The 54,140-nt window shown below is 64.4% G+C and carries 59 protein-coding genes and 1 riboswitch (1 of these 60 running past the window's edge); of the genes, 30 read left to right on the plus strand and 29 right to left on the minus strand.

Annotated elements, in window-relative coordinates; translation table 11 throughout:
- On the minus strand, positions 1-3,018 hold the beginning of the coding sequence (locus IVB31_RS22805; RefSeq protein WP_247327844.1) for a HAMP domain-containing protein. 3,273 nt of this gene lie to the left of the window's left edge; 3,018 of the gene's 6,291 nt are visible here — the first part of the coding sequence; it begins with the start codon at positions 3,016-3,018; the stop codon falls past the left edge of the window.
- Positions 3,019-3,318: 300 nt separating this feature from the next.
- Here IVB31_RS22805 and IVB31_RS22810 point away from each other — a divergent pair, with 300 nt between their 5' ends.
- Positions 3,319-3,615: a hypothetical protein gene (locus IVB31_RS22810; protein ID WP_247327845.1), complete on the plus strand. Its 297-nt coding sequence runs from the start codon at positions 3,319-3,321 to the stop codon at positions 3,613-3,615.
- Between the two features lie 3 nt (positions 3,616-3,618).
- Here the strand turns inward: IVB31_RS22810 and IVB31_RS22815 are convergent, their stop codons facing one another.
- Positions 3,619-4,131, minus strand: a complete 513-nt coding sequence (locus IVB31_RS22815; RefSeq protein WP_247327846.1) for a DUF4142 domain-containing protein — start codon at positions 4,129-4,131, stop codon at positions 3,619-3,621.
- A gap of 95 nt (positions 4,132-4,226) precedes the next feature.
- Between IVB31_RS22815 and IVB31_RS22820 the strand changes: the two genes are divergently transcribed.
- The 3 genes from IVB31_RS22820 (at position 4,227) to IVB31_RS22830 (ending at position 4,963) form a co-directional block, all read left to right on the plus strand.
- Positions 4,227-4,421: a hypothetical protein gene (locus IVB31_RS22820; protein WP_247328138.1), complete on the plus strand. Its 195-nt coding sequence runs from the start codon at positions 4,227-4,229 to the stop codon at positions 4,419-4,421.
- A 115-nt stretch (positions 4,422-4,536) separates the two neighbouring features.
- A complete protein-coding gene (locus IVB31_RS22825; RefSeq protein WP_247327847.1) occupies positions 4,537-4,674 on the plus strand; it encodes a hypothetical protein in 138 nt (45 codons plus the stop codon).
- 70 nt (positions 4,675-4,744) lie between these two features.
- Positions 4,745-4,963, plus strand: coding sequence for a hypothetical protein (locus IVB31_RS22830; protein ID WP_247327848.1), 219 nt, complete (start codon positions 4,745-4,747; stop codon positions 4,961-4,963).
- A 141-nt stretch (positions 4,964-5,104) separates the two neighbouring features.
- On the opposite strand, the gene IVB31_RS22835 is transcribed toward IVB31_RS22830, so the two are convergent.
- Positions 5,105-5,353, minus strand: a complete 249-nt coding sequence (locus IVB31_RS22835) for a hypothetical protein (RefSeq protein ID WP_247328142.1) — start codon at positions 5,351-5,353, stop codon at positions 5,105-5,107.
- Positions 5,354-5,522: 169 nt separating this feature from the next.
- Between IVB31_RS22835 and IVB31_RS22840 the strand changes: the two genes are divergently transcribed.
- Positions 5,523-5,690: a hypothetical protein gene (locus IVB31_RS22840; protein ID WP_247327849.1), complete on the plus strand. Its 168-nt coding sequence runs from the start codon at positions 5,523-5,525 to the stop codon at positions 5,688-5,690.
- Here the strand turns inward: IVB31_RS22840 and IVB31_RS22845 are convergent.
- From IVB31_RS22845 to IVB31_RS22875, 7 genes are all read right to left on the minus strand, one after another.
- On the minus strand, positions 5,687-6,175 hold the full coding sequence (locus tag IVB31_RS22845; protein WP_247327850.1) for a hypothetical protein: 489 nt from the start codon (positions 6,173-6,175) through the stop codon (positions 5,687-5,689). The two genes, IVB31_RS22840 and IVB31_RS22845, sit on opposite strands and share 4 nt — an antisense overlap.
- The gene (locus IVB31_RS22850; RefSeq protein ID WP_247327851.1) at positions 6,175-6,522 is read right to left on the minus strand and encodes a DUF3147 family protein; all 348 of its coding nucleotides are present in this window, start codon (positions 6,520-6,522) and stop codon (positions 6,175-6,177) included. The genes IVB31_RS22845 and IVB31_RS22850 overlap by 1 nt, the downstream gene beginning before the upstream one ends.
- Entirely contained in the window at positions 6,519-7,103 is a 585-nt protein-coding gene (locus tag IVB31_RS22855; RefSeq protein ID WP_247327854.1) for a phosphatase PAP2 family protein, read from the minus strand. The genes IVB31_RS22850 and IVB31_RS22855 overlap by 4 nt, the downstream gene beginning before the upstream one ends.
- A 106-nt stretch (positions 7,104-7,209) precedes the next feature.
- Positions 7,210-8,100, minus strand: coding sequence for an SDR family oxidoreductase (locus IVB31_RS22860; RefSeq protein ID WP_247327855.1), 891 nt, complete (start codon positions 8,098-8,100; stop codon positions 7,210-7,212).
- Positions 8,101-8,304: 204 nt separating this feature from the next.
- On the minus strand, positions 8,305-8,859 hold the full coding sequence (locus IVB31_RS22865; RefSeq protein ID WP_247327856.1) for a DUF4142 domain-containing protein: 555 nt from the start codon (positions 8,857-8,859) through the stop codon (positions 8,305-8,307).
- A gap of 87 nt (positions 8,860-8,946) precedes the next feature.
- Complete coding sequence (locus tag IVB31_RS22870) at positions 8,947-9,174, minus strand: hypothetical protein (RefSeq protein ID WP_247327857.1); 228 nt, start codon at positions 9,172-9,174, stop codon at positions 8,947-8,949.
- Between the two features lie 8 nt (positions 9,175-9,182).
- Positions 9,183-10,970, minus strand: coding sequence for a thiamine pyrophosphate-requiring protein (locus tag IVB31_RS22875; RefSeq protein ID WP_247327858.1), 1,788 nt, complete (start codon positions 10,968-10,970; stop codon positions 9,183-9,185).
- A gap of 155 nt (positions 10,971-11,125) precedes the next feature.
- Between IVB31_RS22875 and IVB31_RS22880 the strand changes: the two genes are divergently transcribed.
- From IVB31_RS22880 to IVB31_RS22915, 8 genes are all read left to right on the plus strand, one after another.
- Positions 11,126-11,500, plus strand: coding sequence for a PRC-barrel domain-containing protein (locus tag IVB31_RS22880; RefSeq protein WP_247327859.1), 375 nt, complete (start codon positions 11,126-11,128; stop codon positions 11,498-11,500).
- A 23-nt stretch (positions 11,501-11,523) separates the two neighbouring features.
- On the plus strand, positions 11,524-11,682 hold the full coding sequence (locus tag IVB31_RS22885) for a hypothetical protein (RefSeq protein ID WP_247327860.1): 159 nt from the start codon (positions 11,524-11,526) through the stop codon (positions 11,680-11,682).
- Between the two features lie 198 nt (positions 11,683-11,880).
- Positions 11,881-13,035, plus strand: a complete 1,155-nt coding sequence (locus IVB31_RS22890; protein WP_247327861.1) for an HlyD family secretion protein — start codon at positions 11,881-11,883, stop codon at positions 13,033-13,035.
- On the plus strand, positions 13,032-14,648 hold the full coding sequence (locus tag IVB31_RS22895; RefSeq protein WP_247327862.1) for a DHA2 family efflux MFS transporter permease subunit: 1,617 nt from the start codon (positions 13,032-13,034) through the stop codon (positions 14,646-14,648). The genes IVB31_RS22890 and IVB31_RS22895 overlap by 4 nt, the downstream gene beginning before the upstream one ends.
- 93 nt (positions 14,649-14,741) lie before the next feature.
- On the plus strand, positions 14,742-15,743 hold the full coding sequence (locus tag IVB31_RS22900; RefSeq protein WP_247327866.1) for a nitronate monooxygenase family protein: 1,002 nt from the start codon (positions 14,742-14,744) through the stop codon (positions 15,741-15,743).
- A 106-nt stretch (positions 15,744-15,849) separates the two neighbouring features.
- Positions 15,850-16,269 carry a hypothetical protein gene (locus IVB31_RS22905; RefSeq protein WP_247327869.1) on the plus strand — a complete coding sequence of 140 codons (420 nt, stop codon included), beginning with the start codon at positions 15,850-15,852 and terminating at the stop codon, positions 16,267-16,269.
- A 118-nt stretch (positions 16,270-16,387) separates the two neighbouring features.
- Complete coding sequence (locus IVB31_RS22910; protein ID WP_247327873.1) at positions 16,388-17,953, plus strand: alkaline phosphatase D family protein; 1,566 nt, start codon at positions 16,388-16,390, stop codon at positions 17,951-17,953.
- Positions 17,954-18,097: 144 nt separating this feature from the next.
- A complete protein-coding gene (locus IVB31_RS22915) occupies positions 18,098-18,916 on the plus strand; it encodes an aldo/keto reductase (protein ID WP_247327878.1) in 819 nt (272 codons plus the stop codon).
- A 69-nt stretch (positions 18,917-18,985) separates the two neighbouring features.
- Here the strand turns inward: IVB31_RS22915 and IVB31_RS22920 are convergent, their stop codons facing one another.
- Together IVB31_RS22920 and IVB31_RS22925 are read right to left on the minus strand one after the other, a co-directional pair.
- Positions 18,986-19,207, minus strand: a complete 222-nt coding sequence (locus IVB31_RS22920) for a hypothetical protein (protein ID WP_247327880.1) — start codon at positions 19,205-19,207, stop codon at positions 18,986-18,988.
- A 95-nt stretch (positions 19,208-19,302) separates the two neighbouring features.
- The gene (locus IVB31_RS22925) at positions 19,303-19,755 is read right to left on the minus strand and encodes a hypothetical protein (RefSeq protein WP_247327882.1); all 453 of its coding nucleotides are present in this window, start codon (positions 19,753-19,755) and stop codon (positions 19,303-19,305) included.
- 157 nt (positions 19,756-19,912) lie between these two features.
- Here IVB31_RS22925 and IVB31_RS22930 point away from each other — a divergent pair, with 157 nt between their 5' ends.
- Positions 19,913-20,185 carry a helix-turn-helix domain-containing protein gene (locus IVB31_RS22930; RefSeq protein ID WP_247327884.1) on the plus strand — a complete coding sequence of 91 codons (273 nt, stop codon included), beginning with the start codon at positions 19,913-19,915 and terminating at the stop codon, positions 20,183-20,185.
- Here IVB31_RS22930 and IVB31_RS22935 read toward each other — a convergent pair.
- Together IVB31_RS22935 and IVB31_RS22940 are read right to left on the minus strand one after the other, a co-directional pair.
- Positions 20,182-21,426 (minus strand): PLP-dependent aminotransferase family protein, encoded by a 1,245-nt coding sequence (locus IVB31_RS22935; protein WP_247327886.1) that lies wholly within the window; start codon positions 21,424-21,426, stop codon positions 20,182-20,184. The genes IVB31_RS22930 and IVB31_RS22935 overlap by 4 nt on opposite strands.
- A 215-nt stretch (positions 21,427-21,641) precedes the next feature.
- Entirely contained in the window at positions 21,642-22,169 is a 528-nt protein-coding gene (locus IVB31_RS22940) for a DUF3124 domain-containing protein (RefSeq protein WP_247327888.1), read from the minus strand.
- A gap of 67 nt (positions 22,170-22,236) precedes the next feature.
- Between IVB31_RS22940 and IVB31_RS22945 the strand changes: the two genes are divergently transcribed.
- From IVB31_RS22945 to IVB31_RS22960, 4 genes are all read left to right on the plus strand, one after another.
- Entirely contained in the window at positions 22,237-23,964 is a 1,728-nt protein-coding gene (locus IVB31_RS22945) for a cation:proton antiporter (protein WP_247327890.1), read from the plus strand.
- A 176-nt stretch (positions 23,965-24,140) separates the two neighbouring features.
- Positions 24,141-25,217: a 3,4-dihydroxy-2-butanone-4-phosphate synthase gene (ribB, locus tag IVB31_RS22950; protein ID WP_247327892.1), complete on the plus strand. Its 1,077-nt coding sequence runs from the start codon at positions 24,141-24,143 to the stop codon at positions 25,215-25,217.
- A 137-nt stretch (positions 25,218-25,354) separates the two neighbouring features.
- Positions 25,355-26,569, plus strand: a complete 1,215-nt coding sequence (locus IVB31_RS22955) for an acyl-CoA dehydrogenase (RefSeq protein WP_247327894.1) — start codon at positions 25,355-25,357, stop codon at positions 26,567-26,569.
- A 184-nt stretch (positions 26,570-26,753) separates the two neighbouring features.
- Positions 26,754-27,677 (plus strand): MBL fold metallo-hydrolase, encoded by a 924-nt coding sequence (locus IVB31_RS22960; RefSeq protein ID WP_247327898.1) that lies wholly within the window; start codon positions 26,754-26,756, stop codon positions 27,675-27,677.
- A gap of 7 nt (positions 27,678-27,684) precedes the next feature.
- On the opposite strand, the gene IVB31_RS22965 is transcribed toward IVB31_RS22960, so the two are convergent.
- Positions 27,685-28,539 carry a DUF1499 domain-containing protein gene (locus tag IVB31_RS22965; RefSeq protein WP_247327901.1) on the minus strand — a complete coding sequence of 285 codons (855 nt, stop codon included), beginning with the start codon at positions 28,537-28,539 and terminating at the stop codon, positions 27,685-27,687.
- A 171-nt stretch (positions 28,540-28,710) separates the two neighbouring features.
- Positions 28,711-30,339 (minus strand): fatty-acid--CoA ligase, encoded by a 1,629-nt coding sequence (locus IVB31_RS22970; RefSeq protein ID WP_247327905.1) that lies wholly within the window; start codon positions 30,337-30,339, stop codon positions 28,711-28,713.
- Positions 30,340-30,404: 65 nt separating this feature from the next.
- Here IVB31_RS22970 and IVB31_RS22975 point away from each other — a divergent pair, with 65 nt between their 5' ends.
- Positions 30,405-31,511 (plus strand): extensin family protein, encoded by a 1,107-nt coding sequence (locus IVB31_RS22975; protein ID WP_247327907.1) that lies wholly within the window; start codon positions 30,405-30,407, stop codon positions 31,509-31,511.
- A gap of 36 nt (positions 31,512-31,547) precedes the next feature.
- Here the strand turns inward: IVB31_RS22975 and IVB31_RS22980 are convergent, their stop codons facing one another.
- Positions 31,548-32,234 carry a L,D-transpeptidase gene (locus IVB31_RS22980; RefSeq protein ID WP_247327909.1) on the minus strand — a complete coding sequence of 229 codons (687 nt, stop codon included), beginning with the start codon at positions 32,232-32,234 and terminating at the stop codon, positions 31,548-31,550.
- A 316-nt stretch (positions 32,235-32,550) separates the two neighbouring features.
- Here IVB31_RS22980 and IVB31_RS22985 point away from each other — a divergent pair, with 316 nt between their 5' ends.
- Together IVB31_RS22985 and IVB31_RS22990 are read left to right on the plus strand one after the other, a co-directional pair.
- Positions 32,551-33,528, plus strand: a complete 978-nt coding sequence (locus tag IVB31_RS22985) for a magnesium transporter CorA family protein (RefSeq protein WP_247327911.1) — start codon at positions 32,551-32,553, stop codon at positions 33,526-33,528.
- A gap of 264 nt (positions 33,529-33,792) precedes the next feature.
- A complete protein-coding gene (locus tag IVB31_RS22990) occupies positions 33,793-34,011 on the plus strand; it encodes a hypothetical protein (RefSeq protein WP_247327913.1) in 219 nt (72 codons plus the stop codon).
- Positions 34,012-34,265: 254 nt separating this feature from the next.
- Here the strand turns inward: IVB31_RS22990 and IVB31_RS22995 are convergent, their stop codons facing one another.
- Together IVB31_RS22995 and pdxH are read right to left on the minus strand one after the other, a co-directional pair.
- Positions 34,266-35,018: an SDR family oxidoreductase gene (locus IVB31_RS22995; RefSeq protein WP_247327915.1), complete on the minus strand. Its 753-nt coding sequence runs from the start codon at positions 35,016-35,018 to the stop codon at positions 34,266-34,268.
- Positions 35,019-35,113: 95 nt separating this feature from the next.
- Complete coding sequence (gene pdxH / locus IVB31_RS23000) at positions 35,114-35,755, minus strand: pyridoxamine 5'-phosphate oxidase (protein ID WP_247327917.1); 642 nt, start codon at positions 35,753-35,755, stop codon at positions 35,114-35,116.
- A 113-nt stretch (positions 35,756-35,868) separates the two neighbouring features.
- Here pdxH and IVB31_RS23005 point away from each other — a divergent pair, with 113 nt between their 5' ends.
- Positions 35,869-36,270 (plus strand): RT0821/Lpp0805 family surface protein, encoded by a 402-nt coding sequence (locus IVB31_RS23005; RefSeq protein WP_346730890.1) that lies wholly within the window; start codon positions 35,869-35,871, stop codon positions 36,268-36,270.
- 167 nt (positions 36,271-36,437) lie between these two features.
- Positions 36,438-37,403 carry a DnaJ C-terminal domain-containing protein gene (locus IVB31_RS23010; protein ID WP_247327924.1) on the plus strand — a complete coding sequence of 322 codons (966 nt, stop codon included), beginning with the start codon at positions 36,438-36,440 and terminating at the stop codon, positions 37,401-37,403.
- A 406-nt stretch (positions 37,404-37,809) separates the two neighbouring features.
- Here the strand turns inward: IVB31_RS23010 and IVB31_RS23015 are convergent, their stop codons facing one another.
- Entirely contained in the window at positions 37,810-38,583 is a 774-nt protein-coding gene (locus tag IVB31_RS23015) for an anti-sigma factor (protein ID WP_247327927.1), read from the minus strand.
- 106 nt (positions 38,584-38,689) lie between these two features.
- Entirely contained in the window at positions 38,690-39,178 is a 489-nt protein-coding gene (locus tag IVB31_RS23020; protein ID WP_007594679.1) for a sigma-70 family RNA polymerase sigma factor, read from the minus strand.
- 173 nt (positions 39,179-39,351) lie between these two features.
- Here IVB31_RS23020 and fabI point away from each other — a divergent pair, with 173 nt between their 5' ends.
- The 4 genes from fabI to IVB31_RS23040 all read left to right on the plus strand — a co-directional run bounded on the left by fabI (position 39,352) and on the right by IVB31_RS23040 (position 43,221).
- On the plus strand, positions 39,352-40,179 hold the full coding sequence (gene fabI, locus IVB31_RS23025; RefSeq protein WP_247327930.1) for an enoyl-ACP reductase FabI: 828 nt from the start codon (positions 39,352-39,354) through the stop codon (positions 40,177-40,179).
- A 13-nt stretch (positions 40,180-40,192) separates the two neighbouring features.
- Positions 40,193-40,792, plus strand: a complete 600-nt coding sequence (locus tag IVB31_RS23030) for a histidine phosphatase family protein (protein WP_247327934.1) — start codon at positions 40,193-40,195, stop codon at positions 40,790-40,792.
- 81 nt (positions 40,793-40,873) lie between these two features.
- Positions 40,874-41,962, plus strand: a complete 1,089-nt coding sequence (gene aroC / locus IVB31_RS23035; protein ID WP_247328016.1) for a chorismate synthase — start codon at positions 40,874-40,876, stop codon at positions 41,960-41,962.
- Between the two features lie 68 nt (positions 41,963-42,030).
- A complete protein-coding gene (locus tag IVB31_RS23040; RefSeq protein WP_247328019.1) occupies positions 42,031-43,221 on the plus strand; it encodes an adenylate/guanylate cyclase domain-containing protein in 1,191 nt (396 codons plus the stop codon).
- A 21-nt stretch (positions 43,222-43,242) separates the two neighbouring features.
- On the opposite strand, the gene IVB31_RS23045 is transcribed toward IVB31_RS23040, so the two are convergent.
- The 4 genes from IVB31_RS23045 to IVB31_RS23060 all read right to left on the minus strand — a co-directional run bounded on the left by IVB31_RS23045 (position 43,243) and on the right by IVB31_RS23060 (position 46,151).
- A complete protein-coding gene (locus IVB31_RS23045; RefSeq protein WP_247328037.1) occupies positions 43,243-44,004 on the minus strand; it encodes a hypothetical protein in 762 nt (253 codons plus the stop codon).
- An 80-nt stretch (positions 44,005-44,084) separates the two neighbouring features.
- The gene (clpS, locus tag IVB31_RS23050; RefSeq protein WP_247328039.1) at positions 44,085-44,390 is read right to left on the minus strand and encodes an ATP-dependent Clp protease adapter ClpS; all 306 of its coding nucleotides are present in this window, start codon (positions 44,388-44,390) and stop codon (positions 44,085-44,087) included.
- Between the two features lie 140 nt (positions 44,391-44,530).
- The gene (crcB, locus tag IVB31_RS23055) at positions 44,531-44,914 is read right to left on the minus strand and encodes a fluoride efflux transporter CrcB (RefSeq protein WP_247328041.1); all 384 of its coding nucleotides are present in this window, start codon (positions 44,912-44,914) and stop codon (positions 44,531-44,533) included.
- Positions 44,915-44,942: 28 nt separating this feature from the next.
- A complete protein-coding gene (locus tag IVB31_RS23060; protein WP_247328043.1) occupies positions 44,943-46,151 on the minus strand; it encodes an MFS transporter in 1,209 nt (402 codons plus the stop codon).
- Positions 46,152-46,241: 90 nt separating this feature from the next.
- Positions 46,242-46,332: riboswitch (Fluoride riboswitch) on the minus strand.
- 188 nt (positions 46,333-46,520) lie between these two features.
- Between IVB31_RS23060 and IVB31_RS23065 the strand changes: the two genes are divergently transcribed.
- The 3 genes from IVB31_RS23065 to IVB31_RS23075 all read left to right on the plus strand — a co-directional run bounded on the left by IVB31_RS23065 (position 46,521) and on the right by IVB31_RS23075 (position 48,997).
- The gene (locus IVB31_RS23065) at positions 46,521-47,390 is read left to right on the plus strand and encodes a DUF1194 domain-containing protein (RefSeq protein ID WP_247328045.1); all 870 of its coding nucleotides are present in this window, start codon (positions 46,521-46,523) and stop codon (positions 47,388-47,390) included.
- 177 nt (positions 47,391-47,567) lie between these two features.
- Positions 47,568-48,200 (plus strand): hypothetical protein, encoded by a 633-nt coding sequence (locus tag IVB31_RS23070; RefSeq protein WP_247328047.1) that lies wholly within the window; start codon positions 47,568-47,570, stop codon positions 48,198-48,200.
- Positions 48,201-48,394: 194 nt separating this feature from the next.
- On the plus strand, positions 48,395-48,997 hold the full coding sequence (locus IVB31_RS23075; protein WP_247328049.1) for a hypothetical protein: 603 nt from the start codon (positions 48,395-48,397) through the stop codon (positions 48,995-48,997).
- On the opposite strand, the gene IVB31_RS23080 is transcribed toward IVB31_RS23075, so the two are convergent.
- From IVB31_RS23080 to dxs, 4 genes are all read right to left on the minus strand, one after another.
- Positions 48,998-50,245 (minus strand): methyltransferase, encoded by a 1,248-nt coding sequence (locus IVB31_RS23080; RefSeq protein ID WP_247328052.1) that lies wholly within the window; start codon positions 50,243-50,245, stop codon positions 48,998-49,000. It abuts the gene before it with no gap.
- Positions 50,238-50,972 (minus strand): TlyA family RNA methyltransferase, encoded by a 735-nt coding sequence (locus tag IVB31_RS23085; RefSeq protein ID WP_247328055.1) that lies wholly within the window; start codon positions 50,970-50,972, stop codon positions 50,238-50,240. Before IVB31_RS23085 ends, IVB31_RS23080 begins: the two co-directional genes overlap by 8 nt.
- Before the next feature lie 26 nt (positions 50,973-50,998).
- Positions 50,999-51,553 (minus strand): nucleoside 2-deoxyribosyltransferase, encoded by a 555-nt coding sequence (locus IVB31_RS23090; RefSeq protein ID WP_247328058.1) that lies wholly within the window; start codon positions 51,551-51,553, stop codon positions 50,999-51,001.
- Positions 51,554-51,736: 183 nt separating this feature from the next.
- Positions 51,737-53,665, minus strand: a complete 1,929-nt coding sequence (gene dxs, locus IVB31_RS23095; RefSeq protein WP_247328062.1) for a 1-deoxy-D-xylulose-5-phosphate synthase — start codon at positions 53,663-53,665, stop codon at positions 51,737-51,739.
- Between the last annotated feature and the right edge of the window lie 475 nt (positions 53,666-54,140).

Below are 54,140 nucleotides of genomic sequence, written 5' to 3' on the forward strand. Positions count from 1 at the left end.
GACGCGCGTCACTTCGCCGGCGAAAGCGTTGAGCTGGTCCACCATGGTGTTGATGGTGTTTTTCAGCTCGAGGATCTCGCCCTTCACGTCCACGGTGATCTTGCGCGAGAGGTCGCCCCGCGCCACGGCGGTGGTGACCTCGGCGATGTTGCGGACCTGCGTGGTGAGGTTCGCGGCGAGCAGGTTGACGTTGTCGGTGAGGTCCTTCCAGGTGCCGCCGACGCCGGGGACCACGGCCTGGCCGCCGAGCCGGCCTTCAGTGCCGACCTCACGCGCGACGCGCGTCACTTCGGCGGCGAAGGAGCGGAGCTGCTCGACCATGGTGTTCAAGGTATCCTTGAGCAGCAGGATCTCGCCGCGCACGTCCACCGTGATCTTCTTCGACAGGTCGCCGCCGGCGATCGCGGTCGCGACCTCGGCGATATTGCGGACCTGGGCTGTCAGGTTGGAGGCCATGAAGTTGACGTTGTCGGTGAGGTCCTTCCAGGTGCCGGCGACGCCGGGCACCTCGGCCTGACCGCCGAGCTTGCCTTCGGTGCCGACCTCGCGCGCCACGCGCGTGACCTCGCCGGCAAAGGCGTTGAGCTGGTCCACCATGGTGTTGATGGTGTTCTTCAGCTCGAGGATCTCGCCCTTCACGTCCACGGTGATCTTGCGGGACAAGTCGCCGCGCGCCACCGCCGTGGTCACCTCGGCGATGTTGCGGACCTGTGCGGTGAGGTTACCCGCCATCGAGTTGACGCTGTCGGTGAGGTCCTTCCAGGTGCCGGCGACGCCGGGCACGTTGGCCTGACCGCCGAGGCGGCCTTCGGTGCCGACCTCGCGCGCCACGCGCGTCACCTCGCCCGCGAAGCGGTTGAGCTGGTCGACCATCGTGTTCAAGGTGTCCTTGAGCTGTAGAATCTCGCCGCGCACGTCCACCGTGATCTTGCGCGAGAGATCGCCGCCGGCGATGGCGGTCGCGACCTCGGCGATGTTACGGACCTGGGCGGTGAGGTTGCCCGCCATCGAGTTGACGTTGTCGGTGAGATCCTTCCAGGTGCCGGCGACGCCCGGCACCTGCGCCTGACCACCGAGCTTGCCTTCGGTGCCGACCTCGCGCGCCACGCGGGTGACTTCGCCGGCGAAGGCGTTGAGCTGGTCCACCATGGTGTTGAGCGTTTCCTTCAACTGAAGGATTTCGCCTGAGACGTTGACGGTGATCTTCTTCGACAAATCGCCCTTGGCCACCGCGGTTGCGACTTCGGCGATGTTGCGGACCTGGCCGGTCAGGTTCGAGGCCATCGAGTTGACGCTGTCCGTCAAGTCCTTCCACGTACCCGCGACGCCGCGGACCTGGGCCTGGCCGCCGAGCTTGCCTTCGGTGCCGACCTCGCGGGCAACGCGCGTGACTTCACCGGCGAAGGCGTTGAGCTGGTCCACCATGGTGTTGATGGTGTCCTTGAGCTCCAGGATTTCGCCGCGCACGTCCACGGTGATCTTTTTCGACAAGTCGCCGCCGGCAACCGCCGTCGTCACCTCGGCGATATTGCGGACCTGCGCGGTCAGGTTCGAGGCCATCGAATTGACGCTCTCGGTGAGATCCTTCCAGGTGCCGGCGACGCCGAGCACGTTGGCCTGGCCGCCGAGCCGGCCTTCGGTGCCGACTTCGCGCGCCACACGCGTCACTTCGCCGGCGAAGGCGTTGAGCTGGTCCACGCAGGTGTTCAGCGTTTCCTTCAGCTGAAGGATTTCGCCCGAGACGTTCACCGTGATCTTCTTCGACAGGTCGCCGCCGGCGATGGCGGTCGCGACGTCGGCGATATTGCGGACCTGGGCCGTCAGGTTCGACGCCATGAAGTTGACGTTGTCGGTGAGGTCCTTCCAGGTGCCGGCGACACCAGGCACCTGGGCCTGGCCGCCGAGCTTGCCCTCGGTGCCGACCTCGCGCGCCACGCGCGTCACTTCGGAGGCGAAGGAGTTGAGCTGGTCCACCATGGTGTTGATGGTGTCCTTGAGCTCCAGGATCTCGCCGCGCACGTCCACGGTGATTTTGCGCGACAAGTCGCCGCGCGCAACGGCGGTGGTGACGTTGGCGATGTTGCGCACCTGTGCGGTCAGGTTGCCGCACATCGCGTTCACGCTATCGGTGAGGTCCTTCCAGGTGCCGGCGACGCCGGGCACGATGGCTTGGCCGCCGAGCTTGCCGTCGGTGCCGACCTCGCGTGCCACGCGCGTCACTTCCGAGGCGAAGGAGCGAAGCTGGTCTACCATCGTGTTGATGGCTTCCTTCAGCTGGAGGATCTCGCCGCGGACGTCCACCGTGATCTTCTTGGACAAGTCGCCGTTGGCCACAGCGATCGTCACCTCGGCGATGTTGCGAACCTGGTTAGTCAGGTTGTTCGCCATCGAGTTGACGCTCTCGGTCAGATCCTTCCAGACGCCGGTCATTTCCGGAACCTGGGCCTGGCCGCCGAGCTTGCCTTCGGTGCCGACCTCACGCGCGACGCGCGTCACCTCGGAGGTGAACACGCCGAGCTGCTTGATCATGGTGTTGACGATGGTCGCCGACTGCAGGAATTCGCCGCGCAGGGGGCGACCATCGACGTCGAGCTTGACGGTCTGGATCAGGTCGCCTTGCGCCACGGCTGCGACCGCGCGCGTCACTTCGCGTGTTGGCCACAACAAATCGTCGATCAGTGTGTTGACCGAGCCTTCCATGTCGGCCCAGGAGCCGGAGGCGAGGCCGAACTTCACGCGCTGCCGCGTCTTGCCCTCGCGGCCCACCACCTGGCCGACCAGCTCCAGCTGCTGCGCCATGCGCTGGTTGGCGGCGATGATTTCGTTAAAAGTGTCGGCAATCTTGCCGTCGGTGCCGAGATAGTCGCCGCTCATGCGTACGGAGAAATCGCCGCTGCGCATGGCTTGGAGGGCGAGCAGCAATTCCGCGCGGGAATCCGGCTCCGACATGCCGTTGGTTTTTGGCTTTGGGCCGCGACGACCGGAGCGTGATGCAGTTCCGGGATCGAGGTCGCTCATACTTATTCCCCCGCAGGCGCCGGCCGAATCCCAGGCTAGACGCGATTCATCAAAATAGAGCGTCAGCCCAATTCGAAATCAAGCGCCAACGTCTTGGCGCCAGGAAATGGAACCTGCCTTGCTCAGCCCAATCAAGCTAATCGCGATAAAGCGCAACGGTTCCATCGGGTTCCAAAAAGTATTTTGATCGCAAGTCCGTCTTCATAGCCTGGCTCAGGGGGAGCCTTTTTCGGGACCTTTGGCGGCGGAACGGAGCGGCGGCGCTGCGGTTAGCCCGCAATAAATGTAGGGAGAACGCATATGAAAGCAGGATTTGCTGTCATCGCGACCGTGATGTTGTTTGCCGGAGCGGCGTTCGCGCAAGGCGGTGCGCCCAGCGGTCGCGGCGCCGTGACCGGTGATCCCGCCGCAAGCTCGGCCACCCCACACGCGGATACGCCGACCACGGGGACGGCGACCCGCTCGAACCCCAGCGGCAGCGGCACCTCGAGTTCGGGCGGCAAGGATGATAATGGCGATGCCGGTCGGGACAGGATGCCAGATAGCGACCGCACCGTACGGCCGGAAACCCAGCAGCAACATCCGAACGACAAATAAGGGCTACTTGTCCGCCATGCTGCGCTCGGCGTCCTTGACATGCGAGCGCAATATCGGGAGCTGCTCGCGCGCGAACGCTGCAAGCGCGCCATTGTCGGGTGCCTTGAGGTAGCGTTCGAGCAGGTCGATCACCGATTCATACTCGGGAATCTGCGCGGCATAGAAGCTCTTGACGAATGTCGGTCCGTCCGAGGTTTCGGGCTCGACGAGGCTCGCGCTCGCCGGGGTCGTCTTGACGACGCGCGGTTCGATGCCGGTCGCTTCCTGGATCGGCTTCAGGCCCTTGTCGCGCTGGGCTGCTTCTTCGGCGCGCAGGGCGGCGAGGTTCTTGACCTCGGCATTGCCCTTCAGGTCGGTGCTCTCCAGCAGGCCCTGCTGGAATCGGCTGAACGTGTAGAGGTCGCTGATGACCTCGGTTGCGGTCGGCGCGCGGCTGGCCGGCCTGTGTTCGCCGGTGCTGTCGGCGAGGGCTGTCGTGCTGATGAAGGCGAGGACTATCGCGACAAGAATCCGCATGGATATCCAATGACGGATGGCGGGCGAAGTTCCGCGAATGTTACGATCCCGTAACGACGGTTGCATAGGCAAGGTTCCGTCCCCAATTCATGTTCATGAAGCAGTCTGATATTTTCAGGGATAACGCCGACAACTGCCTACAACTCGCTGAGCGGGCCGAAGGACAGCCGGCTCACAACCGTTTTTCGCGCATGGCGGACGCGTGGACGGCGCTCGCGAAGGAGCAGGACTGGCTCGACGGCGAGGTCCCGCCCGTTGCAGTCCGCACCCGTCAAAGGCAGGATGCGTAAGCTCTCGTTTTCCTGAATCTGTGTGTGAGACCGCTCACGGAATGCAGGCGACCAATCGAGGATTATTCGGGACCAGTCGATCGCGTTGATTTTTAATTCAGAAGGAGATTTTGCGATGGCTTCACGTCCACGTCTGGCTCTTCTTTCGTTGATTCTCGCCTTTGGCGTCTCGGTGGCGTTCGCGACGGTGACGACGGTGCGGCAGGTGCATCATGAAAATGCATCGGCTGCGATCCACGCGGCGCACACTTAGCATCTCGCCGGAACATTCGGCGCCGCAGGGCGTAAGCGCTTCGACACATCAGCAGAAGCGAGAGCACATCATGGCCAATTCCGACCACGGCATCGTCAAAGATCAGCGTGGCGAGGAGCAGCCCCGCGACAAGCAGCGTGCGCAGTCCGCGCACGAGACGGATCCGCACAAGACGGATCCGAAAGGCTCGCCCTCGCGCGAGGCGACGCGCGATCCGAAGCTGAGCGACGACAGCAAGACGCCAGGCTCCGGCGTGATGCCGGACGGTTCAAGCGACGCTACGGGCTAGTTTTCGAGAGGAACGAATCCCGGCGCGAAGCGTCGACAGGTTGCTTCCGGTTGTCATGCCCCCGGTGCGCCGGAAGCAATCTCCAAGGACGGCCCTGGCACCCACCGTGCCAGGGTCGTTTGCTTGTGGACGGCCTGACGGTCAGTCCTCAGGACTGCCTTCAGAATTGACCTGCGTGTGGCCGTCCGGGCCGCGTCCGAACACGCCGAAGCGACTTGATTTGACGTTGGCTCCTGCATCGACAGTGGCTGCCGCCAGTCCGAGCTTGAGGAGTTCTCGCACCGCCGCGGCTCGCGTCGGCATGCGATGTTTGAACCGGAAATCGTCCACCGCGGCCAGTTCTTCCGGTGACAGCATGACCTGGAGCCGCTCGGCGCGAAGGTCGTTCATGGTTTCACCCAATATGAGTAAGTTGAGTTGTCTACTCAACTAACTAACTCGGTTGGGGTTCCGCCAACTGTGGCGGCGGCGCCAAGTGAGCTAAAATATATAGCTAGATCAATGGGTTAATAAGATGTAGAAGAATCGCGGGGGTGCAGCCGGTCGACTGGAGAGACTCATGACAGAGCAGAACAGATTGCCCTGCACGCTTTTCGAAGAGGCGATGCCCCACAAGTCGCTGCGTCCCAGCCACCGGAAGGTCATGGAGCAGGTCGAGCGCTGGGCCAACAGCACAGGCCTTCAACCGCCCAAATCCCAGCCTCCGGTGCCTGAGAAAGCAGGCTAGGGCTTCGCGAAGGGAGAGGCCTTTGCCGATGGCGTAGAGGCGGATCGGTGTGGTTTGCGGGAGACGATGCGAAGCTTGCGCCTGAGCCACCACGCAAATACGGAGACGGCGGCCCATGCCAGGATGGCCGCGACGAATGCGCCGATCGCGGTTGTCCAAACCAGGGCGCAAAACACGGCAGCGAACGCTGCGAGACCGATACTTCCAAGGCCGGCGCCCGCAGCATCGAGCGCCGCCGCCTGCTGTCCGCGCCGCCGCCCGCTCAGACCGGCCTTCTCCTTGGCGTGACGCTGGTGGCTTTCGACAAGCGTCGCGCTCGCACAGAAGATGGCTGGAAGCGCGAGAAACAGCCCGCCGACAGAGGGGCCGAAACGCGAGCCGAGGACTCCCGCGAGCACTGTCGCGAAGCCGCCGAGTCCGAAGCGAACGGCGTATTCGTACCAGCGCGTCTGCTTCAACGCCGATGAAGACAGTTTGACCAGCATCAGGCCGCACCTCCGAAGCCCGCGAGCAGACCGAAGGCGACCACGAGCCAAACGCCAAAGGCGAGGATCGTGGCGGGGAGCGCACCGAGACGAAGCCTCATCAGCAACTGACAGACGGCGAAGCTGTAACAGGCGAGGGCGACCGCGCCATAGATCATCGTTCGGCTTTCGGCCGCGGCATAATGCGGGCCGTGTTGGACGACGGCGATGCCAAGGGTGGCCAGCGCAACCGACGGCGCCGCGCCCAGAAGCCCGGCAAAGCTCTTCGGCCGAAGCATGTCGCTGAAAATGGCGAACACGGAGACGATCAGGCCGCCGGCGACGAAGCGCAGCAGATACTCGGTCATGGCGGCCCCCGCCGGTTTTCGCTCCCGCCCCGCGATCCGCTGAGCGTCCATGGCCGCAACAGCCTCTCCACGGCCGCGCCAAGCGCGAAGCCCGCGACCACGTCGCTCGCCCAATGCGCGAGCACCGCAATCCGTGTCAGCGACAGCGCGACGGCAACCGTGCGCACCAACCGACGCGGCGTCTTCGGCAGCAAGCCCGCCGCGGATGCAAGTGCGCCCATATGAACCGCGTGGCCGGAAGGGAAAGCGTCACGCGCCCGCCCTGAGATCGGAACTCCATGCCGGTGCCCGCGCAGGGTCAGCCGGTCTGGCCTGATCTGATTGAACACGGATTTCAGGAGATGAGGCAAAACGGCAGTCGCTATCGAAACAGCGAGAACGTGGTTTGCAACGGGCCGCTGTTGCGGATGCCGAAGATGAGCATAGAGCCACCCCGCTGCGGCCAGCCCGAGCAGCACGTGCTCGTCGGCAGCCCAAGTCACCACCTGTGCTGTGTGCTCCAGTCCTGAGTTGGTGTTCTCCGCGATCTCGCTTGCGAGCGCTGTATCGATAGGGGTGGGTTTTACTGTTACGAAAGCCATCAAACTGCCATCAGCGAGATATTCTCCATGACAGTTTTATAAATTTTATATGACAGTGATGGTTCCTGCGCTTCCGTCTCTACCGGCCCGCCCCGACGCTGCAGCGCTACGGCTGTCCCGAACCTCCGGCGGCGCCATAGACTTGGCCGGTCGCATAGCTCGCGTCGGTCGCGGCAAGCTGCACATAGATCGAAGCCAGCTCGACGGGCTGGCCGGGGCGGCCGAGCGGTGTCATGCCGCCGAACTTCTCGAGCTTCTCCATCGTGGCGCCGCCGGAGACCTGGAGTGGCGTCCAGATCGGTCCCGGAGCGACGCCGTTGACACGAATGCCCTTCGAGGCGAGCTGCTTCGCCAGCGATTTCACATAGTTCATCGTCGCCGCCTTGGTCTGCGCATAATCGTAGAGGTCGGCTGAGGGATCGTAAGCCTGCTCGGACGTGGTGCCGATGATGCAGGAGCCGGGCTTGAGATACGGCAGCGCAGCCTTGATGATCCAGAACGGCGCGTAGATGTTGGTTTTCATCGTTGCGTCGAAGTCTTCCGATGAGACGTCGAGAATGGAGGCACGTGTCTGTTGCCGGGCCGCGTTGTTGACGATGATGTCGAGGCCGCCGAGGCCCTGCGCGGCCTGTTCGACCAGCTTCCCGCAGAAGGCTTCCTCCCTGAGGTCGCCCGAGATCGCAAGTCCGGTACGCCCTTCCTTCTGGATCAGCGCGATGACCTCCTGCGCATCCGGCTCTTCCTCCGCCAGATAGTTGATGGCGACGTCGGCACCTTCGCGCGCGTAGGCAATCGCGGCGGCGCGGCCCATGCCGGAATCGCCGCCCGTGATCAGCGCCTTGCGACCGGCGAGGCGGCCGGAGCCCTTGTAGCTGGTCTCGCCGTGGTCCGGACGGGGCTCCATCTTGCCGGCGAGGCCAGGCCAAGGCTGCGACTGCTTCTTGAATGGCGGCTTCGGATAGCGGCTGACGGGATCGACCAGTTTCTGCTCGGCCATGGACGTGTTTCCTTTCGCTGTCGAAGAAGCCAGCGAAGCAGCCGCGAGCGTTGCGCTTGCCGCTTGGACGACGTGCCGGCGGGATACTGAAGACTTGTCTTGATGCGTCATGAGAGCCTCCGCGATTTTGCGATCTCAATGCGCGGAGAGAAGCATCGTTGCAAAACGAGGACGCCGGCGTGGCCGGCGTCCTCGGAAGACGTTTTACTTGGCGGACTGACCGACGCTCGGCGCCTTGCCGAGCTCCTTGGCCATGTCGAGGTGATGCTTGAGCGCCGGCAGCGTCTTGCCGGCCCAGTCCTTTAGCTCGGAATTATCGCCTCCCTTGGCATAGCGTTCGAACAGGGACACGGCGTCCTCGTGAGCGCTGACCTGATAGGAATTGTAGTCCGAGCTGAAGTCCTTGCCGTTCGCGCCCTTGAGCTTGTCGAGCTTGCTCTGGTGCGAGCTGTCGAGTGCTGTCGGGAGGGTTGCCTGCACCTTGCCGCCGCTGACAAGGCCCTTCAGTTCACCGCTGGTCTTGGTGTGGTCGCTCACCATCTGCTGCGCGAAAGTCTTCTCCTGCGCGTTGCCCTTCTGCTCGGCGAGCTTGCTCGATTCGATCTCGAACATGTCGCTGATGGCGACCTCCTTGACGAAGTCGGCCGTCGCAGGCGCGACGCCGAGCGCCGAGTTGACGCCGGTCTTCTCGCCAAGCGACTGCGCGAAGACGGGGCCCGCGAGAAGCACGCAGGCGGCTGCGATAATCATTCGTTTCATGGTCAGGTGCCTCCGATTGAGCGCGCAGCCTCTCGCCGCGCGACGTTGCGCCGACCAACACGCCGCGGGGGACGAGGTTCCTAACGGCTAATCTGCGGGACGCCGCCCGGTGCGCGGATTGATGGGATCGGTCGGCTGGCGCCGGAGCCGTTCGGGCAGAAACGGTTCGGTCGGCACGGCCGTGGCCTCGGAACGCACGTCTGCATGGCGTTGTGCACGTTCATGCGGCGTCCGGTTGTCGTTGATCTGCCGCTTCACATCGAGGCCATCGACGGGATCGTTGACGCCGTTCTGGATATCGCGGAAATCGCTCATGGTTCACCTCATTCCTTTCCAGGCAGGATCTTTTCCAACATTTGCCGTGCCGCGCCCTTGATCATTCCGCTCTCGTTAGGATCGCCCTTGATCAGGGCGAGCGAGAAATTCTTGGCTTGCTGCAAGGTGATGTGCGGCGGCAGCGGCGGCACCTCGGGGTCGGTCTTCACCTCCAGCACCACCGGCATCGCGCTCGCCAGCGCCCGCTCCCAGGCCGAGCCCAGCAACTGCGGGCTGTCGACGTAGATGCCGGAGAGGCCGATCAACTCGGCAAAGCGCGAATAGGACACGTTTGGGATACGCTGCGATGCCTCGAATTTTGGATCGCCGTTGATGATGCGTTGCTCCCAGGTCACCTGGTTGAGGTCTTCGTTGTTGAAGACGCAGACGATGAAGCGGGGGTCCGTCCAGTCGCGCCAGTACTTCGCGGCGGTAATCAACTCGGCCATGTTGTTCATCTGCATCGCGCCGTCGCCGACGAGTGCAATCACGGGGCGGTCGGGATGGGCATATTTCGCGGCGAGCGCATAGGGCACCGCGGCGCCCATCGAGGCGAGGCCGCCGGAGAGCGAGGCCGTCATGCCGCGGCGCATCTTCAGGTCCCGTGCGAACCAGTTGGCGCAGGAGCCGGAATCGCTGGTGATGATGGCGCGGTCAGGCAGGCGCGGAGACAGCTCCCAGGCGACGAGCTGCGGATTCACCGGTGCTGCGGGCTGATGGGCGCGGTCATCCAGCGTCTTCCACCATTTCGCGACGTCGTCCGCGATACCTTGGCGCCAGGCGCCGTCGCTGTTGGGTTTCAGTCGCGGCAGCAGGGCGCGTAGCGTCTCGGCGGCGTCGCCGATGAGACCGACCTCCATGGGAAAGCGGATCGACATCATGCTGGCGTCGATGTCGATCTGCACGCCGCGCGCCGCCCCTTCCTTCGGCAGGAACTCCGAATAGGGAAAGGCCGAGCCGACCATCAGCAGCGTGTCGCATTCCATCATCATGTTGTAGCTGGGCTCGGTGCCGAGCAGGCCGATCGAGCCGGTGACCCAGGGCAGGTCGTCGGGTAGCGCAGCCTTGCCGAGCAGTGCTTTGGCGCAGCCGGCTGACAGCCGGTCGGCGACCGCGATCACCTCCTCGGTGGCATGAAGCGCGCCCGCGCCGATGAGCATCGCGACCTTCTTGCCGGCGTTGAGAACTTCGGCGGCACGGTCGAGGTCAGCGTCACGAGGCTTGATGCTGGGAGCGCTATAGCCGATGCCCGAGTGCAGGGTGCCATGAGCGCGCGGCGGCTCCTCGTAGGGCTCCTCCTGGATATCATTGGGCAGGATGATCACCGTTGGCGTCCGCCGGGCCAGCGCGATCCGGATCGATCGATCAATCAGATGCCGGATCTGCGCTGGCGAGGACGCCTGCATGACATAGGCGCCAGCCACATCCTTGAACATCGAGACGAGATCGAGTTCCTGCTGATAGTGCCCGCCCAAGGCATTGCGTGCCTGCTGACCGACGATCGCGAGCACCGGCTGGTGATCGAGCAGCGCATCGTAGAGCCCCGTGATCAGATGCGAGGCGCCGGGACCTGAAGTTGCGATGCAGACTCCGAGCTGGCCCGAGAATTTCGCATAGGCGGTCGCCATGAAGGCGGCCATCTCCTCATGCCGTGCCTGGACAAAGCCGATCTTGCCCTCAGCACGTTGAAGGGCCCCGAATACGCCGTTGATGCCGTCGCCGGGATAGCCAAAGAGGTGGCGCACACCCCATTGATGGAGACGCTGAACGATGAAGTCGGAGACGGTCTGGGACATCGTGGGCCGCTCTTCGTTTCCGGAGACTGGAGTTGGGGAACTGAAGTTGAGAGAACCGCCTGTTTCAGGCGATGTTCCTCAACTCGCGCGGAACAAGCTGGAACGATCACTCACTTATCCGGGTTGTCTCCACACTGGCTGAGTGGAGAATTGAGATGTTGAATCAAGGCGAACTGGACCAAAACGAGATGGGCCGTTTGATCGGCAGCGACAAGGTCGAGGGAACATCGGTCTATGGCGCCGATCGCAGCAAGATCGGCTCGATCGAGCGTGTGATGATCGACAAGGTCAGCGGCAAGGTGTCCTACGCCGTGCTCGGCTTCGGCGGTTTCCTGGGCCTCGGCAACGACCATTATCCGCTGCCGTGGCAATCGCTGAAATACGACACGGAGCTTGGCGGTTATGTCACCGGCATTACCACCAAGGAACTGGAAGGCGCGCCGAAATACGGCGAACGGAGTGATTGGAACTGGGGTGATGACGCCGCAGTTCGCGGCATCAACTCCTACTACGGCGTCCCCTTCGCTTAGGGGTTTCACGGAAAGGGAGTTCAATGAGCAAGGAAAGGCCGAACGACGATCCCCGGCAGCAGAGCGACTGGGGTTCGCACAAACAGACGGACAAGCCCTGGAAGGGCAATCCGGAGAAGGACCAGGGATCGGACGAGGTAAAGCCCGATCTCGAAAAATGGCATGAAACCAATACGCACTGAGCAAAGTGCACGATACGGAATGCGAGATGAGCGCGGCACGCACGGTGCCGCGCTTTTTTTTGAGGCAGTGCAATCACGATGACGGTCTGGCTGTCGGAAGGCCGGAACCATGCCCGGGGGCTGTCGTTGGGCTCGCGGCGCGCGGGCCGGCCTTGGCCGCTCCGCCGCCGTTTTTTAGTCTCGGGAAAGGTGGTCGCCGTGGATGCTCAGACACGCGAGCGTGGGCCGTCCGCGGAACAGCCGCGGAGGACGAAGGAAGCTCCGAGGACATCTCCTGACCAGCCCCGCGACGCCAAGGAGCAGACGCCGGCGAAGACGCCATCGCTGCGGGAACGGCTTCGCGAGCATTGGCTGCTCGCCACGGTCGGCGCCGTCGTGCTGATCGCCGCGCTTGTTGGCGGCCTGCTCTACTGGCTTCAGGTACGTCACTACGAATCCACCGACGATGCCTTCGTCGCCGCGCGCAGCTTTTCCGTTGCCTCGAAAGTCGGGGGCTACGTCACCGACATCCCGGTCACGGACAATCAGCATGTCAATGCGGGCGAGCTCATCGCCAAGATCGACGAACGCGACTACCGGATCGCCGTCAGCCAAGCCAACGCGCAGGTTGCCGTCTCGAAGGCCAACATCGACAATGTCGAGGCCCAGATCGTTTCACAACAGGAACAGATCAAGCAAGCCGAGGCCCAGCTCGAACAGGCGCAGGCCCAGCTGCAGTTCTCGCAGGAGGAGTTCAAGCGCGCGGAAGATCTCGTCGAGAAGGGCGCCGGCACCGTGCAGCGCCAGCAGCAGACCCGCTCCGATCTTCAGGCGCAGCAGGCCAACACCGAGCGCGCGAAGACGGCCGTGACCGCGGCGCAAGTCGGTATCAAGACGCTGCAAGCGCAGCTCGAAGGCGCCAGGGCGCAGCTCGAGCAGTCGCAGGCGCAACTCGACCAGGCCAAATTGAACTTGCAGTACACCAGCGTGACCGCCGCGCAGTCCGGCCGGGTCGTCAAGCTCTCGGGTGCGAAGGGTACTTTCGTCACCGCGGGACAGAGCCTGATGATGTTCGTGCCTGACGAGGTCTGGATCGTCGCCAACTACAAAGAGACGCAGCTCGCCGACATGCGGCCGGGCCAGCCGGTCGAGATCCGCATTGACGCCTATCCCCACCATAAGCTGACCGGTCATGTCGAGTCGGTGCAGCCGGGTTCGGGCACCGCCTTCAGCCTGCTGCCGGCGGAGAATGCCACCGGCAATTACGTCAAGGTGGTGCAGCGCGTGCCGGTGAAGATCGTGGTCGACACCTGGCCGGCCGATCTGCCGGTCGGCCCCGGCATGTCGGTCGTGCCCTGGACCAGGGTGCGATGACGGACGCCGTCGAAGGCGGCGCCGCAGGCGGCTGGTCGCCGGAGCGCTCGGCGGCGGGCGGTCATAATCCCTATCTGATCGCCTTCGTCGTCTCGATCGCGACCTTCATGGAGGTGCTCGACACCACCATCGCCAATGTGGCGCTGCGACACATCGCGGGCAGCCTCGCGGTCGGCATCGACGAAAGCACCTACGTCATCACCAGCTATCTCGTTGCCAACGCCATCGTGCTCTCGATCTCGGGCTGGCTGTCGACCGTGATCGGCCGCAAGCGCTTCTACATGATCTGCGTCGCGACCTTCACGCTCTCCTCGCTTTTGTGCGGCTTCGCCTGGAATTTGCAGTCGCTGGTGCTGTTCCGCATCCTTCAGGGCCTTGGTGGCGGCGGCATGGCGACCAGCGAGCAGGCGATCCTCGCCGACTCCTTCCCGCCGCAGAAGCGCGGCCAGGCCTTTGCGGTCTATGGCGTCGCCGTCGTGGTCGCGCCGGTGATCGGCCCGACGCTCGGCGGCTGGATCACCGATACCTATACCTGGCACTGGGTGTTCCTGATCAACGTCCCGATGGGGCTGCTGTCGCTGTTCCTGGTCGGCACGCTGGTCAAGGAGCCGTCGGGCGCGGAGGAGGAGAGGGAGAAGCTGCTGAGCAAAGGCCTTCGCGTCGACTATGTCGGCTTCCTGCTGGTCGCGATCGGGCTCGGCTCGCTCGAATACGTGCTCGACGAAGGCCAGCGCAATGACTGGTTCGGCTCCAATATGATCGTGTTCTTCGCGGTGCTTTCAGCTGTGTCCCTGCTCGCGCTGATCCCATGGGAGCTGACACGTGAGGATCCCATCGTCGATCTCCGCCTGCTCGGCCGCCGCCAGTTTGCCGCCTGCTTCCTCGTCATGCTCGGCACCGGCGCGGTACTTATCTCCACGACGCAGCTTTTGCCGCAGCTGCTCCAGACCGAGTTGAATTATACGGCGCTGCTCGCCGGCCTCGCCTTGTCGCCCGGAGGCGTCGCGACCCTGGTGCTGATGCCGGTGGTCGGCCGCCTCGTCGGCAGCGTGCAGCCGAAATATCTGATCATGTTCGGCGCTGCCATCGTCGCGTTCTCGATGTGGCATCTCACGGGGCTCACGGGCGACATCACCTACGGCTATGCCGCGCTGTCGCGCATCTTTCTCGCCCTCGGGCTGCCTTTCCTGTTCTTGCCGGTGACGACCGCGTCCTATGACGGCGTGCCGCCTGACAAGACCAACCAGGCCTCCGCGCTGATCAACGTCGCCCGCAACATCGGCGGCTCCATGGGCGTGGCGCTGGCGCAGACCGTCCTGGCGCAGCGCCAGCAATTCCACCAGAGCCGGCTGATCGAGCACGCCGCGCCGTCGGACCTCGGCTACCAGCAGACCATCGAGACGATGACCCGCTTCTTCCAGGCCCAGGGCTCGAGCGCCAGCGATGCGGCCTCGCAGGCGGTCGCCTGGGTCGGCCGCATCTTGCAGCAGCAGGTCGATTTGCTCGCCTATATCGACGTGTTCTGGACGCTCGCCATCGTCGCCCTGCTGATGATCCCGACGGCGGCCGTGCTGCGGCCAATCAACCTGAGCGCGCCTGCGCGGGGACATTGAGCCAAACGCCGTTCGGAGAGAAAGGGTGACCGCCGCGCAGGAGTCCGGCTAGACTGGCCGGAACACCAAGCAAGACTCCGGGAGGTAACTTACGTGAAGACCGCGATCACCGAACTGTTCGGCATCGAGCACCCCATCATCCAGGGCGGCATGCATTTCGTCGGCTTTGCCGAGCTGGCTGCAGCCGTTTCCAATGCGGGCGGGCTCGGCATCATCACCGGTCTCACGCAGAAGACGCCGGAATTGCTCGCGAAGGAAATCGCACGCTGCCGCGACATGACCGACAAGCCGTTCGGCGTGAACCTCACCTTCCTGCCAACCTTCGCCGCGCCGCCTTATCCGGAATACATCGCGGCCATCGTCGAAGGCGGGGTGAAGAGTGTGGAGACCGCGGGCCGCAGCCCGGAAGCCCACATGCCCGCGCTGAAGGCTGCTGGCATCAGGGTCATCCATAAGTGCACTTCGGTACGGCACTCCCTGAAGGCCGAGCGTATCGGCTGCGACGCCGTCAGCGTCGACGGCTTTGAGTGCGGCGGACATCCGGGCGAGGACGACATTCCCAACATGATCCTGTTGCCGCGCGCGGCGGAGGAGTTGAAGATCCCGTTCGTGGCGTCCGGCGGCATGGCCGACGGGCGCAGCCTCGTCGCGGCGTTGTCGCTTGGCGCGGCCGGCATGAACATGGGCACGCGCTTCATCGCCACCAAGGAAGCGCCGGTGCATCAGAACGTCAAGAACGCGCTGGTCGCGGCGACCGAGCTCGACACCCGCCTGATCATGCGGAGCTTGCGTAACACCGAGCGTGTGCTGAAGAACGCCAATGTCGACCGCCTGCTCGAGATCGAACGCGAGAAGGGCGACAAGCTGAAGATCGACGACATCCACGATCAGGTCGCGGGCGTCTATCCCAAGATCATGCTGGACGGGCAGATGGACGCGGGTGCCTGGAGCTGCGGCATGGTCGCCGGCCTCATCCACGACATCCCCACCTGCAAGGAACTCGTCGACAGGATCATGGCTGAGGCGGAAACCATCATCCGCAGCCGCCTGATGGGGTTCCTTGAAGGGACGGGTGCACCGCGAAAGGTCGCCTGACACTGCAAACTTCTTAACCACGGCGGCAGTTGACCGCTGGAAATGCGCGCGACGCCTCCCAAATAGAGGTAAATTACTTCTTAACAATCAATTTCAGGAGGCGTCCGTGGTCCTGAACAGCGTTTCTTTTTCCGTTGCCGTTGCCCTCGTGCTCGCATGGGGCGGCGTCGCGCGTGCTGACGACTACAAGCCCAGTGAGTATCTCGGCCTCGATCTTTCGAAGGCGGTGATGTCGCCGAAGCGGCTTGGGCCCGAAACCCAATTCGCGCCGGTCGCGCTGGAGGCGCGCGGCGGCAACGAGGCGCAGGCGCGCGCCGAGCCGGTCGACGTGCCGAAGAAGGTCGCCGCCGAACGCGTGCGCGTGGCGGAGCCGAAGGTCGCGCAGGCCAAGCCCGCGCAGCCGCGCGGTGCAGCCCGCACCAGGCTCGCGCATCGCCACGGCAATCCGCTCGACGCGCAGGCGAGCGATACCCGTATCCAGACCTGGCCTTGCCGCAGCGGCGGCATCTGCAACTGGAAGCACTAGCTCAGTTCCGCGCCGTCATCCGCACGTCGTAAAACCGTAGGCCCACGGTCAAGAAACCGTAAGCCGGGAGTCAAACGACGCAGGCACCTTCCGTCGCGATTCGACGAAGGTTTCCTGAATGGCATCGCTCCGCGCCTCGCGCGCCTGGACTCGGCGGCAATTCCTGGTCCGCTCCACCTCCAGCCTCGCCGTCGCCGCGCTCGCAAAGCCACATCTCAGTCGTGCCGCCGACCGTCCACAGATCGCAGGCGGGATCCAGTCCGGCGACGTCTCGAATGGCTCCGCCGTCATATGGGCGCGCGCCGACCGGCCGGCGCGGATGCAGGTGGAATATTCGACCGTGGAGAGCTTCAAGAGCGTCATCGCGTCGGTTTCGAGCGACGCGTTGCCGGATGCCGACTTCACCTCAAAGCTGCAGCTCGCCGATCTGCCGCCCGGGCAGGACATCTTCTATCGTGTGCGCTTCGACGATATCGCGAGCGGCATCGCCGGCGAAAGCCGCATCGGCCGTTTCCGCACTGCACCGGCCGCGGGCCGGTCGATCTCGTTCCTGTGGTCCGGCGACACCGCGGGCCAGGGCTGGGGCATTGACACCGCGCGCGGCGGCTATCGCAGCTATCGCACCATGCGCGACAACCGCCCGGACTTCTTCATCCACTCCGGCGACCACATTTACGCCGACTGCACGATTCCCTCCGAGCAGAAGCTGCCGAACGGCGAGACCTGGCGCAATGTCGTCACCGAGGAGAAATCCGAGGTTGCGCACACGCTGGCGCAATTCCGCGGCAATTACAAATACAACCATCTCGACGAGCATTTTCGCGCCTTCCACGCCGAGGTGCCGATGTTCGCCCAGTGGGACGACCACGAGGTCACCAACGACTGGTCGCCGACCGGCAGCCATGACGAGGCCGGCTACGAGGACGACGGCACCCCGCGCCTGGTCGCACGCGCCCGCCGTGCCTTCTTCGACTTCATGCCGATCCGCGACATCGGCACGCGAAAGGGGCGGGTCTATCGCAAGATCTCTTACGGCCCGCTGCTCGACGTCTTCATGGTCGACATGCGCAGCTATCGCGACGACAGCTGGAATAAGGGCAGCGACCACCGCGGCTGGATTTTTGGGGCCGAGCAGCTCGCCTGGCTGAAGCGTGAGCTCGCGGCCTCGCGCGCGACCTGGAAGGTGATCGCGGCCGATTTGCCGATCGGCCTGGTCAGCCTCGATGCGGTCGCGCTCGGCAATGGAGCGCCCGACCGGCGGGAGCACGAGATCGCCGATCTTCTCGCCTCCATCAAGCGCGCCGGAATCCGCAACATCGTCTGGCTCACCGCGGACATGCATTACACGGCCGCGCATTACTACGATCCGAACAGAGCGCAATTCCAGGACTTCGAACCGTTCTGGGAATTCGTCTCCGGCCCCCTGCACGCCGGCACCTGGGGCCCGGGAGAGCTCGACGACACCTTTGGCCCGGTCGCGATGTATCAAAACGGGTGCAGCCCGGCGCAGGGCGAAAATCTGGCCCCCTGCTTCGGACTCCAGTTTTTCGGCAAGGTCGACATCGACGGTAGCTCGGGAGTAATGACCGTGACCCTGAAGGATGTCGACGACCGCGACCTTTGGTCGGTCGACATCGTGCCGCAGCCACAGGCGCGCCAGGCCGTGGTGGCGCAGCATTCATAGCCGCTAACCCGATCTTGATTGGCCGCCCCGCGCCTCCCGCGCTATAGTGGTCCTTCCCGCCACCTCTTTTCCATCACCGAAGAGTCTGCTCACGCGGCATCGCCGCGCGCATCCGGCGGGCCGAAATATTTCAGGAGTTGACCCATGGATAATCTCAAGACACAGGGCATCAGCATGCCCAAGCTCGGCCTCGGCACCTTCCGCATGCAGGGCGATGCCTGCCGCGCTGCAGTCGAGAGCGCGTTGTCGATCGGCTATCGCCATATCGACACCGCCGAGATGTATGCCAACGAGGAGCCGATCGGTGCTGCGCTCGCCGCGGCTGGCGTGCCGCGTGGCGATCTGCATGTCACGACAAAGGTCTGGCACGAGAATCTCGGCCCCGATGCCGTCCGCCGCGCCTTCGACGCCAGCCTGAAGAAGCTTCGGCTCGACCACGTCGACCTCTATCTCGTGCACTGGCCGTCGAAGGCCGCGAACTGGGGCGCGGTATTTGAGACCTTGATGAAGCTGAAGGAGGAAGGGCGCACCCGGGCGATCGGCGTCGCCAATTTCACCACGGCGCTGCTCAAGATCGCGGTCGAGGACATCAAGGCGCCGATCGCCTGCAACCAGATCGAATATCACGCGATGCTCGATCAAGCGAAAGTTTTGGCCTATCTCCAGGCCAAGTCGATTCCGCTGGTCGCCTATTGCCCGTTGGCACAGGGACGCGTCGCATCTGATCCGGTGCTGGCCGAGATCGGCGCCAGGCACAACGCGACCGCCGCGCAAGTCGCGCTGAAATGGCTGCTGGATCAGGATGGCGTTGCTGCGATCCCGAAGGCCTCGCGCCTTGAGAGCCAGCAGGCCAATATCGACGCGCTGAAAATCAAGCTCGACGAGGCCGACCGCACCAAGATCGCCGCGCTGCCGAAGGACAGGCGCTGCGTCAATCCCGGCTTCGCGCCGGCATGGGACTAACTTCGCCGAAGGTGTCGAACACGCAAAGAAATGGCCCCGTGAGGGGCCATTTCCGTATTGCGTTGCGCATTAGTCCCAGTGGTGACGGTGACCACGCTTGACCACGACGATCCGGTCGTGATGATGCCAGCCGCGATGCCAGCCGTGGTCACGATGCTCGCGCATTTCGGCGCGGGCGCCGTAGCCGTGATGATGGCCGTTCCTGATCACCACCGTCTCCGCATTTGCCATCGTCGGCGCAACGATCGCGAACGCGCCGAGAGCCGCAACCACATAAGCAAGTTTCTTCATGATGTCCTCCTCCAACTCAGTGCACAGGAAAACCGCGCATGTGCGGGAACGTTCCGCAAGAATCGCAGGAGATTTCTGAACGGCTGTTCAGGTGGTTAATCGCAGCGTTGTTGTGAAAGTGTTGGCGCGCCGGTCGCGACGTATTTGCCGTCCCTGATCGTGTACTCGCCGCGCTCGCTGCGATTGTAGATCGCGCGCAAACTACCTTGCTTTGACAGCAGCAGCCCGAACTCACGGGTCTGGTGCAGCGAGGGGAAGTAAACCATCACATTGAGCAGACCCTCGGTGCCGACCGTGACGGACACCACTTCGTTCTCGTCCTTGGCCTCGCCGAAATTGCGCCGGTACATCACCCTTCCGTCGTTCCGGATTTCGTAAGTCAGCACCGCGCCCTTGTCGCGGTCGGGCCGAGCCGCGCAATCGACCGCCCATGAGCCGAGCAGGCCCCATTGCTCGACCGTCGCCGCAAGCGTCTCGGCGCCGGCCGCGGGCGCGAATGCAAACCACAGCAGCGCCGCCGTGATCCAGCGGCTCAAACAACGCGTCATGTTCTGAAAAGCCCCGCTTCCAATAATGCCGAAGTGTAGCATCCCGCGCGCGATCGTCCACGCAGACCGCCATTCGCGCGCGAATTTGATCCGCGTCAATGAGGCCGGCTGTATCAGGGCTAGGATGGCGCTCCCGAAGGCGAAATTGGATAGACCGATGCTCAATCAAGTCAGGGATTTCGCGGGCGAGGTGCTGCCGGGGAGCTGTGGCGTGCCGCCTTATTCCGAGACCGGGTTTCTGGCTGAGCTGGGTGACCGCCTAAGGTCCTCGCGCATGCGCTGCGACCTGTCGCGGCGGGAGCTTGCCCGCCGCTCCGGGATTTCCGAGCGCTACATCGCCCAGATCGAGGCCGGCAAGGGCAACGTCTCGATAGTACTGCTGCTGCGGCTGGCCTCCGCGATCCACGGCAGCCAGCCTCGGGCGGCTTAAAGCGAACCTTGGGCCCGCTTCTCCACGTTGGCGCTGCGGGCCGGCACGCCGAACTCCTTGCGGCAGACCTCCGCCAGCACGGCGACGCCCTCGCGGATCTGCTGATGCGAAGGGCTCGCAAAGCACAGCCGCAGCCGCGAGCTGGAATGGCTTTTGTCGGTCGACCATTCCGGCCCAGGATTGATCGATACGCCGGCCGCGAGCGCGGCCTGATACAGCTTCAGCGTATCGACCTGGTCGGGCAGCTTCACCCAAAGGAAGATGCCGCCCTTCGGCTCCTCGAACTCGGCCGCAGTGCCGAATTGCTCATTGAGGGCTTCCATCAGCGTGTCGAGCTTGGTGCGCAGCGCCTTCGTCAGCGCCGGCACGTGGGTCGAAAAATGCGGCTTGCAATAGGTGGCGAGCACCATCTGCTCCAGTGCGCCGGAGCCGGCGTCGGTCTTCAGTGCCAGCATCCGCGACATCACCTCCCAGGGCGCGACGATGAAGCCGACGCGCAGCGCCGGCGCGATCGATTTCGAGAACGAGCCGATATGGATCACGCCGCCATTCGGGCTCATCGCATAGAGCGCCGGCGGCCGCTGTCCCGACCAGACGAGATCGGCATAGCAATCGTCCTCGAAGATCGGCACGCCGTATTCCGCCGACAGCCGCAACAGCTCCGCGCGGCGGCCCTCCGGCATGATGCTGCCGGTCGGGTTCTGCACCGTCGGAATGGTGTAGATGTATTTCGGCCGGATGCCGCGGCCCTTGAGGTCGGCCAGCGCCGTGGCCAGCACGTCCATGCGCATGCCGTCCTTGTCGAGCGGGATGCCAACCACATTGACTCCAAGCCGTGCCAAACGGGTTAGCGAGCCCTGATAGCTATCCTGCTCGAAGATCACGGTATCGCCGCGCGTCAGCAGCGTGGCGTTGACGAGGTCGAGCGCTTGCAGCGAGCCGGACACGATCAGGAGATCGTCGACCGTGCAGTTGATGCCGGCATCGCGCTTCAGTTTTGTCACCAGGAATTCGCGCAAGGGCAGATAGCCCTGCGGACCATGTGCCAGCCCGTAAGTAGCAAGCGAGCGGCCTTCGCGTCGCAGAGCCAGGTTGGCCGCCTCGATCAATTGATCGAGCGGCACCTGCTCGGAGTCATTGTTGCCGCCGACAAAACTGTACTTGGCGAGGCCCGTCCAGCGCGCAGAGGGGGCCGGCAGCCCTGCGGGAAACAGGGGCGCGAAATCGAAGCTGGACGTCATGGGAGCGTTCCTCGTGGTTTTTATTGAGTGGTTGTTTTTATTGGGCGGCCAGCCTGCTGCCGACCGGGCGCCGCGATTTCGATGATGTCATCATGCCAGTGTTTTGCCCGACGCGTCAAACAAAATTCGTAAAATCCGCATACGCGTCGCGTAGGCCGGCAAGTCATTGATTTTGCGGGTTGGGCCTACTGTGCATGGGGTTGTTTTCGGGTTTTCTATTTTTTCCCCGCCGTCCTCGTCGGACGACCTTGGCTGATAAAAGCGTAATGCGCATTGGCGACTCCGCCAACCATCAAGGCCTCGACTGCGGGCTCGGCGATCTCGCCTGTAGCCGCCCAGTCGACGAGGAAGTTGGCTCCGGTCCCGCCGCGGACGTCGTCGGTCGGAATGAAGATCGAGACGGTGGCGAGCGGCTTCAGCGCGACCGGCGCCTTCAGATAGCTCTCGACCTGCTTGCCTGCGGTATCGAAATAGGCGATGCGCTTGACCACCAGCGCCTGGGTCTCGGAGGCGTTGTGGATGCTCAAGGTCACCGAGAAATCGACGCGCAGCTTGCCCTGGCTCATCGCCACGCTGGAATAGGCCGGCACGTAGAAGCCGCCGGAGACGGCGAGCTCCTCCTTTGGCACCGCAGTAAGCGAATCGGCAGAACTCTGCTCGACATTGACTTTGGGCTGCGCGAGCGCGGGCTGTGCGGACGCGAGCGGGCATAGCAGCATTGCAACGGCGAGCCCCGTCCGCATGTGACGAATTGCTCGCTTGCCGCGCCGCACTCGATCACTAGGGTGCGGCAAAACGGACCCATCTGGCATGCACGAGCTCATTCGCGACATCACTCTCTGTATCCTGTTTGCCTGGATGCTGGGCCTGCTCGCCCATTTCAGCAGGCAGCCGCTGATCCTGGCCTACCTTATCGCCGGCTTCTGCATAGGTCCATTCGGCGCCGGCTGGGTCAAGTCGCAGGAATCGATCAGCGTCATCTCCGAGCTCGGCCTGATCTTCATGCTGTTCATGATCGGGCTCGAGATCGACCTGAAGAAGATCGTGCGGGCGGGAAAGGTGATCCTGTTCGCCGCGGGCGGCCAGCTCGTCGGCGGCTGCCTGCTCGGGGTGCTGTTCTTCGCAGGCATCGGCTTGTCGCTCGGCGGCGGGCAGTTTGATGCGGTCTATCTCTGCGTGGCCTGCGCGCTGTCGAGCACCGTCATCATCGTCAAGGTGCTCTACGAGAAACGCGAGCTCGACACGCTGCCCGGCCGCATCACGCTCGGCGTGCTGGTGCTGCAGGACATCTTCGCCATCCTGTTCCTGGCGGTGCAGCCGAGCCTCGCCAATCTGGAAGTCAGCGTCATCCTGCTGTCGATCGGCCGTGTCGCGGTGCTGGTCGCAGCGGCGCTGCTGGTCAGCCGCTACGTGCTGCCGCGCCTGTTTCACCAGATCGCCCGCCGCCCCGAGCTGATCCTGCTCGGTGCGCTCGCCTGGTGCTTCCTGGTCGCCGAGACCGCCGAGCGGCTGTCGCTGTCGCGCGAGATGGGCGCCCTGATCGCCGGCGTCTCGCTCTCGACCTTTCCCTACGCGCTCGACGTCACCGCCAAGGTCACCACGCTGCGCGACTTCTTCATCACGCTGTTCTTCGTCGCGCTCGGCATGACCATTCCGGTGCCCGGTCTCTCCGTGATCGGGCTGGCGCTGATGATCGCGGCATTCACGGTGGTGAGCCGCCTCGTCACCACCTTCGCCCCGCTCTATCTGATGAAGCAGGGCCTGCGCGCCAGCCTGCTGCCGGCCCTGAACCTCGCGCAGATCTCCGAATTCTCGCTGGTGGTGATCCAGACCGGGGTCGCCGACCACCACATCGCGGCCGAGACGGCCAATGCGGCCTCCTTCGCCTTCGTGGTTTTGGCCGTGCTCTCGACCTTTGCGATGAGCCGCAGTGACGAGATCACCCGCTGGGCGATCGGTCCCCTGAAGCGGATCGGCTTGAAGGACCTCGACGACGGCGCGCACGGCGAGGAGGGGAGCGAGGGCGGCCATGGCGAGGCCCGCCGCATCGTCATCCTCGGCTTCTTCCGCGCGGCGAGCGCGCTATTGGCCGAGATCGAACGGCAGGCCCCGGTGCTGCTCGAGCAGATCACCGTGATCGACTTCAACCCCAATGTGTACCAGACCCTGCTGTCGCGCGGCCTGCACGTGATCTATGGCGACATCAGCAGCGCCGACACGCTGCTCCATGCCGGAATCGGCAAGTCCGAGATGATCATCCTCAGCGTGCCGGATGCGCTTCTGAAGGGCGCCAGCAACGCGAAGCTAGTCCGCCACGTCCGCACCCTCAACCCGACCGCCATGATCATTGCCACGGCCGATCTCTTGTCGGATGTGGGCGAGCTCTATGCGGCCGGCGCCAGTTACGTCACGGTGACCCGGCTCAGCGACGCCCATGAACTGTTGACCGTGATCGAGGCCGCCCAGGCCGGCCTTCTGGCCGACAAGCGCGCCGAGCTCGATCAGCGGCTCGGGGAGCGGCGCGAAGTGTTGCCCTGACGGCACCCGGCAGCCTTCCTCCCGCGGCATCCGCGCCTACATCCCTGGTATGCTCGGTGCAAGCCTGAAGCCGCTTATCAGGCCCGCTACCCGGAATATGCGGTTGCATCCAGGACACTAGCGCCCCGGCCCAAGTCCGGCTAAGCCTCCCGCTCATAACCGATAGAGATTGGGAAATGCCCGATAACGTCCAGGAAGTCTTGCAGGCCTTCGCCCGGGGTGAGCTCGTGGTCGTCACCGACGACGAGGACCGCGAGGGCGAGGGCGACCTGATCGTCGCCGCCTCGCTCTGTACCGCCGAGAAGATGGCATTCATCATTCGCCACACCTCCGGCATCGTCTGCGCGCCTGTGACCACCGAGGATGCGCGCCGCCTCCGGCTCGATCCGATGGTCGCTCACAACGATTCCGCGCACACCACGGCGTTCACGGTCTCGATCGACTACAAGCCTGACGGCGGCACCGGCATCTCGGCCGAGGAGCGCGCCTCGTGCTGCCGCGCGCTGTCCAATCCCAATGCCGGCGCCAACGATTTCGCCCGTCCCGGCCACATCTTCCCGCTGATCGCCAAGGACGGCGGCGTGCTGCTGCGCTCCGGCCATACCGAGGCGGCGGTCGACCTCTGCAAGCTCTCCGGCCTGCCGCCGGTGGGCGTCATCAGCGAATTGATGAACGACGACGGCAGCGTGATGAAGGGCGAGCAGGTCGCCCGCTTCGCCGCCCAGCACAAGCTCAAACACGTCACCATCGCCGACATGATCGCCTACCGCCAGGCGCGCGAGAAGCTGATCGAGCGGGTCTCGACCTTCGTCACCGAGAGCCCGATCGGTCCCTTGCAGGGCTATGCCTATCGCTCGCCGTTCGATTCCATCGCCCACGTCGCCTTCGTCTATAACGGTGTCGGTGACGGCAAGAACGTGCTGACGCGCTTCCACAAGCCGAACATCGTCAGGGACACCTTTACCGGCCACAAGCGCATGGCGGCCGTGCTCGAGCAGTTCAAGAAGTCCGGCCGTGGCGTGCTGGTTTATCTGCGCGACGGTGCGGCCGGTGTCCCCGTGGCGCCGTTGCCCGAGGAGAGCGCGACCGAGGCCGACCGCAACCGCCAGTGGCGCGAAGTCGGCGTCGGTGCGCAGATCCTGCGCGATCTCGGCGTCACCTCGATCCGGCATCTCACCTCTTCGGTGCACGACTACAAGGGCCTGTCGGGCTTCGGCATCGAGATCGTCGCCAACGAGCAGCTCGAAAGCTAGCGCTGTCATTCCGGGGGGCGCGATGCGCATTCCCGGGATTCACGCAGGCCCGTACATCTGCAACGCAATTGCACTTGTTGCCGCGGCGCTTTACTTTGTCGGACAAATTTTGACGGAACCAGACGAAAGGACGTTTCATGACCGCGCGCCCTCAGGCCAAGGACAAGCCGGCTTCGGCTTCTTTCCAGTGGGACGATCCGTTCCTGCTCGACGAGCAGCTCACCGAAGACGAGCGCATGGTGCGCGACACCGCGCGCGCCTACGCCCAGGACAAGCTGCAGCCGCGCGTCACCAAGGCCTATCTCGAAGAGAAGACCGACCGCGAGATTTTCAATGAGATGGGCGAGCTCGGCCTGATCGGCATCACGCTGCCTGAAGAATACGGCTGCGCGAACGCGAGCTATGTCGCCTATGGCCTCGTCGCGCGCGAGATCGAGCGGGTGGACTCGGGCTACCGCTCGATGAACTCGGTGCAGTCCTCGCTGGTGATGTACCCGATCTACGCCTATGGCGACGAGAACCAGCGCAAGAAGTACCTGCCCAAGCTCGCCAGCGGCGAGTGGGTCGGCTGCTTCGGCCTGACCGAACCCGACGCCGGCTCCGATCCGGCCGGCATGAAGACCCGTGCCGAGAAGGTCTCGGACGGCTACCGCCTGACCGGCAGCAAGATGTGGATATCGAACGCGCCGATCGCCGACGTGTTCGTGGTCTGGGCCAAATCGGCCGAGCACGACAACCAGATCCGCGGCTTCGTGCTGGAGAAGGGCATGAAGGGCCTCTCCGCGCCGAAGATCGGCGGCAAGCTGTCGCTCCGCGCCTCGATCACCGGCGAGGTCGTGATGGACGGCGTCGTGGTGCCGGAAGATGCGCTGCTGCCCAACGTCTCCGGCCTCAAGGGCCCGTTCGGCTGCCTCAACCGCGCCCGCTACGGTATCTCCTGGGGTGTGCTCGGCGCCGCCGAGGACTGCATGCACCGCGCCCGCCAATACACGCTCGACCGCAAGCAGTTCGGCAAGCCGCTCGCCGCGACCCAGCTTGTGCAGAAGAAGCTCGCGGACATGCAAACCGAGATCGCGCTGGGCCTGCAGGGCTCGCTTCGCGTCGGCCGCCTGATGGACGAAGGCAAGTTCGCCCCCGAGATGATCTCGATCATGAAGCGCAACAATTGCGGCAAGGCGCTCGATATCGCCCGCGTCGCGCGCGACATGCACGGCGGCAACGGCATCTCGGCCGAGTACCACGTGATGCGCCACGTCCATAACCTCGAGACGGTCAATACCTACGAGGGCACCCACGACGTCCACGCCTTGATCCTGGGCCGCGCGATCACCGGCATTCAGGCGTTTTTCTGAGCGCCTCGACTTCGTAGTGGCTGTTTTGCTCCGCTGTCATCGTCCGCCCCGTGCGCTCTAGCGCACTGCGGCGGACGATAGAGTATCCCAGAGACCTCGCCTTCGCCTCAGGCGCCGCGGCGTACTGGATACCCCGCTTTCGCGGGGTATGACGAAGAGTGGGGCGGTACGAATTGGAAGTGCCATGTCCGACAATGACGACGTCCCGTTCAACCGCAACTTTCCGCTGAAGCCCGGCGTCGTCGAGGAAGTCCGCCCCGGTGTGCGGCGCGTGCTTTGTAACAATCCAAGCCCGTTCACCTTCACCGGCACGGTCAGCTACATCGTAGGCACGGGCAACGTCGCGATCATCGATCCCGGTCCGGACGACGCGGCGCATGCGGCAGCACTGCTCGATGCCGTCAACGGCGAGACGGTGAGCCATATCTTCGTCACCCACACCCACCGCGACCATTCGCCGAACACCGCGCGGATCAAGCAGGCGACCGGCGCGCCCGTTTATGCCGAAGGCCCGCACCGCGCCTCGCGCCCGCGCTTCGAGAGCGAGAAGCACAACCCGGAATCGGGCGCCGACCGCGACTTCGCGCCCGACATCAGGATCGCCCATGGCGATATCGTCGAAGGAGACGGCTGGCGGCTCGAGGCCGTGGCGACACCCGGCCATACCGCCAATCACCTCGCCTTCGCCTGGCCCGAGCGAAAATTCAACTTCGTCGGCGACCACGTGATGGGCTGGTCGACCTCGATCGTGGCGCCGCCCGACGGCTCGATGATCGACTACATGGAATCGCTGGATCGTCTCGCCGCGCGCGAGGAGGATCTGTATTTCTCCGGCCACGGCCCCGAAATTCCGGACGGCCCGCGCTTCGTGCGCTTCCTGATCCGCCACCGCAAGGCGCGCGAGGCGTCCATCCTGCACCGTCTCGCCAAGGGCGAGACCGACATCCCGACCATGGTCCGCGCGATCTATATCGGCATCGATCCGAGGCTCACCACTGCGGCCGGCTACTCCGTGCTGGCACATCTGGAAGATCTGGTCGCCCGCGGCGTGGTGGCGACGGACGGCGATCCCGTGATTGGCGGAACGTATCGGATGGCGAACGCCTAACGCTCCGTCACTTCTTCACCGTCTTCGCCGGCGCCTTTGGCGGCGTCACCGGCGTCTTCTTCACCGGTTTGAGCGCGTCCGCATCGGCGGCGGTGTTGAGGTCGTCGATGAATTTCTTCACGCGCGCGGCGTTGCTGCCGAGGTCGCTCTCGAAATAGCGCGAGGCCGAGCGGATATCGACGCGGGAATCCTCGCCGTCGGGCACGACCCGGATCGCGATGTCCTCGCGGAAACCCATGATCGGCGAGCGCGCCACCGCCTCGATGCGGCCGATGCGGCGCGGCGGCTGCGGCGCGCGCTCGTCGATGACCAGCCATTTGCGCTTGTTGACGAGCTGGAGCGCGATCGCATAAGCGCGGTCGACGGTGATTTCGAGCTCGATCGGCTCGATATCCGGGTAGAACTGACGCTGCTGCTCGGCCGAATAGAGACCGGCATAAACCGCGGTATTGGCGCCATCGCCGGTGCGCAGGCGGGCCAGTGCGTCGAAGCGCGGCGGGTCGATCGGGTCGGTGGTGATGTCGTGGATCGCCGGCAGCTTGCGGTATTGCAGGCCGAGATAAGCGGGATAAGCGAGGATCGCGCCGTCGATCAGGAAGGCAAGCAGGATGCGCGCCATGCCGCGCGAGCCGTTCTGCCAGATCGCGGCAAAGCCGGCGAGGCCGAACAGGATCGAGAGCGCCGCGATTCCGAGCCCGCCAAAGAAGGTCGCGAGCGCCGGCTTCATCTCCAGGAAGCCGAAGCGGAGGATGATGATCGAAACCACCACCGCCACCACCGCGAACACGGCCAGATTGCGCGCCCAGTTCGCGAGGCTGGACACGGGCTCCGACTGATAGGGAGCGGAAAACCTGCGGGCCATCGGGTGAGCTCTGCCGGGGTCTTGGGGGCGGTGCCGGCCGATCTGGCACGACTATGGGCCGTTGAGACCACGGCCCGGGGGCAAATTCAAGGGTTCCCGGGATGTTACAGCCTGTCATCCGGGTTCGATGCCGCTGGCATCGTCCGGAACGACAGTGTTTGGTTGGGCCGCCTACGCCGCCGCGTTCGGGAAGCGGTATTCCCTGAACTGGTCGCGCAATGCGGTCTTCAGGATCTTGCCTGTCGCCGTGTGCGGGATGCCGTCGACGAAAGCGACGTCGTCGGGCATCCACCATTTGGCGATCTTGCCGTCCATGAACTTCAGGATGTCCTCGCGGCTGGCCTGCTGGCCCTGCTTGAGCTGTACGATCAGCAGCGGTCGCTCGTCCCATTTGGGATGGAATACGCCGATCACGGCGGCTTCCGCCACGGCGGGGTGGCCGACTGCGAGGTTTTCCAGGTCGATCGAGGAGATCCATTCGCCGCCGGATTTGATCACGTCCTTGGAGCGATCGGTGATCCGCATGTAGCCGGCCTCGTCGATGGTCGCGACGTCGCCGGTGTCGAAGAAGCCGTCCTTGTCGAGGATGTCAGTGTCGATGCGGAAATAGGCCTTGGCGACGGCGGGGCCGGAGACTTTCAGACGGCCGAAGGTCGTGCCGTCCCACGGCAGCTCCTTGCCGGCATCGTCGGTGATCTTCATCTCGACGGCGAACGGCGCGTAGCCCTGCATCTGGAGCACGTCGAGCCGTGCCTCGCCGGTTGCATTCTGGAACGGCGGCTTCAGCGCCGCGACGCTGCCGATCGGGCTCATCTCGGTCATGCCCCAGGCGTGGCGGACGTTCGCGCCCATGTCGAGGAAGGCCTTGATCATCGAGCGCGGCATCGCCGAGCCGCCGCAGATCACCATCTTCAGGTCCGGCAGCTTCAGATTGCTGGCTGCCATGTGCTGAAGCAGCATCAGCCACACCGTGGGCACGCCGGCGGTATGCGTCACCTTCTCGGTCGAGAGCAGCTCATAGACCGAGGCGCCGTCGAGCTTGGCGCCGGGCATGACGAGCTTGGTGCCCTGCGAGGGCGCGGAGAAGGCGATGCCCCAGCTGTTGGCGTGGAATAGCGGCACCACGGGGAGCATGGTCTCGGAGGCGCTGGTGCCGAGCGCGTCGACATTGTTCGCCATCAGCGCATGCAGCACGTTGGAGCGATGCGAATACAGCACGCCCTTGGGGTCGCCGGTGGTCCCGGACGTGTAGCACATCGCGGCCGCCGTGTTCTCGTCAAAGTCTTTCCATTTAAATTCGCCGTCGGCCTCCGCGATCCAGTCCTCGTAGGCGACCACGTTCTTCAGCGTCGTCTGCGGCATGTGCGCCTTGTCGGTGAGCACGACGTAGCGTTCCACGCTTGTCAGCTTGTCGGCGATCTTCTCCAGGACCGGTACGAAAGTGATGTCGGTCATCACGATGCGGTCCTGCGCATGGTTGATGATCCAGGCGATCTGCTCGGGGAAAAGGCGGGGATTGACGGTATGGCAGATGGCGCCGATCCCCATGATGCCGTACCAGACCTCGAGATGGCGCCAGGTGTTCCAGGCGATCGTTGCAACACGGTCGCCAAGCTTGATGCCGTCGCGCTCCAGCATCTGCGAGACCTTAAGCGCGCGCTTGTGGATGTCACCGTAGGTGGTGCGATGGATCGGTCCCTCGACCGAGCGCGTGACGACCTCCTGCTTGCCATGAATCCTGGCGGCGTGTTCGATGATCCGGTGGCAGAGCAGGGGCCAGTCTTGCATCAAACCAAGCATTCCGTCGTTCCTCCGAGAAGTCGCTGGGCGGATTATCGCTCTCAGCGTTGGGCCAAAGAATTGTCATGAGTTTTAGCCTGCCGGCCTTTCGCCGCAAATGGTCTTGTCGCGGCTATATGTCCGCCGGCGCGGCAATGGTTACCGCCGCACTCGGGCTGTCGCTGCTGCTTGCTGAGAGGGCAGAGGCGCGAAAATACGCGTCCCCGCTGGATATCTTTGGCATTGCTGCACCGCAGCCGCGCGCGACGGTCCATTCCGCCAAGGTCCCGCTCCCGAGATCACGCCCCGAAGAGGCCCCCAAGGCAGCGGATGAGGCGCCGCCGGAGGCCGAGGGCAAGCCTTCTCAGGGCAAGCTTTCTCCGGACAAGCCTTCTCCGGACAAGCCGGCCGAGGCCGCGCCGCCCGAGAAGCAACTCTCGGCCTGCCGCCTCGCGCTGACCGAGGAGATCGCCATCGCGCCGTCCATTCCGGACATCCGCGGCCCCGGCGCCTGCGGCGGCGAGGATCTGGTGCGGCTCGAAGCCATCGTGCTGCCGGACAAGCGCAAGGTGGCGGTCAAGCCGGCGGCGATCCTCCGCTGCACCATGGCGTCAGCGATCGCCGATTGGGTGCGCAAGGACGTGGTGCCGCTGGCCGCGAGCCTCGGCTCGACCATCAGCGATCTCGACAATTTCGATAGCTTCGAATGCCGTGGCCGCAACCGCGTTGTCGGAGCCATGCTGTCCGAGCACGGCAAGGCCAACGCCCTCGACGTCCGCGCCATCAAGCTGGCCAACGGGCAGTCGATTGGCCTCACCGACCGCAGCATGTCGCGCGACGTGCGCGAGCGCGTGCTGCATTCGGTCTGCTCGCGCTTCTCTACCGTGCTTGGGCCGGGCTCGGACTGGTACCATGAGGACCATATCCATCTCGATCTCGCCCAGCGGCGCAACGACTACCGGATCTGCCAGTGGAATGTCTGGGATCCGCTGCCGCAGGTTGCCCCGCTGCTGCCGGCGGATCGGCCAGAGGAGGCCCCTCCGCGCGAGGTCGCGGCCAAGCCTGAAGCAAAGGACGAAGCTGAGGGCGCGGCGGCGGAGAAGTCCCCTGCGCATTCGGACAAGTCGGTGCCCGAGAAGGGGCAGCCGTCTAAGCCGCCAACAAATAAGCCGCCAACAAAAAAGCGCCGGTGAAACCGGCGCTTTTGAAGGTCTCAGATCAGGCGGCGATCAGTTGCTACCTGCCTGGCCGGTTCCGCCGCCTTGCAGCGCGAGGCGCGAATTGTAGGGCGAGTCGCCATGCTTGGGCTCGAGCACGACCACGATGGTGCCGAGCTTGACGCGGCTGTAGAGGTCGATCGCGTCCTCATTGGTCATGCGGATGCAGCCCGACGAAATCGAGGCGCCGATATATTCCGGCTGGTTGGTGCCGTGAATGCGGAACAGGGTGTCCTTGCCGCCCGAGTAGAGATACATCGCGCGGGAGCCCATCGGATTGTCCGGGCCGGGTGCAACGAAGGTCGGCACGCCCAGGCGCGAAATCTCGCCGGGGGTCGGATGCCAGGCCGGCCACTCGGTCATGCTGCCGACCTTGGCGATGCCGGACCAGGCCATGGCTTCTTCGCCGACGGTGATGCCGTAGCGGATCGCCTTGCCGCCATCCATCACCCAATAGAGGTAATGGTTGTCGGAATCGACCACGATCGAGCCCGGCGATTCCTTGCGGTGGTAGTCGACGATGGCGCGGCGGAACGGCTCCGCAACCGGCGTGTTCTCGTACCGAACCTTGGCAAGGAGCTCCTTGTCTTTCGGCTTGAAGGCCTTGGTGTCGGTCGCTTCAAAATGTGTGGCCTGCATGCAGCCCGACAGCATCACGCCAGCGGCCAAGATACCCAGCATAACTTTCAGCGACGACATGATTTGGTTCCAATCGACAACAAACAAGCTTTCGTGGAGCTTGAGCAAAGCCCAAAGACCACGACTCCGTTGCCCCCATTATCGTTGAAATCTGCCACAATTCCAGCCTTTCGGACCTTCTCCCGCGATGCGAGACCTTACCTGTGGCTTTTTTGCCGCAAGTTTTGCGTCCCGAAGCGCCAAGGATGCCGAACTGTCGATTCCGGGCCACGGTGCCGCCACAAATGCAAAGGTTCCGTTAATGTGCTTGTCATCATGAACTTGTCAGAATCGCGCTAAAGGCTGTCATTCTGTCGCAGGTTCTCTGGAGTTGTTCATGTTTTCGGTGTTTGTTCCCTCCGAGTCCTCCCTCAAGAAGGCGGTCATCGAGGATCTCACGGCGCTGCCGGAGAGCGCAGTCTGGATCGACCTGTTCAACCCGACCGCGGCCGAGGACAAGGCGGTGGAGCGGCTGGCGGGGATCGCCATCCCGACCCGGGAAGACATGCAGGAGATCGAGATCTCCAGCCGCCTCTATATCGAGAACAGCGCGCGCTACATGACCGCGACGCTGATGTGCCACTCCGATACCGACATGCCCCGGACCACGGCGGTGACTTTCATCCTTGGCGACCATCGCCTCGTGACCGTGCGCTACGATCAGCCCAAGCCGTTCGCGCTGGTCGAGGCCAAGCTCGCCCGTTCCTGCACGCCGGCGATCACCGGCGAGATGGTGCTGGTGGAGCTGCTCGACGCGGTGATCGACCGCTGCGCCGACATTCTGGAGCGCTGCGGCGCCGACATCGACCAGGTCTCCCATGACATCTTCGAGCCGGAGAGCGAGCGCCACGGTCACGCCAAGCAATATTCCCAGATCCTGATCTCGATCGGCCGCAAGGGCGATCTGACCTCGAAGGTTCGCGAGAGCCTGGTGTCGATCGGCCGTGTCGTCGCCTTCCTGTCAGCGGTGGTGGAGGGCGTGAAATGGTCGAAGGACATGCGCGAGCAGCTCAAGACCATGCAGCGCGACGTCGTCTCGCTGACCGACCACGCCTCCTACCTCTCCAGCAAGATCACCTTCGTGCTCGACGCCATGCTCGGCGTCGTCAATCTCGAGCAGAACAACATCATCAAGCTGTTTTCGGTCATGGCCGTTGTCCTGATGCCGCCGACGCTGATCGCCTCGATCTACGGCATGAACTTCAAGTCGATGCCGGAGCTCGAATGGGCGCACGGCTATCCGTACGCGCTGGTCTTGATGCTGATCGCGGCGATCGTTCCGTACTGGATCTTCAAGTGGAAGAAGTGGCTGTAGAGCTTGATCCGGACCCGGAGGGCCGCGTTAGCGCAAAGTGCGAAGCGGTTTTCCGAAAAGATCATGCTCAAGCAAAGATACCTACCGAGACCTTACGCAGGTCGCACAGACACGGCGGTTGGTGTCGCAGAATAGATCGGGATTGAGGCCGCGCGGTGATGCGTGTCCCTCGCCCCAATTCCTCCGGTAAAATTTGAGCGGTGGGCTGAACGTTTGCGCGAAACTTGTCTGCGATAAGCAGGGGGTTAGCCGCGAGGAAAAGCCATGGTTGAAAAATACATAACGTCGCCCCGCAACGTCATCGATCTGGCGAACTATCGTCAGGTCCTGGCGAGCGGCAAGGCGTCGTCGATGTCGGCACGCATGTGCCGGCACTGTGGTGCTCCGCTGCTCGATGGCGAGAACGACGACGACTGCTCGACTGCATTCAGCACGGCCGCTCCGCAGCCGCGCGAAAGGTCACGTCGGATTCGACTCGATTGAGGAACGGAAGGTGAGGGCGATCCAGGTCCTGCGGCGGCTTTGTCTGGATCGCCTTGCTTCCGTCTTCGCGACATTTCACCTAACGCTCCACGATCTGCGCCGTCGAGACAATGGTCTCGGCGATCAAGCGGCTCTGTTTGGAGAGGCCACACTTTTGCGCAACGCTGCGGAAGAATTCGCGCGGGTAAAGCGGCCGCAAATGTTCGTAGAGTGAGACTGTGCTCGCGAACCGGCCCACGCTGCGCCCGCCTTACCTACACGTGCTGGCCGCCGTTGATGTGAATCTCGGCGCCGTTGACGTAGGACGAGGTGTCCGTGCACAGCACGTAGATGATCTTGGCGACCTCGTCGGGCGTGCCGAGCCGGTGCAGCGGGATCTGCTGGTCGACGATCTTCTCCGTGCCCGGCGACAGGATCGAGGTGTCGATCTCGCCAGGCGCGATCGCGTTGACGCGCACGCCGACGCGGCCGAAATCCGACGCCATTTCGCGTGTGAGCGAAGCCAACGCGGCCTTGGAGGTCGCATAGGCCGCGCCCGCGAAGGGATGTACCCGCGATCCTGCGATCGAGGTGACGTTCACCACCGATCCCTTGGCCGTCTTCAGCTCCTCGATCAGCCCGCGCGCGATCATGATCGGTGCGAAGAAGTTGACGTGAAACACGTGCGTCCAGGTGTCGATGTCGGTGTCGACCGAGCCGAGCCGGGAGCCGCCCGGTCCCTTCGGTGAGATCGCGGCGTTGTTGACGAGGGCATGGAGCATGCCGCCTTCGAGCCGGTCGCGGATGTCGGAGATCGCGCGGGTCGTGTCCTTGGGGTCGGCGAGATCGACCTGGATGTGATCCTCGGGACCGGCGTCCCACGGGCAATCTTCGGGGAAGGCATGCCGCGAGCAGGTGATCACGCGCCAGCCCGCCGAGGAGAAGCGGATCACGGTGGCGTGGCCGATGCCGCGGCTCGCTCCGGTCAGGAGCAGCGTGCGACGCGGCGCATTGGAAGACTGCGACATGAAGGTCTTTCAGGTTGGAGCATGATCCGGACCCGGAGGGCCGCGTTAGCGCAAGGTGTGCAGCGGTTGTCCGAAAAGAACATGCTCAAACAAAATTAAGGGTACATCCGCGTCTTGGACCATGGTTGGGCGGTCGCGTCACGGCGAAATTCGATGCGGTCGTGCAGGCGGAATGGGCGGTCGTGCCAGAACTCGATGCGCACCGGCGTGATGCGCCAGCCGCTCCAGCCCGGCGGCCGCGGCACCTCGCCGATGACGTGCTTGGCCGCGACTTTTGCGATGGCTTGCTCGAAGGCGAAGCGGCTCTCCAGCTCTTGCGACTGCTTGCTTGCCCAGGCGCCGATCTGCGCCTGCTTGGGGCGGGTGGCGAAATATGCGTCGGCCTCGGCCTCGCTCACCGGCGTCACGTTGCCGCGGATGCGGACCTGACGGCGCAACGACTTCCAGTGAAAAAGTAACGCTGCCTTAGGATTTGCGGCGAGTTCGCGGCCCTTCTGGCTGGCGATGTGGCTGTAGAAGACGAAACCCTGGGTATCGAAGCCCTTCATCAGCACCATGCGGACGTCCGGCAGCCCGTCCGCGTCGACGGTTGCGAGCGCCATGGCGTTCGGATCGTTCGGCTCGCTCTTGATCGCCTCGTTCAGCCAGGCCTCGAACAGCGCAAAAGGTTCGTCGGCGGCGGTGAAATCACCGGATGTTAAGGGTGTCTGGTGTTTCATCGAGGTCGTGTCGGTCATGTCTGGAGTCCGAGTTGCGTCCTGCGGCCCAAAACGCGTTGTTGTCCGCTACCGCCCTATATAGGGCATGGGGGCGCGTTGGCCTATCGGCGATCCGGCCGTCCGGCTTCGTCATGACGATCATTCTGATCGGGCTCGGCACCGGCGGTTGCAGCTTTTCCCGCAATGACAAGAATGCCTACGCCAGGGCCGAAGACAGCGACCTCACCGGCTCGATCGCGATGCCGGTGGCGGCTCCGACCGAGACCGATCTCGCCTTCGCGCGGAATGCCGCCTCCGATGTCCTCAGCAAGGGCGACAAGGATTCCAGCCAGCACTGGGAAAATCCGGAGACCGGCGCGCGGGGGTCGGTGACCCCGATCGCGCAGTCCTACGCCGCCGAGGACGGCCGCAGATGCCGTGACTTCCTGGCGAGCTACGTCAACGGCGATACCGAGAGCTGGCTCCAGGGCGCCGGCTGCCAAAGCAGCCGTGGCCGTTGGGAGATTCATACGCTAAAGCCGTGGCGGAGTTGAGCATGATCCGGAAAAGTGGGAACCGGTTTTCCGGGAAGATTATGTTTCAGTCATACGGAATCGGCTCCGCGGCCTAGTTGCAAAAATACCACTCGCCCCCCACATTGGGCTCAGGTGGGGCGGGGAGCCCCTTTGGACAATTCGATTTCTTGAAGGAGACGTGACGGATGCGCGACCCCTATGAGGTCTTGGGGGTGCCGCGGAGCGCCAACGCTGCCGCGATCAAAAGCGCCTATCGCAAGCTTGCCAAGAAGCACCATCCCGACAGCAACAAGGGCGACCCGAAGGCTGCCGACCGCTTCTCCGAGATCAACTCGGCGAACGAGATCATCGGCGACGAGGACAAGCGCAAGCAATTCGACCGCGGCGAGATCGGTGCCGACGGCAAGCCGCGCTTCCAGGGCTTTCCGGGTGGCGGTGGCGGGCCGCGTGGGCGCGCGGGTCCCGGCGGCTTCGAGAGCTATACGTTCCGGGGCGGTGGCGCGGGCCCAGGGCAAGGCGCGGGCGGGTTCGAGGACATCCTCAACAGCATGTTCGGCGGTACACGCGGCGCGCGGCCGGGAGCAGGCGGCAGTCCCCAGTTCGAATTCGACACCGGCGGGATCGGGGTTGATCTCGATCTGAACGTCGCCATGACCGTCTCACTGGAAGAATCGGTGCAGGGCGGGGAGAAGCGCGTCCGCCTGCCGACAGGCAAGGAGCTCAACGTCAAGATTCCGGTCGGCGTCGTCAGCGGCCAGCAGATCCGGCTGAAGGGCCAGGGCGAGACCGCGCCGGGCCACCCGCCCGGCGATCTCCTGATCACGATTACCGTTGCCCCGCACTCGTTTTTCAAGATCGAAGGCGCCGACCTCAGGATCGACTTGCCGGTCACGCTCTACGAGGCGGTGCTCGGCGGCAAGGTCCGCGTGCCCACTCTCGGCAATGCCGTGGAGCTGTCGGTTCCGAAGAACATCTCCAGTGGCCGCACCTTCCGCCTCAAGGGCAAGGGACTACCGAAGGCCGGCGGGACCGGGGATCTCTTCGTCACCGTCAGGATTATGCTACCGGACGGGAACGACGCCGAGCTTGAAGCATTGATGGAGAAGTGGCGGGACCAACACCCCTACAATCCACGTAGCGGGCTTGGCTAAGCATGATCCGGACAAGTGCGTAGCGGTTTTCCGGAAAGATCATGCGCAAAAAAATTAAAGCGCGAGGCATCGCGCTTTAGGGCGAGATCGCAACTGAAGGGGTTTTCCTAAAGGTTGAGAGCATTCTCCAGCAGATGATGCTCATCATACGCGCGAGGCGTGGTAGCGCTCTCGGCTCACGTGCTCGACGTGTGTCGGCGGTCCGGCGGGGCAGCCGACGAAAAGGTGCGGCCTCGAGAGGGGGACCAGCGCGGTACCAAAAACCCCAATCGAGGCCGCCCGCGTCGATCGGCGGATCGAACGCTGCTCAGTTTCGCGTGATCATCCGGTGCGATAATGAGACGCGCCGATGTCCTGATTCCAAATTTTCAATGTCGGAATCGAGGCACCGTCTTTACGCGGTTGTCTAGGTGCCGTTTTTCTCTGCCTGGTCGTAGACCGCTTGCGCCACGTTGGTCAGCCGGTCGCGGTCGGCACCGCCCCCGCTGACCACGTAGCCGACACCGCGCTCGGCCCAGAACAGCGCCCCGTCCTTGTCCGCTCTGGCGTAACGCATCTGCGTCGCGCCGTTCTCGGTCTTGGCGGTGTAGATCGTGTACCGCTCGCCCGAGGCGCCCTCATACATCAGGAACGACGCCGGACCGCTCGGCCCCGGCAGGAGCCGGCCGCCGACGAGCTTCAGTCCGCTCGCCTCCAGGTTCGGTGCGAACACGGTCCAGCCGCAGCGTCTGGTCAGCCAGGCCTGGAGGTGGTCGCGCTCGTTGCCGCCGACCTCGACGGGGTGGCGAACCTCGACGACATAGAGGCGGTGGGCGTCGAGCGCGTCCGTCGTAAAACTCTGGAAGGTCGAGGGGGCATTGGCGGCGCCATGCGCGACCCAGCCGGCGGTGCCGCCGGCGACGAAGGCAACCAGCACCGCTGCGGCGGCGCCATAGAGCCACCGGCGGGGCCGGCGCTCCAGCCGCTCCAGCTCCAGCCGCGCCGGCACCGGCTCCTGGGCGACGGAATCGTAGCGGGCGTGCAGCATTTCGGCCATGGCGCGCCAGGACTGCACGCGCTCGGCCTCGTCAGGATGGGCGGCAAGCCAGGCCTCGACGTCGGCGCGGCGCTCGGCCGGCAGCTCGCCGTCGACATAGGCGTGCAGTTCGTCCTCGGTCACCGGAATATTGCGGTCGTTCATATCGGTCGTCTCTGGCTCTGCGGCCCAAAATGGTCTTCGTGGTTCAACTGCGCCGCTTCCCATTGCATGCGAGGAAAGCGACATGCGCTATGCATCAACCCTGCCATCATTTCACCCGCCTGAGCGCCGGGCGCTCGCCCTCAAGCGAGGCTTTGACGTGGGCACGGGCGCGCGCCAGGCGCGACATCACAGTGCCGATCGGCACGCCCTGGATGTCGGCGACCTCGCGGTAGCTCATGCCCTCCAGCATCACCAGCAGCAGCACCGAGCGCTGCTCCTCGACGAGCGTCGCCAGCGCCCTCTCGATATCGCGCCCTTCGGCTTCGGTCCCGCTGGCGTCCGGGTTGTTCTCCGTCAGCTGCATGAATTGCGGGCGCCTTGCCAGCGAGCGCCGCCGGTTCTTGTTGAGGTTGGTCAGGATCGTGTAGAGCCAGCTCCTGACGTCGCCTCCGAGGAACAGGCGCTCCGAACGCAGCGCCCGCACCAGCGTATCCTGCACCAGATCGTCGGCCGCATCCGCCTCGCGCGTGAGCGCGCGGGCGTAGCGGCGCAACGCCGGGATCATGGCTTCCACACTCTGGCGAAACGCACTCATTGCCGTCTTGATGTCCTGACATTCGGCGCAAGCGCCACAACCATCATAACACCCGAACGGAACGGCTATTCCGGCGCTCGGAACAGCGTTAACGCCGCGTATTAGGACTGTACCGCAAGGGAGGGCTGGTGTACCTCCAGACCTCAACGAGAGCTCGACGGGACGTTAGCAAAATGGCGCAGAATTCAGGGCTGATGCAAGGTCTGATGCAGGGCAAGCGCGGGGTCATCCTCGGCCTTGCCAACAACCGCTCGATCGCCTGGGGCATCGCCAAGGCATGCCACGCGGCCGGCGCCGAGCTCGCCTTCACCTATCAGGGCGATGCGCTGAAGAAACGCGTCGAGCCGCTCGCCGCCGAGATCGGCGGGCTTGTGCTCGGCCATTGCGACGTCACCGATGCCGCGACCATCGACGCCGCCTTCGCCGTGCTGGAGGAGAAGTGGGGCAAGATCGACTTCCTGGTGCACGCGATCGCTTATGGCGAGCAGCTCGACGGTCGCTATGTCGACACCACGCCGGAGAATTTTTCGAAGTCCATGCTGATCTCCTGCTATTCGTTCACGGCGGTGGCGCAGCGCGCCGAGAAGCTGATGACCGACGGCGGCTCGCTGATCACGCTCAGCTATTACGGCGCCGAGAAATGGATGCCGCATTACAACGTAATGGGCGTCGCCAAGGCTGCGCTCGAAGCCAGTGTGCGCTACCTCGCTGCCGATCTCGGCGAGAAGAACATCCGTGTCAATGCGATTTCGGCAGGTCCCATCAAGACGCTCGCGGCGTCCGGCATCGGCGATTTCCGATATATCCTGAAATGGAACGAGGCCAACGCGCCGATGCGGCGCAACGTGTCCACTGAAGACGTCGGCGGCAGCGCGCTGTATTTGCTGTCCGAGCTGTCGCGCGGCGTCACCGGCGAGGTGCATCACGTCGATTCCGGCTATCACGTGCTGGGCATGAAACGGCCCGACGCGCCGGACATTTCGTTCGGCGGCAAGGATTAGTTCCTAGATCTGAATGTCCGCGCCCACGATCTATTATCTTCGCCACGGCGAGACCGAGTGGAATGCGCTCGGCAGGCTTCAGGGCACCAAGGACATTCCGCTTAACGCGCGCGGCCGCGGTCAGGCCGAGCAGGCAGGCCTCATTCTCGCCGATCTGTTCAAGCGCGATGGCCGCGACAAGGCTGCGTTACCCTACGTGTCGAGTCCGCTTGGCCGCGCGCGGCAGACCATGGAATTGGCGCGGGGCAGGCTCGAATTGCCGCTTGCCGACTACACGCTCGACGATCGCCTGCGCGAGATCGGCTACGGCGTCTGGGAGGGACTGACGCTGGCCGAGAGCGAAGCCTCAGATCCCGAAATCTACGCCCGGCGCCTCGCCGACAAATGGACGGTGGGCCCCGCGGGCGGGGAAACCTACGCCGATGTGCAGGTCCGCGTGCGCGCCTGGTACGACCAGCTCCGGACCGACACCGTCGCGGTCGCGCATGGTGGGACCTGCCGGGCCCTGATGGTATCGCTCGGCCTGGAGACCCCGGCCAGCGCCGCCGAGCTCTATATCGAGCAGGGCGCCGTCTACGTCTTCCGCGACGGCCGGCTGGAGAAGTTCAGTTAAGCCGTTACGCCCTCCCGCTGCGGGTTTGACCCCCGGCCCCCCGCGCGTTACCACACGCCGGAACCGAGCCAGCGAGCAGCGATGTCCTTCAACACCTTCGGCCACATGTTCCGCGTCACCACCTTCGGCGAGAGCCACGGGGTGGCGATCGGCTGCGTGGTCGACGGCTGCCCGCCCATGATCCCGCTCGTCGAGGCCGACATCCAGGGTGACCTCGATCGCCGCCGGCCCGGCCAGTCGCGCTTCACCACCCAGCGCCAGGAGCTTGACCAGGTCAAAATCCTCTCCGGCGTGATGGCGCATCCGGAGACCGGCGTGCAGGTGACGACGGGTACCCCGATCGGGCTGCTGATCGAGAACACCGACCAGCGCTCGAAGGACTATTCCGAGATCAAGGACAAGTTTCGCCCGGGTCATGCCGACTTCACCTACGAAGCCAAATACGGCCTGCGCGACTATCGCGGCGGCGGCCGCTCTTCGGCGCGCGAGACGGCGACGCGCGTCGCTGCCGGCGCGATCGCGCGAAAAGTGCTGCCTGATGTGAAGGTACGCGGCGCACTGGTGCAGATGGGCCCGCACAAGATCGACCGCGCGAAGTGGGACTGGGACGAGATTGCGAAAAACCCGTTCTTCTGTCCCGACAAGGACAAGGCTGCCTTCTTCGAGACCTATCTCGACGGCATCCGCAAGAGCGGCTCCTCGATCGGCGCGGTGATCGAAATCGTCGCCGAAGGCGTGCCGGCAGGATTGGGTGCACCGATCTATGCCAAGCTCGATGCTGAGCTCGCCGCAGCGATGATGAGCATCAACGCCGTGAAGGGCGTCGAGATCGGCGCCGGTTTTGGCGCGGCGGAATTGACCGGCGAGGAGAACGCCGACGAGATGCGCACCGGCAATGACGGCACGCGCTTTCTGTCCAACCATGCCGGCGGCGTGCTCGGTGGCATCTCCACCGGACAGCCGGTTGTGGTGCGCTTCGCGGTGAAGCCGACCTCCTCGATCCTGCAGCCGCGCCTGACCGTCGATCGCCAGGGCGCCGACACCGAGATCACGACCAAAGGCCGCCATGACCCCTGCGTCGGCATCCGCGCCGTCCCCGTCGGCGAAGCCATGATGGCCTGCGTGCTGGCCGATCACTTTTTGCGCGACCGCGGGCAGGTGGGACGTTAGGTCTTCGTGTCGCGCCACTAGCCCACCGCGCAGCTTGACGATCCCACAGCTTCGTCCGCAAATGCGTCATGGAATCCTCCGAGCTTCAGCGCATCACCAACTGGCTGATCGACGGCGCCAGGTCGTCGGGGACGCCGTCGGAGATGATCGCAGACGTCTGCGAGCATCTGGTCGCAGCCGGCTTGCCGCTGTCGCGCTTTGGCATCTTCATCCGCACGCTGCATCCAGAGATCTTCGGCCGCAACTTCATCTGGAAGCAGGGCGAGAAGGTCGAAATCGGCACCGTCGATTTCGAGATCCTGGACTCGCCGGAATTTGCCCGGAGCCCGCTTCGCATCGTGTTCGAGCAGGGGATCGAGGTCAGGGGCCGCATCGACGATCCCGACAGCGAGCGATTTCCGTTCATCAACGACATGCGGGCCGAAGGGGCGACCGACTATATCGCGGTGCCGATGCCCTATCTCGACGGCTCTATCCACGCAACGAGTTGGGTCACGCGGGATCCCGGCGGCTTCAGCGATGACGACATCGCGGCGATCCGCACCCTCATGGCACCGCTTGCGCGCGTCAGCGAGATCATCAGCCTGCGCCGCACCGCCGAGATGCTGCTCGACACCTATGTCGGCAACCGCGCCGGCGCGCGCATCCTCGGCGGCCAGATCCGCCGCGGCCACAACGACACCATGCAGGCCGCGATCTGGCTCTCGGATCTGCGCGGCTTCACTGCGCTGTCGGACCGGCTGCCGGCCGAGACCGTGGTCGAAATCCTCAATCACTATTTCGACTGCCAGGTCGCCGCGATCCGGGGCCATGGCGGCGAGGTGCTGAAGTTCATGGGCGACGGCCTGCTCGCGGTGTTCCCGATCGACGAATATGTCGGCGATGCCGCCCATGTCTGCACGCGCGTGCTGGAAGCCGCGCGCGAATCCCGCGCCAGCGTCGCGGCGCTCGCCTTTCCGGTCGGCGACGTCATCGAGCGCTTCCGCTTCGGTGTCGCGCTGCACGTCGGCCATATCCTCTACGGCAATATCGGCGGCGGCAACCGCCTCGACTTCACCTGCATCGGCCCGGCCGTCAATCTCGCGGCGCGGCTGGAGAAGATCGCGGGCCGCACGGGCCGCACGGTCGTGGCCTCGGAGGGCTTTGCCAATGTCTGCCGCCATGACTGGCACGAACTCGGCGATTTTCCGATTGCGGGATTATCCAAGGCACAGCGCGTGTATGGGCTGACTGAGGAGACGCCGGTAGTGATCGCCTAGTGCACGGCGTGGTCGGCGGGACTAGTCGGCGCGCACATACGATTGTCTCAGTCCGAGCGTCAGGATTGTCAGTGTGATCCACAGCCGCAGCATGGCGAAGCTGAAGATGAAGACGAAATAGATCAAATTCTTCGTGAACTGCGTCGCCGCCGAGGTCTGCCAGAAACTCCAGATCGCGCTCCGCACCGCTTCCTGTCCGTAGGCGAGCGCGACGTTGACCACGCCGAGCACGATCACGGCTGCGCCGAGCCACAGCCCGCGTCGCGCGAACTCGCCAATCGCGACAAACAAAGCGATTTTGCCGTCATCGCGCTCAGCGCGAACGATCATGAGCAGCACGAGAGCCGCGATCCAAGCGCTCCAGAAGCGCCCGGGGTGGGTGAATTGGTCGAACGCCATGCCGTCGAGGCCCGCCATCAAATGAAGCGAAGTCCCATAGCCGATCGCCGCGGTGCCGAGTGCTGCTGCGATCATCACGAGCGCGATCCGCCACAGGATCGAGAACGAGAGCCTAAACTGTTCGCCCAATGTCAGCTCGCCGAGTGAGGACTGGCCGCCGGCCGCTTCGATCGATTGTTGCGCCGTCGCGAAGAAGGCCAGCAGCACCGCGATGTCGGCAATGATGATCGCCGGCACCGCCACGGCGCCGCCGCCGAACGCGATCACCCGCATCGCGGCCGCCAGGATGAGCCAGGGCAGCGCATGCAGGAGCTTAAATGGACCGAACGAGGTCTCGTGGCGGGCTCGCTTGAGTTCGAGCTGTTTGCGCAGTGCGACTGACATCGCACCGTCGTGACACAGGAGATTGAACTCCTGGTAGCGCGGATCGGTAAAATTGACGCGAAGGGAAGCGAATGGCGGCGCTACTCCTCCGGCTCCGTCGTGAACAGCAGCGGGTAGCCCTTGGCGCGGCCGGCGTCGGTGGCGCGGGTGGCCTTGGTCTCCGCGACGTCCTTGGTGAACACGGCGACCACGCAGGCGCCGAGCTTGTGGGCGGTGATCATGACCTTGTAGGCCTGATCCTCGGTCATGCGGAACTCGGCCTTGAGGATCATGGTGACGAATTCGCGCGGCGTGAAGTCGTCGTTGATCAGGATGACCTTGTGCAGCTTCGGCCGCTCGACCTTGATCTTCGTGCGCGTTTTCGGCGTGGTGACAGTGTCGGCCATCGTTTCCTGAAACGTCCCGGTGCTGATGAGCTTACGCCCTGCCTATCATATTGCAGGATCGGACGCCTCTCCAAGGCGGTCAGGCCGCTCGTCACCATGCCGTCGCGTATGGGCAGCAATGCGCCAATTGCGCGTGCGCTTCACGGAAGCGCACGAACGAATTGCATCGCGGCAATGAGAGCGCCCACGGACAACACCACCGATGCAATCATATAGACGGCCGAAGCCCACGTCTGACCGCGCTCGATCAGATACCAGGCATCCAGCGAGAACGTCGAGAAAGTCGTGTAGCCGCCACAAATCCCGACGGTCAGGAAGATCCGGGCGGCCTGCGGCAGGTTCCATCTCGTCGCGAACATCGCGGTGAAAATCCCGATCAGAAATGATCCCGTGACGTTGATGATCAGGGTGCCCCAGGGAAAATCGGTGCCGAACAACCGGCCCGAGCCGATCCCGACAAGATAGCGCACGACCGCGCCAAGCGCTCCACCGGCGGCGACCGCCAGAATGAATGGGATGTTCAACGTCGCGTTCCCCCGTTTGCAGCTTGCATCACTTGTCCTCTGTTGCCAGCCCGTTGCCGACGGTGAACAGCCCCACGAGCGCGGCCAGCGCGAAGCCGAGGCCGGCGAGGAACGTCCCGGCCGGACCATAGGCGTCCCACAGCGCGCCGGCGATCACACTCGCGGCCAGCAGTGAGAGGCCGGTGAACAGGTTGAAATAGCCGAACGCGGTGCCGCGCAGGCTCGGCGGCGCGGTATCGGCGACGAGGGCCGAGAGCAGGCCTTGTGTCAATCCCATGTGCAGTCCCCACAGCACGACGCCGAGCGCGAGGCCCGCAAGGTTCGGCAGCAGTGCAAGCGCGAGATCGGCGCCGGCGAGGAAGACGAGGCCGAGCGCGAGCAGGCCGGTGCGGTTGATCCGGTCCGACAGCACGCCGGCCGGATAGGCCGACAACGCATAGACGATATTCATCAGCACCAGGACCGCCGGCACCCACATCGCATTGAGCCCGATGTTCTGTGCGCGCAGGATCAAAAAGGCTTCGCTGAAGCGCGCGAGCGTGAACACGACGCCGACCGCGACGACGCGCCAGTACACGGGTCCAAGCCGCCGCATGGCGGCGGTGTTCAGCGGATTCTTCGCAGGCTCCCGGCCGGGGGCCGGCTCCGGCTCGTTCACCGCGAACGCGATCAAACCGAAGGACAGGAACGCCGGCAGCACCGCCACCCAGAATACCGCCGTAAAATTGTCCGCCGTCCACCACATCAGACCGATTGCTGCGAGCGGCCCGACGAAGGCGCCGATGGTGTCGAGCGATTGCCGCAGGCCAAAACTCGCGCCACGCAGGCCGATGGGCGCGATATCGGCGATCAGCGCATCGCGCGGCGCGCCGCGAATGCCCTTGCCGACGCGGTCGATGAAGCGCGCCGCCACCAGCCATCCAACACTGGGGGCAAGCGGGAACAGCGGTTTTGTCAGCGCGGCCAGCCCGTAGCCGAACGCGGCGAGCAATTTGCGCCGGCCGAGCCAGTCGGACAACGCGCCGGAGAAGATTTTCGTGATCGAGGCGGTCGCCTCCGCAATACCCTCGATGAATCCGACGGTGAGCGTGGAGGCGCCGAGCACGGTGACGAGGTAGACCGGCAGCAGCGCGTGGATCATCTCCGACGAGACGTCCATCAGCATCGAGACGAAGCCGAGCACCCAGATCCCCCGGGGCAATCCGCTGCGTGCAGCATTCGGTGTCGTCGTCGCCACGTCTCGTCCTTCGTCGTCAGGCAACAAAAAACCCGCCATCGGCGGGTTTGTCCATGCTCCCGCCAAAGGCAGAGGCTCAAAGATTGCCCCCCTCAAGCAGGAGTCATCAGCCCATTACGGTCCAAGATCACGGCTCAAGGCCGCCGGGCGGTTCTCGGGGGACTCCATCCCCATCTGTGCGGCCAGCCTAGCATGGAAATCGCGCCGGACAAGTGGGCGAGGGAGCGTCTCCACACCGCGCGCGTTCCGACGGCGCGACCGTGGCGATAGGGCGGCAGCGATGCACTCGATTGTGAAGCGCAAGCAATCTTCGGACTTTGCGGCAAGTCGATTGCATGTCACCATCGCGTCATACGACGGGAGGCTGCGATGCGCGTGCTGTTCTCGATCGGGGCTGTGCTGATAGCCGGCGTGCTCGCCGGAGGGGATGTCGCGGGCATCGCGGCGCCAGGACCTACATTTGACTCACCTAAGAGTCAGCCGCAGCGGCTGGCGTCCGACAAGGACGCGCAGACGGTCGATGTCGAGCTGATCCTCGCGGTCGACGTGTCCTACTCCATGGACATGGACGAACTCGCGATCCAGCGCGAAGGCTATGCGCAGGCGATCCAGTCGAAGGAATTTTTGCAGGCGCTGAAGCTCGGTCCGAACGGCCGGATCGCGGTGACCTATTTCGAGTGGGCCGCCTCGACCGATCAGAAGATCATCATTCCCTGGCGGCTGATCGACGGACCGGAGACCGCCGATGCCGTCGCCGCCGAAATCCTGAAGACGCCGATCCGGCGTGCCTCGCGCACCTCGATCTCCGGCGCGATCACTTTCGCGATGCCGCTCTTCGATGAGGATCCCTATCGGGGCCTGCGCCGCGTGATCGACATTTCGGGTGACGGCCCCAACAACAATGGCAGCCCGGTCACGGTGGCGCGCGACGCGGCGATCGAGAAGGGCATCGTCATCAACGGCCTGCCGATCATGGTCAAGGAGCCGTCCTATTCGACCATGGATATCGACAATCTCGACTACTACTACGAGGACTGCGTCATCGGCGGCCCCGGTTCCTTCGTGATCACCATCAAGGACCGCGACAAGTTCAAGGAAGCAATCCGCACCAAGCTCTTGATGGAGGTTGCGGGCCGCATGCCGGAGCGCCGCGTGGTGCACGTTGCGGACAAGGACAAGGAGCCGCGTGTGAGCTGCATGATCGGCGAGAAGATCTGGTCGGACCGCTGGGGGCGCTGATCGCGTTCCCACCGAATGAGACCATTTGCCCGACTTGCTTCCGGTAGAATCTTAACCGCGCGTTAACCGTTGCATGGCCGTAATCGGCTGCTTCCTGTTGTTTCCGGATATTGTTCTGACGTTGCTGTCGGGGCGCGAACGAAGCGGGCCTGTCAGACACATCCGCCGAGCAATCAAATGGCCATCGTCACGTCGAGCACCAGCCAGATTTCGCCCGCCAACGAGCGGGTGTATCACCAGAGCGCCCTGCTCGGTGACTGGAAGGGCAATTGGGCGGGCAACAACCAGCCCGTCGGCTTCAAGGTCGTGAACATCCGCGGGGCCCGGGCGCAGGTCGAGTACACCCATAACGGACATACCGAGCGCGGTTTTGGCGAGGTCCAGGGCTCGCTACTCACCTTCGGTAACATCACGGTCGGCACCAAGGACGGCAAGAGTTTGGTGCTCCTGTCCTCCGCGGGCGCCGGCAAGCAGACCGCGACGCTGGACAAGCAGGCGCCGCCGGCCTCGGACAGCCGCCTGATGGGAAGCTGGGGCGGCTATTCCAGTGACAATGGCAAGAGCGCGAGCTTCAGGGTGCTCGCTGTCAACGGCAACGAAGCGCAGGTCAGTGTCACCACCGACGGCGTCACCCGTCAGGGCACCGGTACCGTCTACAAGAACGTGATCATGTTCGGGCAGGCGCAGATTGCGACCGACGACGGGCAGAACGGCAAGATCATCTACCAGGTCCGCAACACGTCCTTCGTGGTGCCCGTGACGAAATATCCGCCGTCGGATACGTCGTCCACGGTGGACAGGACCGCCTGAACTTCAACGCCTGCTATTTCACGGCGAGCGGTGGCAGCGCCGGCACGCTGTCGTTCGGTGCTGCTGCCTGCATGACGCGAGTTCCGGCTCGCGGATACAGGCGCGGTAGGGCGGGTTGATGCCCGGGCGTCGGCTCCACTGGCGTTCGCGACAGCCGTCGCGTATAATTTGCGTGCTTTCTGACGGTCACCCGAATGTCCAGCCTTGCACGTTCTTGCGCTCTCGCAACTCTCTTCGCGGTGCTTTGCCTCGGCGGAGCATCGGCTCACGCGCAAGCGGCGCCCGTGAGATATTGGATACCGGGTGGTCCTTTCGGCTTTGGCGGAAGCAGCGGCCAGAGCGCCGATGCCTACGGCAACTTTCCAAGCTTCAAGGCCGGCGATGCCGACGGCAGCTACAGTTTTCGTCCCGGTTTCTTTGTCGGAAGCGAACACGGCAGTCTCGGTTTCGGCGGGCTCAGCCAGAGCGCGGCCGCCGGCAATTTCAGCGCGCTCTCTTATGATGGCACGCAGTTCGGTTACAACACCAAGACCGCGGGCGGCATGCCCGTCACGTTCTTTGCCGGCTTCGACACGCTGAAATACGGTAACGGCATTGGCAGCTCGCTTGCGCCGCTCACCTCCAGCGCCTCGCCCGGCTACGGCGCATTTGCGGGGGTCGAGTTCAAGCCGACCTCCAACCTCAGCCTGTCGTTCGGCGCCGGTTTCACCCAGCAGGATTCGAGCCGCATGGACAGCGATATCAGATCGAACATGCTGCCCGGCGAGTCGCCGGCGTTGGGCGGCCTTCGCCGATAGCTATCGTGTGAACTTCGCCACCAGCTCGACATGCGGCGTGTGTCGGAATTGGTCCACGGGCACCACGCGATCAATCTTGTAGCCGCCATCGATCAGGAGTCGCGCATCGCGTGCAAATGTCGCGACGTTGCAGGACACTGCGACCACCACGGGCACCTTGCTGGCGGCGAGCTTCATTGCCTGCGCCTGCGCGCCCTGGCGCGGCGGATCGAACACCACGGCGTCGAAGTCGCGCAGCTCCGGCGGCACCAGGGGACGGCGGAACAGGTCGCGCGGCTCGGCCTTGATCGGCTTGAGCCCCGGCGTGCGCGCAGCCTTGGCGAGCGCTGCGATGGCGCCGGCATCGTTGTCATAGGCGGTGACGCGGGCCTTCTCGGCGAGCCGCAACGCGAACGGGCCGACGCCGCAGAAGAGGTCGAGAACGTTCTTGGCCTTGCCGATGCGCTCCGCCACGAGCGACGCAAGCGTCTCTTCGCCGGCGATGGTTGCTTGCAGGAACGAGCCCGGCGGCAACGTCACCTCGGCGCGGCCCATCTGCAGGGTCGGCGGCAGGCGTTGCAGCACCAGCTCGCCGTGCCGTGTCAGCCGCGCCAGGCGATGCTGCTCGGCGACGCGCGACAGCGCCGTCACGAGCGGCGTTGGCAACGGGCCGGAACCGCGCACGTCGACGTCGAGACCGTTGCCGGTCGCGGTGACCTGGATGTCCAGCGGTTTCGTCACCGACATCCGCGAGGTCAGCAGCTCCGCCAGCGCCCAGGCGGCATCGAGCGTCCCCTCGAGCCCGGGATCGAGGATCGGGCAGCGATGGATCGGGATGACGTCGTGCGAGCTCGCGGCAGAAAAACCCACCTTGAGGATGTCATGCGTGCCGAACCGGCCATGCAGCGTGACGCGCCTGCGCCCCGCGCCATGGGCATCGACCAGCGGCGCCACCTCGCATTCGATGCTGGCCTGCGCCAGCGTCTCGACCACGATGCCGCGCTTCCAGGCGTGATACGGCTCAGCCGCCCAGTGCTGGATGGCGCAGCCGCCACAGACGCCGAAATGCGGACAGAACGGCGCCACGCGTTCGGGGCTCGCAACATCCACCGCCAGCAGCTTGCGGCGATCGGGATGGTTGCCCGCGACGTGGTCGACCTCGACGGTCTCGCCGCCGAGCGCATAGGGCACATAGACCGAATCCCCCGCCGCCAGCGAGACGCCGTCGCCGCGATGGCCGACGTGATCGATCGTGAGGCGCTCAACCACGACGCGCGCCCAGGAAGAATTCGATGTTGCCGTCGCCGCCGGCAATCGAGGAGGGAAACACCTCGATATCGGTGCAGCCGAGCGAGCCTGCGAAAGCCGCGATGTCGTCGCAGATCTGCTGGTGCACGGCCGCGTCGCGGACGATGCCCTTCTTGTTGTGCTTCCGCTCCGCCTCGAATTGCGGCTTGATCAGCGCCAGCAGGCTCATCGGCGCGGCGGCCAGCGACAGCGCCACCGGCAGCACCGTCTTGAGCGAGATGAAGCTGACGTCGATGACGACGACATCGGGTCGCGCCGGCAGCCGCTTGCCGTCATAGACACGGATGTCGGTCTCCTCCATCGACACGATTTTGGAGTGACCGCGCAGCGAGGGATGCAGCTGGCTGGTGCCGACATCGATGGCGAACACCAGGCTTGCGCCGTTCGCCAGCAGCACCTCGGTGAAGCCGCCGGTGGAGGCGCCGACGTCGAGGCAGACATGGTCCTCGATCTCGATGGGATAGCGTTCCAGCGCGCCCGCGAGCTTGACGCCGCCGCGGGAGACATAGGGATGCGCGGGCTCGGCCTGGATCACCGCGTCCTCGGCGATGGTCTCCGACGGTTTTGCGACCTGCTTGTCGTCGGCGGTGACGAGCCCGGCCTCGATTGCCGCGCGCGCCCGCGCGCGGCTCTCGAACAGGCCCCGCTCGACCAGCAGAACATCCGCGCGCTTGCGGGCAGGGGACATAATCTCTCCGAAGACGCCTGATGCGGTTAGGGTGCGATCAATCGCGCGGCTGCCATCCGGACGCAAGCCTCGAACGCGGCCAGATCGTGCCAGACGTCGACCGGCATCTCGGTCGGCGTCACCAGCGGGCAACCGTGCAGCTCCAGCGCGTGGATCATCATGAGATTGTCCACCAGGCCAAAATCCTCGACCGTCAGCCCCTGCGCGTCGACCAGCCGCCCGTCCTCGGACGTCACGTCCATGAAGCGGCCGACACGGTCGGCGTAGGCGGCGCCGTCGTTGGAATAGGCCAGGCAAAACTTGCGGCGCCCGGCCATGTAGCCGAGCTCGTAGACGGTGCCGGGATCGGCGCCGGCGCCCCGGAACGGCGTGAGATTGGCGATGATGGCATCGGCCTGATCCATCATCGCCTCGTTGCCGCAAAAGATCTGCCGCGAGGCATCGGGCGCGACGAGGTCGATTTCATTGTCGAAGGGATAGAGGCCGGTGAGCCCGTGAGCGGTGCAAATGTCGACCTTGCGCCGGCCGGTCTCAACCGCATCCGGCAGGAACACGTCGGGGCCTGCCAGATAGATTTTCATGGAGCCAAGGCCAAACAATTTGAATCGAGGTGCGAGCCACAGCGCGTGCTCTGCTCCCTCTCCCGCTTGCGGAGAGGGTCGGGGGGGTGTCTCCGCAGGCGACGCTCCCCAAGAGGAGAAAGCCCCCACCCGTGCCTACGGCGCGACCTCTCCCGCAAGCGGGAGAGGTGTAGAAAGCAGCCTTTAAGCCAGCTTGACCGTCTCGGCCTTGACGTCCTTGCCGAGCGCCTCGAACACCTTGGCGACGATGCCCTTGGCGTCGAGACCGGCACGGCCGTACATCGCGGCCGGGGTGTCGTGGTCCTGGAACACGTCGGGCAGCACCATCGAGCGGAACTTGACCATGCCTCCGTCGAGCGCGCCCTGGTCGGTCAGGTACTGCGCAACGTGCGAGCCGAAGCCGCCGACCGAGCCCTCCTCGATCGTGATCAGGATCTCGTGGTCACGGGCGAGCTTGAGCACCAGCTCGGTGTCCAGCGGCTTCATGAAGCGCGCATCCGCGATCGTGGTCGAAAGGCCATGGGCTGCGAGCTCGTCGGCCGCTTTCTCGCATTCGGCCAGACGGGTGCCGAAGGAGAGCAGGGCGATCTTGCTGCCCTGGCGGACGATACGACCCTTGCCGATCTCGAGCGGAACACCGATTTCGGGCATCTCGATGCCGCGGCCTTCGCCGCGCGGATAGCGCAGGGAGCTTGGCCGGTCGTTAATTGCGACCTGGGTCGCCACCATGTGCACGAGCTCGGCCTCGTCGGCCGCAGCCATGATGACCATGTTCGGCAGGCAGCCGAGATAGGCGTTGTCGAACGAGCCGGCATGGGTCGCGCCATCGGCGCCGACAAGACCGGCGCGATCGATGGCGAAGCGCACGGGCAAGCTCTGGATCGCGACGTCATGCACGATCTGGTCGTAGCCACGCTGCAGGAACGTCGAGTAGATCGCGCAGAACGGCTTGTAGCCCTCGGTCGCAAGCCCGGCGGCGAAGGTCACCGCGTGCTGCTCGGCGATGCCGACGTCGAAGGTACGGTCGGGGAACGCCTTGTTGAAGATGTCGACGCCGGTGCCGGACGGCATCGCCGCGGTGATGGCGACGATCTTGTCGTCCTTCTCGGCTTCCTTGACGAGGCTCTGGCCGAACACGTTCTGGTAGGCCGGCGCATTCGGCTTGGACTTGGCCTGGGTCCCGGTCGCGACGTCGAACTTGACGACGGCGTGGTACTTGTCGGCGGAGGCTTCCGCCGGGCCGTAGCCCTTGCCCTTCTGCGTCACGACGTGGACCAGGATGGGGCCGGTCTCCATGTCGCGCACGTTCTTCAGCACGGGCAGCAGATGGTCGAGATTATGACCGTCGATCGGGCCGACGTAATAGAAGCCGAGCTCCTCGAACAGCGTGCCGCCGTCCATCATGAAGCCGCGGGAATATTCCTCGACGCGGTTGGCGCGGCTGGCGATAACCTTCGGCAGCCGCTGGTTGATCTGCTTGGCGGCCTCCCGGAGTGTGCGATAGGTCTTGCCGGAGTAGAGGCGCGACAGATAGGCGCTCATCGCGCCGACCGGCGGCGCGATCGACATGTCGTTGTCGTTTAGGATGACGATCAGGCGCGAGTTCATCGCACCCGCATTGTTCATGGCCTCGTAGGCCATTCCGGCCGACATTGCGCCGTCACCGATGACCGCGATGACATTATTGTTGCCGCCGGAGAGGTCGCGCGCGACCGCCATGCCGAGGCCGGCTGAGATCGAGGTCGAGGAATGCGCGGCGCCGAACGGATCGTAATCGCTCTCGCTGCGCTTGGTGAAGCCGGACAGGCCGCCGCCGGTGCGCAGGGTGCGGATGCGGTCGCGCCGGCCGGTGAGGATCTTGTGCGGATACGCTTGGTGGCCGACGTCCCAGATCAGCCGGTCGCGCGGGGTGTCGAAGACATAATGAATCGCGGTGGTGAGCTCGACCACGCCGAGGCCTGCGCCGAAGTGACCGCCGGTCGTCGAAACGGCATCGATGGTCTCCTGACGCAGCTCGTCGGCGACCTGGCGAACCTGCTCGACCTTGAGCTTGCGCAGATCGTCCGGCGTCCGGATGGTGTCGAGAAGCGGCGTTTTACTGTATGCGTTCACGGCGATTTCCAATTTGTCAGCGCCGGAAGATCGTTCCGGTGCGCGATGGGTTTGCTCAATATCGGCGCAGCGCGAGTCCTTAAACCGTCGGAGCCACCTGCATGGGGCAAAGCCCCGTCTTCAAGCTTAGGTGAGCCTAAATGCTCTCCGGTTCAGTCTCTGTGATCCCTGTCACTTCTATTGGCTTCGTCCATCCCAGCCAATTCATCAGCAGTTTGAAGCGCTTGTCGTCGGTAATCCGTGCCCACGCAAGGCTTGCAAAAAGCCACACTCCGCGCAGCTTTACACCAAAGCTTGGGCCAAAGCCAACCCGCCGGGCCGATTACGGCCATGCAGGCGCAACTGGCGGGCCAGGGTGGTTAATCGTGGCGCCAGCGGAAGGGTTCCAGTCTTGCCGGGTTCCTTGCCCGGTTCCTTGGCAGATTTTAGCCGAGAGGAGGCCGTTTCGACCGGATTCGGGCAGCTGGAGACTCCC

The organism is Bradyrhizobium sp. 21 (assembly GCF_023073335.1).
Taxonomy (GTDB): Bacteria; Pseudomonadota; Alphaproteobacteria; order Rhizobiales; family Xanthobacteraceae; genus Bradyrhizobium.

Bases quoted from the DNA above. Each gene is read 5' to 3' on its own strand.
- IVB31_RS22870 (WP_247327857.1), bottom strand. From the start codon at position 9,174: ATGAGCGATTTCCGCGATATCCAGAACGGCGTCAACGATCCCGTCGAT.
- IVB31_RS23020 (WP_007594679.1), bottom strand. From the start codon at position 39,178: ATGAGTGCGTTTCGCCAGAGTGTGGAAGCCATGATCCCGGCGTTGCGC.
- IVB31_RS22855 (WP_247327854.1), bottom strand. From the start codon at position 7,103: ATGGCTTTCGTAACAGTAAAACCCACCCCTATCGATACAGCGCTCGCA.
- pdxH (WP_247327917.1), bottom strand. From the start codon at position 35,755: ATGACCGACACGACCTCGATGAAACACCAGACACCCTTAACATCCGGT.
- IVB31_RS22830 (WP_247327848.1), top strand. From the start codon at position 4,745: ATGGCCAATTCCGACCACGGCATCGTCAAAGATCAGCGTGGCGAGGAG.
- IVB31_RS22915 (WP_247327878.1), top strand. From the start codon at position 18,098: ATGGATAATCTCAAGACACAGGGCATCAGCATGCCCAAGCTCGGCCTC.
- IVB31_RS22995 (WP_247327915.1), bottom strand. From the start codon at position 35,018: ATGTCGCAGTCTTCCAATGCGCCGCGTCGCACGCTGCTCCTGACCGGA.
- IVB31_RS23085 (WP_247328055.1), bottom strand. From the start codon at position 50,972: ATGTCCCCTGCCCGCAAGCGCGCGGATGTTCTGCTGGTCGAGCGGGGC.
- IVB31_RS22875 (WP_247327858.1), bottom strand. From the start codon at position 10,970: ATGTCCCAGACCGTCTCCGACTTCATCGTTCAGCGTCTCCATCAATGG.
- IVB31_RS23030 (WP_247327934.1), top strand. From the start codon at position 40,193: ATGTCCGCGCCCACGATCTATTATCTTCGCCACGGCGAGACCGAGTGG.
- IVB31_RS22985 (WP_247327911.1), top strand. From the start codon at position 32,551: ATGTTTTCGGTGTTTGTTCCCTCCGAGTCCTCCCTCAAGAAGGCGGTC.
- IVB31_RS22935 (WP_247327886.1), bottom strand. From the start codon at position 21,426: ATGACGTCCAGCTTCGATTTCGCGCCCCTGTTTCCCGCAGGGCTGCCG.
- aroC (WP_247328016.1), top strand. From the start codon at position 40,874: ATGTCCTTCAACACCTTCGGCCACATGTTCCGCGTCACCACCTTCGGC.
- IVB31_RS22970 (WP_247327905.1), bottom strand. From the start codon at position 30,339: ATGCTTGGTTTGATGCAAGACTGGCCCCTGCTCTGCCACCGGATCATC.
- IVB31_RS22940 (WP_247327888.1), bottom strand. From the start codon at position 22,169: ATGCGGACGGGGCTCGCCGTTGCAATGCTGCTATGCCCGCTCGCGTCC.
- IVB31_RS22960 (WP_247327898.1), top strand. From the start codon at position 26,754: ATGTCCGACAATGACGACGTCCCGTTCAACCGCAACTTTCCGCTGAAG.
- IVB31_RS23040 (WP_247328019.1), top strand. From the start codon at position 42,031: ATGGAATCCTCCGAGCTTCAGCGCATCACCAACTGGCTGATCGACGGC.
- IVB31_RS23090 (WP_247328058.1), bottom strand. From the start codon at position 51,553: ATGAAAATCTATCTGGCAGGCCCCGACGTGTTCCTGCCGGATGCGGTT.
- IVB31_RS22820 (WP_247328138.1), top strand. From the start codon at position 4,227: ATGAAGCAGTCTGATATTTTCAGGGATAACGCCGACAACTGCCTACAA.
- IVB31_RS22920 (WP_247327880.1), bottom strand. From the start codon at position 19,207: ATGAAGAAACTTGCTTATGTGGTTGCGGCTCTCGGCGCGTTCGCGATC.
- IVB31_RS22910 (WP_247327873.1), top strand. From the start codon at position 16,388: ATGGCATCGCTCCGCGCCTCGCGCGCCTGGACTCGGCGGCAATTCCTG.
- IVB31_RS22845 (WP_247327850.1), bottom strand. From the start codon at position 6,175: ATGCTGGTCAAACTGTCTTCATCGGCGTTGAAGCAGACGCGCTGGTAC.
- IVB31_RS23015 (WP_247327927.1), bottom strand. From the start codon at position 38,583: ATGAACGACCGCAATATTCCGGTGACCGAGGACGAACTGCACGCCTAT.
- IVB31_RS22850 (WP_247327851.1), bottom strand. From the start codon at position 6,522: ATGACCGAGTATCTGCTGCGCTTCGTCGCCGGCGGCCTGATCGTCTCC.
- IVB31_RS23005 (WP_346730890.1), top strand. From the start codon at position 35,869: ATGACGATCATTCTGATCGGGCTCGGCACCGGCGGTTGCAGCTTTTCC.
- IVB31_RS22865 (WP_247327856.1), bottom strand. From the start codon at position 8,859: ATGAAACGAATGATTATCGCAGCCGCCTGCGTGCTTCTCGCGGGCCCC.
- IVB31_RS22840 (WP_247327849.1), top strand. From the start codon at position 5,523: ATGACAGAGCAGAACAGATTGCCCTGCACGCTTTTCGAAGAGGCGATG.
- IVB31_RS22965 (WP_247327901.1), bottom strand. From the start codon at position 28,539: ATGGCCCGCAGGTTTTCCGCTCCCTATCAGTCGGAGCCCGTGTCCAGC.
- IVB31_RS22815 (WP_247327846.1), bottom strand. From the start codon at position 4,131: ATGCGGATTCTTGTCGCGATAGTCCTCGCCTTCATCAGCACGACAGCC.
- IVB31_RS22885 (WP_247327860.1), top strand. From the start codon at position 11,524: ATGAGCAAGGAAAGGCCGAACGACGATCCCCGGCAGCAGAGCGACTGG.
- IVB31_RS22810 (WP_247327845.1), top strand. From the start codon at position 3,319: ATGAAAGCAGGATTTGCTGTCATCGCGACCGTGATGTTGTTTGCCGGA.
- IVB31_RS23065 (WP_247328045.1), top strand. From the start codon at position 46,521: ATGCGCGTGCTGTTCTCGATCGGGGCTGTGCTGATAGCCGGCGTGCTC.
- IVB31_RS22930 (WP_247327884.1), top strand. From the start codon at position 19,913: ATGCTCAATCAAGTCAGGGATTTCGCGGGCGAGGTGCTGCCGGGGAGC.
- IVB31_RS22980 (WP_247327909.1), bottom strand. From the start codon at position 32,234: ATGTCGTCGCTGAAAGTTATGCTGGGTATCTTGGCCGCTGGCGTGATG.
- clpS (WP_247328039.1), bottom strand. From the start codon at position 44,390: ATGGCCGACACTGTCACCACGCCGAAAACGCGCACGAAGATCAAGGTC.
- IVB31_RS22925 (WP_247327882.1), bottom strand. From the start codon at position 19,755: ATGACGCGTTGTTTGAGCCGCTGGATCACGGCGGCGCTGCTGTGGTTT.
- IVB31_RS22895 (WP_247327862.1), top strand. From the start codon at position 13,032: ATGACGGACGCCGTCGAAGGCGGCGCCGCAGGCGGCTGGTCGCCGGAG.
- IVB31_RS22975 (WP_247327907.1), top strand. From the start codon at position 30,405: ATGAGTTTTAGCCTGCCGGCCTTTCGCCGCAAATGGTCTTGTCGCGGC.
- ribB (WP_247327892.1), top strand. From the start codon at position 24,141: ATGCCCGATAACGTCCAGGAAGTCTTGCAGGCCTTCGCCCGGGGTGAG.
- IVB31_RS23045 (WP_247328037.1), bottom strand. From the start codon at position 44,004: ATGTCAGTCGCACTGCGCAAACAGCTCGAACTCAAGCGAGCCCGCCAC.
- IVB31_RS22825 (WP_247327847.1), top strand. From the start codon at position 4,537: ATGGCTTCACGTCCACGTCTGGCTCTTCTTTCGTTGATTCTCGCCTTT.
- IVB31_RS22955 (WP_247327894.1), top strand. From the start codon at position 25,355: ATGACCGCGCGCCCTCAGGCCAAGGACAAGCCGGCTTCGGCTTCTTTC.
- IVB31_RS22835 (WP_247328142.1), bottom strand. From the start codon at position 5,353: ATGAACGACCTTCGCGCCGAGCGGCTCCAGGTCATGCTGTCACCGGAA.
- IVB31_RS22945 (WP_247327890.1), top strand. From the start codon at position 22,237: ATGCACGAGCTCATTCGCGACATCACTCTCTGTATCCTGTTTGCCTGG.
- IVB31_RS22880 (WP_247327859.1), top strand. From the start codon at position 11,126: ATGTTGAATCAAGGCGAACTGGACCAAAACGAGATGGGCCGTTTGATC.
- IVB31_RS22990 (WP_247327913.1), top strand. From the start codon at position 33,793: ATGGTTGAAAAATACATAACGTCGCCCCGCAACGTCATCGATCTGGCG.
- IVB31_RS23075 (WP_247328049.1), top strand. From the start codon at position 48,395: ATGTCCAGCCTTGCACGTTCTTGCGCTCTCGCAACTCTCTTCGCGGTG.
- IVB31_RS22860 (WP_247327855.1), bottom strand. From the start codon at position 8,100: ATGGCCGAGCAGAAACTGGTCGATCCCGTCAGCCGCTATCCGAAGCCG.
- fabI (WP_247327930.1), top strand. From the start codon at position 39,352: ATGGCGCAGAATTCAGGGCTGATGCAAGGTCTGATGCAGGGCAAGCGC.
- IVB31_RS23070 (WP_247328047.1), top strand. From the start codon at position 47,568: ATGGCCATCGTCACGTCGAGCACCAGCCAGATTTCGCCCGCCAACGAG.
- IVB31_RS23010 (WP_247327924.1), top strand. From the start codon at position 36,438: ATGCGCGACCCCTATGAGGTCTTGGGGGTGCCGCGGAGCGCCAACGCT.